Source organism: Nostoc sp. CCY0012, assembly GCF_963920855.1.
In the GTDB taxonomy this organism is placed as follows: domain Bacteria; phylum Cyanobacteriota; class Cyanobacteriia; order Cyanobacteriales; family Nostocaceae; genus Cyanocohniella.
Genome location: NZ_CAWUDM010000009.1, coordinates 57,672 through 98,111, shown reverse-complemented (window position 1 = coordinate 98,111; position 40,440 = coordinate 57,672). Strand labels below are relative to the sequence as shown.

General features: G+C 42.4%; 34 protein-coding genes (1 of these 34 cut by a window edge). 26 read left to right on the top strand and 8 right to left on the bottom strand.

The annotated features are described in order from the left end of the window. Positions 1-129: 129 nt before the first annotated feature. From ACM0OS_RS04195 to ACM0OS_RS04170, 6 genes are all read left to right on the top strand, one after another. Positions 130-1,137, top strand: a complete 1,008-nt coding sequence (locus tag ACM0OS_RS04195) for a zinc-dependent alcohol dehydrogenase family protein (protein ID WP_414541905.1) — start codon at positions 130-132, stop codon at positions 1,135-1,137. Positions 1,138-1,227: 90 nt separating this feature from the next. After that, positions 1,228-3,423: a pentapeptide repeat-containing protein gene (locus ACM0OS_RS04190; protein ID WP_414541904.1), complete on the top strand. Its 2,196-nt coding sequence runs from the start codon at positions 1,228-1,230 to the stop codon at positions 3,421-3,423. Positions 3,424-3,541: 118 nt separating this feature from the next. Next, complete coding sequence (gene sat / locus ACM0OS_RS04185) at positions 3,542-4,720, top strand: sulfate adenylyltransferase (protein WP_414541896.1); 1,179 nt, start codon at positions 3,542-3,544, stop codon at positions 4,718-4,720. Between the two features lie 308 nt (positions 4,721-5,028). Next, complete coding sequence (locus ACM0OS_RS04180) at positions 5,029-7,179, top strand: caspase family protein (RefSeq protein ID WP_414541895.1); 2,151 nt, start codon at positions 5,029-5,031, stop codon at positions 7,177-7,179. Positions 7,180-7,420: 241 nt separating this feature from the next. After that, the gene (locus ACM0OS_RS04175; RefSeq protein WP_414541894.1) at positions 7,421-7,789 is read left to right on the top strand and encodes a Crp/Fnr family transcriptional regulator; all 369 of its coding nucleotides are present in this window, start codon (positions 7,421-7,423) and stop codon (positions 7,787-7,789) included. Between the two features lie 126 nt (positions 7,790-7,915). After that, positions 7,916-9,244, top strand: a complete 1,329-nt coding sequence (locus ACM0OS_RS04170; protein WP_414541893.1) for a GTPase family protein — start codon at positions 7,916-7,918, stop codon at positions 9,242-9,244. Here ACM0OS_RS04170 and ACM0OS_RS04165 read toward each other — a convergent pair. Further along, a complete protein-coding gene (locus ACM0OS_RS04165) occupies positions 9,234-11,588 on the bottom strand; it encodes a ComEC/Rec2 family competence protein (protein WP_414541892.1) in 2,355 nt (784 codons plus the stop codon). The genes ACM0OS_RS04170 and ACM0OS_RS04165 overlap by 11 nt on opposite strands. 499 nt (positions 11,589-12,087) lie before the next feature. On the opposite strand from ACM0OS_RS04165, the gene ACM0OS_RS04160 reads away from it, so the two are divergent. Beyond that, a complete protein-coding gene (locus ACM0OS_RS04160) occupies positions 12,088-14,007 on the top strand; it encodes a cation:proton antiporter (RefSeq protein ID WP_414541891.1) in 1,920 nt (639 codons plus the stop codon). On the opposite strand, the gene ACM0OS_RS04155 is transcribed toward ACM0OS_RS04160, so the two are convergent. Beyond that, positions 13,974-14,618, bottom strand: a complete 645-nt coding sequence (locus tag ACM0OS_RS04155) for a cytochrome b N-terminal domain-containing protein (RefSeq protein ID WP_414541890.1) — start codon at positions 14,616-14,618, stop codon at positions 13,974-13,976. The two genes, ACM0OS_RS04160 and ACM0OS_RS04155, sit on opposite strands and share 34 nt — an antisense overlap. A 100-nt stretch (positions 14,619-14,718) precedes the next feature. Continuing rightward, positions 14,719-15,414 carry an esterase/lipase family protein gene (locus tag ACM0OS_RS04150; protein WP_414541889.1) on the bottom strand — a complete coding sequence of 232 codons (696 nt, stop codon included), beginning with the start codon at positions 15,412-15,414 and terminating at the stop codon, positions 14,719-14,721. A 513-nt stretch (positions 15,415-15,927) separates the two neighbouring features. Between ACM0OS_RS04150 and ACM0OS_RS04145 the strand changes: the two genes are divergently transcribed. Continuing rightward, positions 15,928-17,352, top strand: a complete 1,425-nt coding sequence (locus ACM0OS_RS04145) for a hypothetical protein (RefSeq protein WP_414541888.1) — start codon at positions 15,928-15,930, stop codon at positions 17,350-17,352. A gap of 246 nt (positions 17,353-17,598) precedes the next feature. Here the strand turns inward: ACM0OS_RS04145 and ACM0OS_RS04140 are convergent, their stop codons facing one another. After that, positions 17,599-19,815: a recombinase family protein gene (locus ACM0OS_RS04140; protein ID WP_414541887.1), complete on the bottom strand. Its 2,217-nt coding sequence runs from the start codon at positions 19,813-19,815 to the stop codon at positions 17,599-17,601. Between the two features lie 78 nt (positions 19,816-19,893). Here ACM0OS_RS04140 and ACM0OS_RS04135 point away from each other — a divergent pair, with 78 nt between their 5' ends. Then, complete coding sequence (locus ACM0OS_RS04135; protein WP_414541886.1) at positions 19,894-21,222, top strand: proton extrusion protein PcxA; 1,329 nt, start codon at positions 19,894-19,896, stop codon at positions 21,220-21,222. A 29-nt stretch (positions 21,223-21,251) separates the two neighbouring features. Here ACM0OS_RS04135 and ACM0OS_RS04130 read toward each other — a convergent pair whose 3' ends face one another. Beyond that, positions 21,252-21,797, bottom strand: a complete 546-nt coding sequence (locus tag ACM0OS_RS04130) for a GNAT family N-acetyltransferase (RefSeq protein WP_414541885.1) — start codon at positions 21,795-21,797, stop codon at positions 21,252-21,254. A gap of 445 nt (positions 21,798-22,242) precedes the next feature. Between ACM0OS_RS04130 and ACM0OS_RS04125 the strand changes: the two genes are divergently transcribed. The 4 genes from ACM0OS_RS04125 (at position 22,243) to ACM0OS_RS04110 (ending at position 24,064) form a co-directional block, all read left to right on the top strand. Continuing rightward, entirely contained in the window at positions 22,243-22,689 is a 447-nt protein-coding gene (locus tag ACM0OS_RS04125) for a PIN domain-containing protein (RefSeq protein ID WP_414541884.1), read from the top strand. 302 nt (positions 22,690-22,991) lie between these two features. Next, positions 22,992-23,225 carry a hypothetical protein gene (locus tag ACM0OS_RS04120; protein WP_414541883.1) on the top strand — a complete coding sequence of 78 codons (234 nt, stop codon included), beginning with the start codon at positions 22,992-22,994 and terminating at the stop codon, positions 23,223-23,225. A 67-nt stretch (positions 23,226-23,292) separates the two neighbouring features. After that, on the top strand, positions 23,293-23,559 hold the full coding sequence (locus ACM0OS_RS04115) for a hypothetical protein (protein ID WP_414541882.1): 267 nt from the start codon (positions 23,293-23,295) through the stop codon (positions 23,557-23,559). 241 nt (positions 23,560-23,800) lie between these two features. After that, the gene (locus ACM0OS_RS04110) at positions 23,801-24,064 is read left to right on the top strand and encodes a DUF3146 family protein (protein ID WP_414541903.1); all 264 of its coding nucleotides are present in this window, start codon (positions 23,801-23,803) and stop codon (positions 24,062-24,064) included. 32 nt (positions 24,065-24,096) lie between these two features. Here ACM0OS_RS04110 and ACM0OS_RS04105 read toward each other — a convergent pair whose 3' ends face one another. Further along, complete coding sequence (locus ACM0OS_RS04105) at positions 24,097-24,540, bottom strand: pre-16S rRNA-processing nuclease YqgF (protein WP_414541881.1); 444 nt, start codon at positions 24,538-24,540, stop codon at positions 24,097-24,099. Between the two features lie 505 nt (positions 24,541-25,045). On the opposite strand from ACM0OS_RS04105, the gene ureA reads away from it, so the two are divergent. The 7 genes from ureA to ureC all read left to right on the top strand — a co-directional run bounded on the left by ureA (position 25,046) and on the right by ureC (position 30,681). After that, entirely contained in the window at positions 25,046-25,351 is a 306-nt protein-coding gene (ureA, locus tag ACM0OS_RS04100) for an urease subunit gamma (protein WP_414541880.1), read from the top strand. 333 nt (positions 25,352-25,684) lie between these two features. Next, the gene (locus tag ACM0OS_RS04095; RefSeq protein WP_414541902.1) at positions 25,685-26,002 is read left to right on the top strand and encodes an urease subunit beta; all 318 of its coding nucleotides are present in this window, start codon (positions 25,685-25,687) and stop codon (positions 26,000-26,002) included. A 14-nt stretch (positions 26,003-26,016) separates the two neighbouring features. Beyond that, positions 26,017-26,646 (top strand): urease accessory protein UreG, encoded by a 630-nt coding sequence (ureG, locus tag ACM0OS_RS04090; RefSeq protein ID WP_414541879.1) that lies wholly within the window; start codon positions 26,017-26,019, stop codon positions 26,644-26,646. Between the two features lie 173 nt (positions 26,647-26,819). After that, positions 26,820-27,683, top strand: a complete 864-nt coding sequence (locus ACM0OS_RS04085; protein ID WP_414541878.1) for an urease accessory protein UreD — start codon at positions 26,820-26,822, stop codon at positions 27,681-27,683. Further along, positions 27,680-28,201 carry an urease accessory protein UreE gene (locus ACM0OS_RS04080; RefSeq protein ID WP_414541877.1) on the top strand — a complete coding sequence of 174 codons (522 nt, stop codon included), beginning with the start codon at positions 27,680-27,682 and terminating at the stop codon, positions 28,199-28,201. The genes ACM0OS_RS04085 and ACM0OS_RS04080 overlap by 4 nt, the downstream gene beginning before the upstream one ends. Then, complete coding sequence (locus ACM0OS_RS04075) at positions 28,201-28,905, top strand: urease accessory protein UreF (protein ID WP_414541876.1); 705 nt, start codon at positions 28,201-28,203, stop codon at positions 28,903-28,905. Before ACM0OS_RS04080 ends, ACM0OS_RS04075 begins: the two co-directional genes overlap by 1 nt. Before the next feature lie 36 nt (positions 28,906-28,941). Beyond that, entirely contained in the window at positions 28,942-30,681 is a 1,740-nt protein-coding gene (ureC, locus tag ACM0OS_RS04070) for an urease subunit alpha (protein WP_414541875.1), read from the top strand. Between the two features lie 139 nt (positions 30,682-30,820). On the opposite strand, the gene ACM0OS_RS04065 is transcribed toward ureC, so the two are convergent. After that, on the bottom strand, positions 30,821-32,272 hold the full coding sequence (locus ACM0OS_RS04065) for a DUF3084 domain-containing protein (RefSeq protein WP_414541874.1): 1,452 nt from the start codon (positions 32,270-32,272) through the stop codon (positions 30,821-30,823). Between the two features lie 192 nt (positions 32,273-32,464). Further along, positions 32,465-33,136, bottom strand: a complete 672-nt coding sequence (gene ntcA, locus ACM0OS_RS04060; RefSeq protein ID WP_010998529.1) for a global nitrogen regulator NtcA — start codon at positions 33,134-33,136, stop codon at positions 32,465-32,467. Positions 33,137-33,511: 375 nt separating this feature from the next. On the opposite strand from ntcA, the gene fabI reads away from it, so the two are divergent. From fabI to ACM0OS_RS04030, 6 genes are all read left to right on the top strand, one after another. Beyond that, positions 33,512-34,288, top strand: a complete 777-nt coding sequence (gene fabI / locus ACM0OS_RS04055) for an enoyl-ACP reductase FabI (RefSeq protein WP_414541873.1) — start codon at positions 33,512-33,514, stop codon at positions 34,286-34,288. 268 nt (positions 34,289-34,556) lie between these two features. Further along, entirely contained in the window at positions 34,557-35,207 is a 651-nt protein-coding gene (gene hisB, locus ACM0OS_RS04050; protein ID WP_414541872.1) for an imidazoleglycerol-phosphate dehydratase HisB, read from the top strand. A gap of 112 nt (positions 35,208-35,319) precedes the next feature. Beyond that, the gene (locus ACM0OS_RS04045) at positions 35,320-36,300 is read left to right on the top strand and encodes an ABC transporter ATP-binding protein (RefSeq protein ID WP_414541901.1); all 981 of its coding nucleotides are present in this window, start codon (positions 35,320-35,322) and stop codon (positions 36,298-36,300) included. Positions 36,301-36,827: 527 nt separating this feature from the next. Further along, positions 36,828-38,354 carry a polysaccharide biosynthesis/export family protein gene (locus tag ACM0OS_RS04040; protein WP_414541900.1) on the top strand — a complete coding sequence of 509 codons (1,527 nt, stop codon included), beginning with the start codon at positions 36,828-36,830 and terminating at the stop codon, positions 38,352-38,354. A 123-nt stretch (positions 38,355-38,477) separates the two neighbouring features. Beyond that, a complete protein-coding gene (locus tag ACM0OS_RS04035) occupies positions 38,478-40,121 on the top strand; it encodes an alpha/beta hydrolase (RefSeq protein ID WP_414541871.1) in 1,644 nt (547 codons plus the stop codon). A 295-nt stretch (positions 40,122-40,416) separates the two neighbouring features. Next, positions 40,417-40,440: the 5' end (the start) of an SPFH domain-containing protein gene (locus ACM0OS_RS04030; protein WP_414541870.1), read on the top strand. 825 nt of this gene lie beyond the right edge of the window; the window shows 24 of its 849 coding nt (coding positions 1-24); it begins with the start codon at positions 40,417-40,419; its stop codon lies off the right edge, out of view.

The window sequence follows — 40,440 nt, the reverse complement described above, 5'->3', positions numbered from 1 at the left end:
AATAAGAATTATTTTCTTTTCTCCCCTGCTCCCCCGCTCCCCACTCCCCACTCCCTACTCCCCGCCCCCCTGCTCCCTCCCGATTACGGTAAAGTGGCAGATAACCGTGCATCTTCGGAGGAAAAATTTGTGAAAGCAGTCTTAATGACAGCAGCTGGTAGTCCTGAGGTTCTGCAATTACAGGAAGTGGTAAACCCTAGCGTACCTTTAGGAAATACTGAACTTTTAGTTCGCTTAGTCGCTGCTGGGGTGAACCCCATTGACACCAAACTGCGTCAGCGAGGTACTTTCTACCCTGATCAAATGCCTGCAATTTTAGGTTGTGATGGTGCGGGAATTGTTGAGGCGGTGGGTGCTGGTGCGGAACGGTTTCGCCCAGGGGATGCAGTATTTTTCTGCTATGGCGGTTTAGGCGCACATCAAGGTAACTATGCTGAATATACAGTTGTTGATGAGCGGTTTGTGGCACGTAAACCCGCTTCAGTCTCTTTTGCGGAAGCAGCGGCCGCACCTTTAGTCTTAATTACTGCGTGGGAAGCTTTATATGAACGGGGAAGGTTGGAACCTGGGGAACGGGTTTTAATTCATGCGGGTGCGGGTGGTGTTGGCCATGTCGCCATCCAACTGGCGAAACTTAAAGGTGCTTTTGTCGCTACTACGGTGAGTTCTCAGGAAAAGGCGAATTTTGTCAAGCAACTCGGTGCTGATGAAATAATTTTTTACAAACAAACAGACTTTGTGGAAGCAGCTTTAAATTGGACTGGTGGTGAAGGCGTAGACTTGGCTTTTGACACTGTTGGGGGTGAAACCTTTGACAAAACCTTTCCGGCGGTGCGGATATATGGTGATATTGTGACGATTCTAGAACCAAAGGCTGATACTGTGTGGAAAGCTGCCAGATTACGTAATCTCCGCATCGGCTTGGAGTTAATGTTGACTCCCATGTTAGAAGGTTTAGCAGAAAGTTTACAGCATCACGGGGAAATTCTAGAACACTGTGCAACCTGGATGAATGAAGGAAAATTAAAAATTCAAGTGAATCATCAATTTCCGTTGGCGGAAGCGGCTAAAGCACATCAATTACTGGAAACTGGCTCTATCGCAGGTAAAATTGTTCTGCTAATGAGTGATGAGTGAGTGTCAAGCAGTTTGTTTAATTTTTGGGAGAACCGCAAAGAATGGCTGAGGGATACGCAGAGGAAAGCCCAGAAATATCTCTGTGTATCTCTGCGTTTAACCTCTGTATGTTTGTGCGTTTTCCTTGTTTTCTCACTCTTGTTACCTGCTGGGGCAATTTCTACTCAGCCAGAACGGACAGTTTTAACTCTAGAATTGTTACAAGAACGAGTCAGTAAACCGACTATCCGCGAAGGTAATTTGACTGTAGATTTGCGGGAAATGGTTATTGATTTGCGACCAGAGAATGCAGAATTTCGGGATAATTTTTACCAATTGCTGCGAAAGGAACTGCAAAAATCTGGGACAAAGCCTTTGGGTTTAGATCTGAGTAATTCTCTGATTCAAGGGGATTTTGTCGGGAGTGATTTGGGTTTAAGAACTCCTCTTTATGCCCCAATTATATCTAGTAACCAGTCTGCGAGTGTCTATGCGCCGATTTTAACTGCCAATGAACAAGAACAACTGAAAAATTTACGTTTGGTTTGTTTACAGTCTTTAGCGATCGCTTTACCTGATTCTAAGGATTGTCGGGCGCTTTTGGGAACTCAGCCGAGTGCATCTAGCGAAATTAGTGTGTTTCGTGGTTCGCTGACGCTGGTGCAAACTCGGTTTAATGGGGAAGTGCGGTTTACCAATACATACTTTTTTCAGGCGGTGGATGCGGAAAATGCTAGTTTTCTACAACCGACTAACTGGAATGAAACGCGCTTTAGTCGTTCTGTGAGATTTACTGGAGCTAAATTTTGGAAATCAACTAATTTTCAGACGAGTGTGTTTTTTGATCAGGCTAATTTTAAGGAAGTGAAATTTCAGGATAATGTTGATTTCCAAGACAGCACTTTTCAAAAAGTTAGTAAATTTAATAATGCCAATTTTAAGCAAGCAGCTAAATTCAATAGAGTACATTGGCAAGAAAACGCTGATTTTTCTGGGGTGCGTTTTGTTAATCAAGCCCAGTTTACCCAGGCTAATTTTAATCAATATCTTTTCCTGAAAGAAGCGATTTTTGAGCAAGCTGTGGTTTTTCGAGAAGTGCAGTTTAACCAATCTGTAAATTTACGTGGTGCGAGTATTTTTAATCAAGCAGATTTTAGTGATGCGAGTTTTGCTCAGGCTGCTTTTTTAAATGTTCCTGGTTTAACCTTTAATTCTAACCAAGCCAAAATCTTAGGTAATCCTGGTGAAATTGGCAAGATATTCTACATTCCTAGCTTGCAAGGTAATCAAAATATTTTGCGAAATTTAGGCCAAAATTTCCGTCAACAACAGCAAATTGCCGATGCTAATCAGCTAGAGTACACAAAACAAAAACTGCGCCTGAGAGAATTAAGCCATGTTTTGGTGGATACAAATATTAATAGTGCTACCCGAAAAACTTTGATGCATCTGGGTTTTAGTGCAACTCAGACAGAAGCGATCGCCACTCGTCGCGTAGTCAAACCATTTCGTAATAGCAATGAATTACTAAGTTTAGCAGACATCGATTTAGATACATACAACCAACTGAGCGATCGCTTGGTGATTGCTGAACCACTTCCACCTGGGGGGTGGTTACTGCTAGCTGTGAGATGGTTGGTGTTGAGTGTATTACTGCTGTTGAGTGGCTATGGTACCAGCTTTTGGTTAGTCTTTGGTGTGGGAGGCGTGGCGATCGCTTTTTTTGGCTGGCTATTTTGGTTAATAGATCGCTATCGTCGCTTACATCCAGTTCCCATTATTCCTACATATTATGAAACTGTCTGGATATTTGCCGGATTTAGTGTTTTAACACTTTTTAGTTTATTAGCTATTTTTCGCAATGCTGAACATCCTTGGCTGACATTAATATGTCTTTTGATGATTATTGTACCCTTACCAGTCACTTTAATTATCCGACTTTACCAACAAGGACGCTATCACGACTTAATGGATGTTTCTTATTTCACAGAAGACGGTACTTTTCGCCAATTAAGATTGTTGATTGGGCGATTACCTGTAATACCCAGAAATCAAGTATTCCGTGAGCGATATATGCATTTGTTATGGAATCGCCGTTGGAATTGGCTGAATTATTACGACTTTAGCCTAAATAATTTAGTCAGGTTAGGCTTTAACGATATTCGACTGCGAGATGAACATTTACCAGGAATTATCGCTACACTTGCTTGGTATCAGTGGAGTTTAGGAGTGCTTTATATTACACTAGTTTTATGGACGCTTTCCCGTACAATCCCCGGATTAAATTTACTAATTTATCTCAAATGATGAATCCAGGAAATACAGCAGTCATCCCATCTTCCAAACTCTTTGTATCTGCGTACCAGCATTTTGATAAGTTAGTACATAGTTTCAATACTGTAGTTAAAACAAAGAGGGGATTACGTTGAGTCAACATCCAGATGCCATTGCACCCCACGGTGGACAATTGGTTAACCGTATTGCGACACCTGAACAAAAGGCCGAATTCCTCTCCAAAGCCGACTTTTTGCCGCGAGTACAACTAGATGAGCGAGCGGTTTCTGATTTAGAGATGATTGCCATCGGCGGTTTTAGTCCACTCACAGGTTTTATGAACCAAGCCGACTATCATCGTGTCGTCCAAGAAATGCGGCTAGCCAATGGTCTTGTGTGGTCAATACCGATTACACTCTCAGTTACAGAAGAAGTAGCATCCCCACTCCAGGAAGGTGAACTGATTCGTTTAGATAACGCCAATGGTGAATTTATCGGTGTTTTGCAACTCACGCAAAAGTATATTTACGATAAAAACCTTGAGGCCATTAACGTTTACCTGACTGATGAAGCAAAACATCCAGGTGTCCAGGTAGTCTATAACCAAGGTGCTGTCAATCTTGCAGGTGACATTTGGTTATTACAACGTGATCCCCATCCTCATTTCCCTGCTTACCAAATCGATCCTGCTGCTTCGCGGCAGATGTTTAAAGATCAGGGTTGGAAAACCATTGTCGGCTTTCAAACTCGCAACCCCATCCACCGCGCCCACGAATATATTCAAAAGTGCGCTTTAGAAACCGTTGATGGTCTATTTTTGCACCCATTGGTAGGGGCGACAAAAGAAGATGATATTCCCGCCGACGTGCGGATGCGCTGCTATGAAATTTTGCTAGAACACTACTACCCCGAAGACCGGGTGATTTTGGCAATTAATCCGGCAGCAATGCGCTATGCTGGGCCACGGGAGGCCATATTCCATGCCTTAGTACGCAAAAACTACGGTTGTACTCACTTTATTGTCGGACGGGATCATGCCGGGGTGGGTGATTATTACGGTACGTATGATGCTCAATACATCTTTGATGAATTTGAGCCTGGTGAATTGGGTATTGTGCCGATGAAGTTTGAACATGCTTTTTACTGCACACGCACCAAACAAATGGCTACAACTAAGACTAGCCCTAGTAAACCAGAAGAACGCGTTCACCTGTCGGGAACCAAAGTTCGGGAAATGCTGCGCCGGGGTGAATTACCACCACCAGAATTTTCTCGTCCGGAAGTGGCGGCAGAATTGGCCCAGTCTATGCAAGTCAAAGTCTTGGCTTAGAAAAGTTTGTTAATTGGCAAACAAATCAACTTTAAATTTACACTACAGACGTCAGCCCTTTAAGCTAATAGCTGATGGGCTGATGACTGATGGTTAATTTTGACATACTCCTTGACCTAAAGGCACAACGATTATCTAAACCTCACGACTTAGATTTCTGCTTCCTAGCAACTGCCTCCACCCCGAAGGTTTTTCGGTCTTATGTTTGCTCCACAGACTTAAATTCCCGGATGTCCCTCGGTACATAGTTTTCACTTTACCACGTAAAGCCGTGCTAAAAGCACGGGGTTTGAGACCCAGGAGTTTCGATGAAGCGTCGGACTTTTTTACAACGAATTGGTTCCATACTCGCGGTGTTGGGTGTAACTGAAGCCGAGTGGTTGACTTTAAGCGATCGCTATTCCCAAGCTTTGGCACAACCTAGTACACGGAAATTAGCTTTATTGATAGGCGTTAATCAGTACCGAAAAAGTCCCTCTTTGAGTGGCTGTCTCACTGATGTCGAACTGCAAAAAGAGCTGTTGATTCATCGGTTTGGTTTCCAATCCTCAGATATCCTGACATTAACTAATGAACAAGCAACCAGGAAATCCATAGAGGCGGCTTTTTTAGCACACCTGACTCAACAAGCTCAAGCTGATGATGTTGTTGTGTTCCACTTTAGTGGCTATGGTACCCGCATCAAATCTGGCAAATTTGTGGATACGGTGCAAAATGCTTTAGTTACAGATCATGATCGTCAAGAATCACAAGATGAGAAAATAGTCAATACCAATTATTTATTAGTAGAAACCTTAGAACTATTGGGGCGATCGCTGCCTACAGAACGGGTGATAGCTGTCTTGGATACTAGTTACCATGCTCCTAAGACACCCCAGCCACCAGGATGGCGCATTCGCGCCCGTCAAGAATTAGCAGAAGCACATCTGGCCACAGCAGAATTGGAGTTGCTACAACAACTCAAAAGTAAAAACACCCCTGCCAATGCGGGTATTCTGCTATCTGCCACTTCAGATCCCCAGCAGTTAGCCAGAGAAGTGCTATTTTCCGGTTTTAGTGCGGGATTATTTACCTATGCCCTAACACAATATCTGTGGGAAACGACATCAGCAACGACAATTCAATTCAGCCTTTCTCATGTGGGCAGTTTGATGTACAAACTGGGTAGCCAACAGCAACCAGGATTGATCAGTGAGTCAAAAAATCAACCGGGAACTGTCAGCATCCAAAATTTATTGCCAAATCCCCAAGTGGGTGCAGAGGGAGTAATTACAGCCATCGAAGACGATGGAAAAACAGCCGATTTGTGGTTGGGTGGCATACCGCCGCAAGTACTAGAATACTACGGAGCTAATTCCCGAATTACCTTATCAACAGGAGAGCAATTAACATTGCGATCGCGTGCGGGGTTAACAGCAAAAGCCCAAATATCTAGAGTCAAAGCAGAAACACCCCTGCAAGTTGGGCAACTCTTTTGGGAAAAAGTGCGGGTATTACCACGAAATCTGAATTTAACCGTAGCTTTAGATACTGGACTAGAAAGAATTGAGCGCGTAGATGCGACAAGTGCCTTTTCCGGCGTTGCCCATATTTCCACCTTCGTGGCGGGAGAACAACCAGCTGATTGTATATTTGGTAAACTCCAAGAAACTCCTAGTCGCTATGGTTTATTTACTCCAGGCGGCGAACTAATTCCCAACACAGCCGGGGAAGCGGGAGAAGCTGTGAAATTGGCAGTGCAAAGATTATTACCCCAATTACCAACTTTATTAGCAGCCAAGTTGTGGCGACTCACAGAAAATGAGGGTTCTTCTCGCCTACCAGTCAAGGCAACTTTAGAAATTGTTAACGGCTTATCATCTCGCGTAGTTATGCAACGCGAAACTACACGAACTCTGAATGGTGAAAAATTAACCAGCAAATTACCACTAACAGCCCTGAGTAATCCTACTGTGCCTATTGGTAGTAAAATGCAGTATAAATTACAAAACAAGAGCGATATCCCGGTATATTTAATGCTCCTGGGATTAAAAAATCATCGCAGTGCCATCGCCTTTTACCCTTGGACATCCCCGGAAGAATCTACTAGTGCCGACTCTAAACCAGTATTTCAACAAGTAATAATTGCTCCAGGACAGACAGTTATATTACCAAAAAGTTTTACCGCTTCTGAATGGATGATTCCTGGGCCAGCTTACGAATGCGAACACCAAATGATTCTCAGTATCGCTCCCTTTAAAGAAACCTTGAAATCTTTAGAAACCTCTAAGTATCCGATTACAGACCAAAGACCATTTGGTGCATTAGTGAATCCTTTAGAAATTGCCCAAGCACTACTCCAAGATTTACACAACAATAGTACAGTCAAATCTGATACTAGTAGCAATAATTCTACTGACTCTTATATGTTAGATGTGAAGTCTTGGGCCAGTTTCAACTTTGATTTTCAAGTTGATTGAGTATCTTAGTCCGGACAAAAAATAGGTATAAATTGCAAAAGTTGCCCCGACTTATTAGCCTAGGCAACTTCTGCTACACCCCTTGCACAATAAAAAAGATACCATTTTCCCAAAATGTATGTCTGCCAAATTGCCACAAACCCATATTTTGCTGACAATCATGCTAAATATTCGTCTCATGAGCCGTGGTATAATTTGATCCGAGCATTTGGATAAACACTAAAAATTTCGCGCCTGTCTTATGTTAAGTCCTGTATTAACACTCAGTATCTTTCAAAAACAACCCGATCCTCAAGCATTTTCCGCAGGTCAAATCATCTTTGAAGAAGGACAGGCTGGAGATTGTATGTTTGGTATTTTAGATGGAGAGGTAGAAATATTAGTCAATGGTAAAATTGTAGACAAAATTGGGGAAGGTGAGGTTTTTGGCACAGGTGTTCTAGTAGGGATCAAAGCTAGAACTTATACAGCGATCGCTAAGACTAACTGCAAACTTGCGTTCGTAGATGAGTCAGGGTTTCTATTTGCTGTTCAAGAAACACCTATGTTTGCCCTCAAGGTGATGAAAAGTTATTCCGAACGTCTGAGTCGCTTGCAACATAAGTTCTAACTCTATCTCTATCTGTAGCAGTGCGATTCACGAGTGTGGCAAAGTTATACTTGAAATAAAGATAAATTTAAGCTTTAAGTAATAGTGCGATCGCGCAGCTTAATGAAGTTATCGCCAGGCTAAACCATGACTGAGCAAAAGGATACTGAACATAACTCAGTTGATTCTCAGCAAATTAGTGAAACAACTGATCATGTGGTGACTAAATCAGATAATGCTTGGTCAAGCCGCATTACGGGAATCTGGAAGCAAGCTACAAAAAACTTAGTTAACCTCTTACCCGTAGAGCAAGTGACACAGACCATTGTGCAGTGGTTCAGTGTCAGTGAAGCCGAAATTGCCGAGATTTTAGACACAGTTCGCTCAGAATTACCCACCACAGAAGCCTTGCTCATTGGTAAACCCCAAGCTGGTAAAAGTTCAATTGTCAGGGGTTTGACGGGAGTTTCTGCCGAAATTGTTGGTCAAGGATTTCGCCCCCATACCCAAAATACCCAGCGTTACGCTTATCCTTCTAGTGACCTACCCTTGCTGATTTTCACGGATACCGTAGGACTAGGAGATGTCAAACAAGATACGCAAATAATCATTCAAGAATTAATTGGTGATTTGCAACAATCAAGTCGCCGTGCCAGAGTTTTAATTCTCACAGTGAAAATCAATGATTTCGCTACTGATACACTGCGACAAATTGCTCAACAACTGCGTCAGCAGTATCCCGATATTCCCTGTTTACTAGCGGTTACCTGCTTGCACGAAGTGTATCCCCCTAGTATTGTTGATCATCCTGATTATCCACCAGACTATGAGGAAATTAACCGAGCTTTCGCCGCCATTGAGCAAGATTTTACAGGGCTGTGCGATCGCTGTGTTCTCATTGACTTCACTTTAGAAGAAGATGGTTACAATCCTGTTTTTTACGGCTTAGAAGCATTGCGTGATGCTCTCGCTGACTTACTCCCAGAAGCAGAAGCCAGGGCAATTTATCAATTATTAGATGATGTAGCTGGTAGACAACTAGGCGATCTTTACCGTGATGCTGGACGGCGTTATATTTTACCATTTGCTGTGATGGCAGCAGCTTTGGCAGCTGTACCTCTGCCATTCGCCACCATGCCAGTTTTAACTTCCTTGCAAGTATCAATGGTGGGTTTGTTGGGCAAATTGTATGGGCAAACCTTGACTCCATCCCAAGCGGGAGGTGTCGTCAGTGCCATAGCTGGAGGGTTTTTAGCCCAAGCTGTAGCACGGGAATTAATCAAATTTGTGCCTGGTTTTGGTAGTGTCATTGCTGCTTCCTGGGCTGCTGCTTATACTTGGGCCCTGGGGGAAGGTGCTTGTGTGTATTTTGGTGACTTAATGGGGGGCAAAAAACCTGACCCTGAAAAAATTCAAGGAGTCATGAAAGAAGCATTTCAGAAGGCCCAAGAAATGTTTAAAGGCATCAAAAAATAGAAGATTTACTTTCTAGAGCTTGCACAAATGCCTCAAACTGACCATCAGGTGTCCATTGAATAGCGCCATCGTCTCTAGTAAAAAATAGTTGTGTCTGGTGTTTACTCAATTCAGATAAGGTTTTGGCATCAAGATTAGCAGCCGAGGCGATGGCCACCTCTGGCTGTAATGTCTGTACTAAATCTTTCAAAGACTGGGGACTACACCACAGCACTTGGGGACGAATTAAATTCCCTGTCTTAACTAGCTGTTCTACTTCTGTAGACTTGACATTCCCCACCAGTAGCCAATTCTGACCTTTAATCTGCATTTGTAAAATAGGCAACTGCTCATTAATTAACTGAGTAATTACCGAACCAGTATTTATAGTTTGACCGGGTGTTAAAGGTTGGTAGATGCCTTTTTGTTTTTGGACTTCTTGTTGAATTATTTGAGTAGCAATGGTGCCTTGGGGATTGGGTGAATATTCATAGAAATTTTTGATTGACAGACCTTGTAAAAGTTCCAACCAAGCATTACTTTCTTGATTGTGAAAATTACTAGCGATCGCCCAATCAATTTGATTCACACCCTGCTGTTGTAAAAACGGTAAGATGGTGAATCTTCCAGTACCCTCATCGCCACTATTAATCAAGGTTACTGTTCCGCGGTCTTGAATCACGACAACTGGTTCAGCCCCAGTCGCTAAGACTGTAATTCTAAATAATGTATTTGCCGAATGCCACATGGGAACCAGCACCAAACCAATGGCAATAAAACCAGCAAACCACCACCGTTGCTGCCACCAACGCATCAGCCAAACTAAGATCACCAGTGCATATATGGCCAGTAACTGCCACACAGATATACTCCCTACAGCCAAAGAATTACCCGGCAAGTTACTGAAAAATTCCACTAACTTAATTAACCAATCAATAGGGAAGTGTAAAACTCCAGCTACAGCACTGCCAGCTTCCGGCCAAATTAAGGCGGCGATCGCACTGGTAATGCCACCGATACTAATCATGGCAATCAAGGGTGTGCTAATAATATTCAGTAGCAAACCATAAGCAGGTACAACCCCAAAGACAAACAATTGCAGGGGTAACGTCCAAATAATTGCCGCCAGAGGGACAGCAACTAAAGAAGCGATAGCCAGTGGTAACCAATCTAAGCGTTTAACTAGGGCGGGAACTGTAACAATTAACCCCAAAGTTGCTAAAAAGCTCAATTGAAAGCCTAAATCCCAAATCCATAGAGGGTTAACTAGTAATAATAAAGTTGCCGCTAATAGCAAAGAGCCAAATTGTTTAACCTTTCTTTTTAATAGCAAACCAACTAACGCCGCAAAACCCATAATTACGGCTCGCAGTACCGAAGGTTGAAACCCGGTTAAACTCAAGAAAATTAATAACCCTAAACAGCCAAAGGTAAACTGTGTTCCCTTAGATGCACGCCTAGTTAACTGTAAAATCAAACCCAAAACCAAAGAAGTTTGAAAACCGGAAGCTGCCAAAGTATGAGCTAAACCTGCTTTCACAAACAAATCGCGGATATCGTAGGGTAAATCCACAGCTTTGCTACCCAACACCATTGCACTCACCAGGGGCCCTTCAGGAACACCCAGCCAACGAACTTGCGATCGCACAATTCGCTGTCTAATTTGCCACCATCCCCATTTACGCTCTTCATCCACATCTAAAATATTTATCTGCCGTCCAGTCAAACCCGCAAAAGTTCCTTCTTGCTGAAGAAACTTCTGAAAATCAAAAGCCCCAGGATTTGACGCTGTTCTCGGCTTATATAAAACTCCAGTCACATCAATTTGTTGCCCAGGGTATAACCCAGTAGCCTGAAGCATCGGCACTGTTACATACAATTTACCCGTTACCCCTTTAGGAACATCTGCCGGGCCTTTTTCGTTTTTTACCTCATCCAGCTGAGTTGCTGCCAACCAAAATTGACCCCGCTGGCTACGAGTCAACCGGGGATTACTGATAACTTCGCCACGCACAATTACCAATTGCTGTTGATTATTATTATTTTCTGACGCCAGCAATGCACTAATATCTTTCTCTCCCGGTTGTGGTACCCGCCATTGAAAATATAAAGTTGCTAATAACCCTACTAAACCAGCAACAAGCCATACTCGTGGATGGGGCGTTTGCCAAGTGTTGGGTACTGTCTTCGTTTTATTACCACTGTTTTCCGGTGTTTGCCCAAATTTCCCTGTTCTGCGCCTGATAGACAGAATTGCTCCTACTATCCCTAAACCCAAAACCCAAAACCCGCCCCCAGTAACTCCTGTAAACAGCAATCCTAAAATAAAACCAAGACAGATCACCACACCACTTGTCTGAATCATAAATAACTCGTCAATAAACCTACTTGTTCGTAATCAGCCGCTCTAGCACTGAAAATCCTTGTCCTGAATGCCATAACATTCACCACAAGCTTCAGCGAATAAATTCACAGTTGTTTTAAAATAACTAGAAAAACAAAAATATACACAATTATTGTGCTTTTTGGTGATGAATCGAAAAATAGTCTTGTTTCTACAAGCGATCGCTCTTCATCAGAAAGAGATAGGATAAATTTGTGCCTTAAGTACACAATGCCTTAGCATAGGCAGCAATTGATTTAGCTGTAAGATTTTTATTTGTGTCTGATACTAGCAAGTGGTTCCCGCTCCAATACCATGCAATGTAGCAGCAAACGTTGCAAAATAGAGTAATATCCGAAACCAAGTATGAAAAAAACTCTGAACTTAGCTGGGGACAGAGGATGTGATGTTGTACTCTGTAGAGGTAATATTTACTATTCTTTACAAAGGATTTTGAAATACATAGCTCAAAATCTACAACATGGAAGCATCTTTTGAAATCACCCTCCAAATGGTGAGCGTTGTTGTTGCAGGTATTAGCGCCCAAGTGCTAGCTGCATACTTCCGCTTACCTAGCATTGTTTTGTTACTGTTACTAGGCATTGTGCTTGGCTCAGATGGGCTGGGCGTGTTGCACCCTCATATGCTAGGTACAGGACTGGAAGTAATTGTTGCCCTAGCAACGGCAATTATTTTGTTTGAAGGCGGACTCAATCTAGATTTGCGAGAGTTGGGCAAAGTTTCTGTGAGCTTGCAATTGCTTGTGACTCTAGGAACATTAATCACACTCATTGGCGGTAGTATGGCAGCCCACTGGCTGGGCGAATTTCCTTGGAATATAGCTTTTCTCTACGCCTCTATCGTCGTGGTTACAGGGCCCACAGTTATCAGTCCCCTGCTTAAACAAATTAATGTAGATCGACAAGTAGCGACCATCTTAGAAGGGGAAGGAGTTTTAATCGACCCTGTGGGAGCGATCCTCGCCTTTGTGGTCTTAGATACGATTATGAACGGCGATGCCGACCCCGTTAATGCCATCGTCGGTTTACTAATGCGTTTGGGAATTGGTGGAGCCATCGGTGCTGCTGGCGGCTACTTGATGAGCTTGATTTTCAAACGCGCCAATTTTCTATCATCCGAGTTAAAAAATTTGGTGGTATTGGCGATTCTTTGGGGTCTGTTTTCGTTAGCGCAGACGATCCGCAGTGAATCGGGAGTCATGACTACAGTCATAGCCGGTGCAGTTTTTGCCAACTCTTCGGTACCAGAAGAACGCCTATTACGGAGTTTTAAAGGGCAACTGACAATTCTCAGCGTCTCCGTACTATTTATTCTGCTAGCGGCTGATTTATCTATTGCTAGTGTGTTTGCCTTGGGTTGGGGCAGTTTATTCACTGTTTTGGTTTTAATGTTCGTTGTGCGCCCGATTAATATTCTCTGCTGTACTTGGAACAGTGATTTGAATTGGCGACAAAAATTGTTTTTAAGCTGGGTGGCGCCTAGGGGAATTGTGTCAGCATCTGTAGCGTCTTTGTTTGCGATTTCGTTGACACAGCGCGGGATTAACGGTGGTGATGCTATTAAAGCTTTAGTCTTTTTGACAATCATTACAACTGTGGTTTGCCAAGGGTTAACGGCTGGCCAAATTGCTAAGTGGCTACGCATCACCTCTGAGGATGTGACAGGGGCGGTAATTGTCGGTTGTAATCCCTTGAGTTTGTTAATTGCTCGCTTCTTCCAAGAACGGGGAGAAACAGTAGTGATGATTGACACTGATCCGGAACGCTGTGCAAAAGCAGCAGAGCAAGATATTCGGGTGATTTCTAGTAGTGCGCTGGAAGTGAGTGTTTTGGAGGAAGCTGGATTGGCTTCTTTGGGAACCTTTTTGGCGATGACCAGCAATGGTGAGGTGAATTTTGTTTTAGCTCAAAGAGCAGCTGAAGAATTTAATCCACCCCGTGTTTTAGCTGTTTTTCCCCGTGACCCTCAAACTAATTCCAGTTCTCAAAATAAAGTTCACCAAGCCTTTGCTACAGATGTAGGAATTAAGACTTGGAATGAATACATTAATGATGGCAGAGTGAAGTTAGGGACAACTACAATTAATGATGCGGAACTTTCTAGCCAAAAAAATCGCGTTCAGGAAAAGATTCGGACTGGGGAATTGATTCCACTGCTGGTAGAACGAGCAGAACGCTTACAGGTAATGCCAGCTAATCAAGAATGGCAAGTAGGCGATCGCATTATTTATTTATTGCATGACCCCAGGCCTAATCTGTTAAAACGTCTCTCTGGTAGTAGCCAATCAACTCGCCTGTCTCTGGAAACTTTACCAGAAGTTGAAGAAGTTCCATTGGCGAAATTATCTCAATTGTTCACCAGTGAAGCATCGGAAAGTTGAATTTGGGCATCTGTGGCGGCTTCTGCATACATTTGCTGTTCTTGCCAAATCAGGGCAGATAAATGTACCACAGCCAAAACAATGGCAATCACCGAAATAATATAACTGTTGATGGTGTAAAGGTGTTCCACAGTGATGGTGTTAATGGCTCCACCACCTGTGAGAATATCTCGGAGTTGTCCACCAATGAAAGGAATGGCTTCAATGGTTCCTAGTTCAATGCTAAAACGCCAGTATCCTTCTTGAGTCCAGTCTAAAAGCATGGCTGTCCAATCTAAGGCGATCGCACTGAGAGTAAACAAAATCCCACTAATCCACGCAGCCAGCCAACTTTTACTAAATTGCCGACCTAAAAACATCACCACAATTTGAATTAGGGCAACTACAATGACGGCATTACCCGCCAGATCATGGGTTCTGCGGAACAACCAGCCGTATGGTATCTGGGTATTAATCGTTTTTAACGATCTATAAGCACCACCTGCTGTTGGTTCGTAGTAAAAAGAAAGTAAAATTCCCGTAGTGATATAAATCAAGCACAGAGTGACAATGGCAACGGCTAAAATCGTCGCTAATCGTCGCAAAATTCGATCAAACTGGGTGCTTTGCATAATTCACCCCTCCTATTTGGAGTTAAGTATGTATTTTTATTACGATCTTAACCAAGAAATATTAATATATTTTACTTTTCTCAGAGAAAGATAAATTTTTCTAAAGTAAATATTGCATCCAAGCTTGTAATGGTTCTGGTGAGCCATACCAAATACCAGGACTTCTAGGAGAATGTCGCACTCCAGCAATCACAATATTTTCTGCCCCTTCTAGATGAGCGGCGGCAATGGGTGTAATCCCATCACCCCAGGTGTTACCTTGACCACAGGTTAATTGATAACTGCTGTAAGCTAACCAACAGCCAGGTTTTCTAGCACCAAAGATGGTTTTCCCGGCAACGCAAACGTAACGCACGTCTTTGTAAAATGCCCCAGGGTAGTTATTGGTGACAAAATCCAAATTCCAGCGAGTCCAACGTTCTTGGCTGATATGGGGTGTACCTAGAGTAATCAGGTTAGCCACCAAAGGATAAGCTTTCCAGCAGGAGGATATTACTTGACCACGCGCTGCATAAGGCTGTTCTCCCAAGTAAATCCGGGAAATCCAACCTCCTGCTGAGTGACCAATTAAGTTGACTTGAGGGGAGTTATGTTGCTGTAACATCTGTTTTACTGTGCGGTCAATTTGCTGCACAATCGGTGTTACAGGTCTGCCACCAATAGTCGGTAACCAATCACGCCTCTTGAGGGGGACTGTGATTGTGGGGATACCCAACTGCACCAGAGATTGTTCTAATTGACGGTAGGCGATCGCAGTTTCTAAATATCCAGGCACAATGATTGTAGGTAATGGCATTTTGGCAGACAAAGAGTTAGGGCAAGGAAAAATATGAAAGCAAAAGGTATTTCCCGATAAATAGCCAATTTGGCTACATTTAGCAACTTCGTTGATGTGGTAGAATCGAGTTTAACTATATTCTGTTCATCAATAATCAGCTGCATATCCTCTATAGGAATGTGACTGAAAAAAAGATAGTCGGCTAATACATCAAGCAACACTCAACAGATTTATAGTTATACATTCAGACTGATGCGATCTCCACCAGTGGCAACTATCCTAGATTCCAGTCCGCATTGTGCAACTCCTCATAGAAACCGCAATTCAACAGAATCATTTTTCAATACCTCTTTAGCAAGTGCAATTTTATTGATTGCTTCACTGAAAAATTAGAAACCTGAAATCAGCCTATACTGTCGTTTTTAATTACCAGCGTAGGTAGTTATGATTTTAGAGAGACGCATCTCTTGTAATCAAGATAAAATTGCTTTGCTAGTCAACTGCAACCGAGCCGAGTGAACGATAACAGCTATGACTTACGTCTCCTTGCTAAAAAATATACCAGAAATTTTAAGCCAGCCCACTGGGATAGCAGCTCTAGCCTCTCTTGGTATTCATGGGGCTATTGCCTTGATTGTACCCTTGATGCCTGTGGATTCTGAGCAAGCTCAAAAATCAACATTACCAAAGTCAGTCGGTATCTTGGAATTAAGCCAAGCTGACCAAAACCGTCTGCCACAAACACCAGGTACATCTCAATCGCCAGTTGGTCTGCAACCACAATTACCTGTACAACCAGGATTTTCCTTCCAACCACAGTTGCCCATGCAGCCGCAACTGCTGCCGCCAAACCTGGATACTCAAAGAGCAACATTGCCCCCATTGCCACCATCGCTGTATACGCAGCAGCCATTGCCACCAATCGTCACCAGGCCTAATATCTATCGCAATCCCTCTAATGCTACGGCTTCTTTACCTCCAAGGCAGCCTGCGGCTACACCTCCAAGGGAAGAATTGCAATTTGATAACTCTGGTTTCAACGCTGCTGATAAAAAGTTCACCCCATCAGCGCCTGTTTTTAATGCCGATGACATTAGAGTAGCCGTCCAACCACTACCTGTAAACAGATTACCAGAAGTAAATGCGGCGGCAAGACCTAGTGACTTACCAAATACCCCGCCGCCTGTTACAGCGACTACTCCCACACCTCCAACCCCGCAGCGTAGTAATAATGCAGAGCAACTTACCAGAAATCAGGCATTAATAGCGCGTATCCAACAAACTCCACAAGCTGGAGATGAACTAAACCTAGCTAACGAAAGTATCCCGAAATGGCAGCAGGGTTCTGCACCTAAACCACCTGAGTTGCCCTTAGCGCAGGTTAATGAGCCACAGACTGAGCAAACACTAGTAGCTAAACTCACCTCATACGAAGACTTGAGAGCAGCAATTCAGCAAGAGTACCCAGGCGCGACACAAAAAGCAGTTATTCGAGAAACTGTGGCCACAAACAAGCCCACTGCTGAAGGTACAGTTTCGGGTTTCTTGGTGGTAGATACTGATGGTAAGGTTTTAGACATTAAATTCCAAGACAAGTCGGTTTCTCCAGAATTGCAAGTCAAGACCAGAGAATATTTTAATACCAAGTCTCCCAAGGCAGATCAACAAATTAGCAGTTATCCATTTAACCTGCGTTTTGAAAATAACGGTAATACTGCTGAGACTACTCCCCAGCAGACACCCGCAGCGGTTAAACCAGCACCCGCGCCAGCTGCTAATGTCCAACCATTGCCAAATTTCCAAATCAGAACTGAAAGTCCAGCACCCGCGCCGGTTGTGATTCCTCAAACATCATCGGTAGAGGAAACCAATAGCAATCAGCTATCTTCTTCTGAAGAAGGTAGTGAAAAACTTATACAGAGGTTGCGTCAATCGAGAGAACAAAAACAAGAATAAAGAATGAGGGAGTCGGGAGTCGGGAGTCGGGAGTCGGGAGTCGGGAGTCGGGGAAAAAAGGCCAGGTTTCATGTCCAGACCCCATTGCCCCTTTTTCCTTTATTCCCCTACGGTGTACACACAAGTGCTATCCCAGAGGGTTTCAAGCCTTCTATGTTTGTGGTGTAATTTTCAGACTTGTATGTACACTGTAGCGCTATAAAGCACGGCGGAATACGCCACTACGTGCCTTTTCCTCCGGGGCTTTCAGACTCCCGTTAAGTCTTGTGTAATTGTTGCTTCAGATGGTGTACAGGCGTGGACTAAAGATAACAATGGGCCTATTTGTTCTTGACCATTAACTGCTAATTCACTGTGACACAAATACACTTTCTGGGATACGCGAGACAGTAAATCTAGCAAAATTCGGCGTAATCTTTCCTCCTCTGACTGTTGTTCGTCTTCTGCTGTCCAGGGTTGTCCTAGCCTTGCTTGCAAGAAAAAAGGTGCGCCAAATAGTGTGGCTGCTCCGCCTTTTGTCCATAAGGGGGAACCAGCATCTAACCAAAAATGCCAACGATGAGATTTTCTACTAGACCGATATTGGAAAATTGTTGCTAAGGTCACAGCTTTTCTGGAAGGGCCGACGGGACGTAAGGGGTAAGGGTTGGCTGTGATGGTACCACGGCGTAAAAGTTGAATAAATTCAGCAACGGTGGAGAATGGGGAGTTGGGAGTTGGGAGTGGGGAGTGGGGAATGGTTTGTTTGAGTCTGGTGTCGATTTCCCAGTAGTGTTGGGCTGTTTCTAGTAATTCGCGCAGTGCAGCCATTTGGTCGGATGGGGGGTTGCTATCTTTACATAAAAAGTGCTGAATTGCTAGATATAACAAGGAAATTGGACTGGGAATTAATCGCTGTTGTTGTTGCGATCGCACTTTTTCTAACCACTCTAAAATTTCACCATAAGCTTTGGTGGCTGCGTAGCCAATTCTATCCCAGCGCTCGAAGGCGGAAACTGGTAGTAATTTCGGTTCATCAGGATGGGGTACAAAACAGTAATCTGCTATTAAGCCGGCGCGTACTGGATCTATGTGGGTGGAGAGTTGGGAGTGGGGAGTTGGGAGTTGGGAAATGTTTTCTGGGGGTTCGGGTTTTCTGCTGAGGACTACTAACATCTCGGCTACGGCATCTCGATCTACTAGGCGACCTAAACCGGGATAAACTAATGCCAGCATGGTGAGTAATGCCCGAATCACTGGTGAACTAATTAAGGGGCGTTGTTCGTTGAGTGATTCGACGGGGATGTTTTGTTTGATGAGAATTTCGACTAAAGTGTAACGGGCGATCGCATCTAAACCTGGAGCAATTATCGCTACTTGTTCTGCTTCTACTTGTCCTGTTTTGATGGCTGTGACAATTTCTTCGGCGGTGTGTCGCAACAGTTGGGCGCGGGAGGTGGTTTGAATTGATTGGACTGTATCTGGTAAACTCAACAATGCCATCGGTTCTGTAACTAATTCCAGCATTGGGGTGTTGAGTGTCTCTGCTAAACACGGTAAGGGTGTTTGAGTTAACTTCTCTATTCGACAACGCCCGGCTAAACCTTCCATATAATTGGGATCTGCACCTAACCCCAGGCGGACTGCACCCTGGGGGTTGAAGCTGAACATCCCCACAGCATTGTGATCTAACAGAAAATCAAACAGTTGACGAGCTACCCCAGGATAATCATCTACATCATCTGCCAGTACAGCTTGATAGCGTTGCATGAGATATTGTTGGTATGTGCGATCGCTTAATAATTTCTGACTGTAAAGTTCTGTAATAATGCCATAAGTCAATAATCCTCTAGATAAACAAAAGTCACGCCAATCTAATAACAAAGATGCCAATAATTCCGGCTCTAAATCTATGAATTCTTCCTGTAAGCTGGTTTGTAAAACTTGGGCGATATTCTCACATGGTTGACAACTGTAAGCCGCTAATTGCAATAAGTCCAGAATCCGTCGCACTAAGCGATACTCATTCACTCCCGCACGCTGCAAAGTCGCTGCATCCAACTGGGAACGCCAAAGTTTAGTTGCCAATTCTTGTTCGGTTTCTGGGCGTAATCGCACCGGAAATTGTGCTTTTAGATGCAACAATTGAATCAATAACGGCCAAAATAAAATAACTTCATCTTGAAAAAAGCCGAGGATTGTTTTGGCACGAACTGGATATTTCCCTTGAGTTGTTGTAACAATTTTATCCCCCAATGCCCGGCGATTCTCGCTATTGGCAGCTAAAATTAAAACTCCTGTCCCTGTTTGTTGGAGATAGGAGAGTTGTGGTACCATTCCACCTTTTTGCTCCTCTTGTTTTTTAGTATAAAATGATTCAGTATCATAATTTTTACTAGATAACCAGCAAGAAAAATGTTCTATCAAGCGAGTTGTCTTACCACTACGGCTATTGCCAACAATCCAAATAGAATGAGAAATCACAAACTCTCCCCTTATAGATTTGCTAGTATACGGCGTGCGTTAACTTAAAGTTAATAATCACTAATAAATGCTAGATGATTGCCTGCAATGAGAATGCCTATTTTTAGCCAAAAGATTTACCCGTTTTTACTGTCTGCTTACAGATGGTACTTATTAACTCCAGAGCGTTCACTAGAAGAAGCTTACAAGGCAGCGATAAAGATTAAAGCCATCGAAGACGAGTATTTCAACGGTCGAAAAATAGACTTAAACTCAGCCATCTACAGTAACAGTGTGATGGATTATTTTGAGTCCGACTTGAAGAAACAATTAAAAATTGTCCGGATGCGACTGACAGAGTTTCGAGCTAGTCGTTGGTTTGCTAACGAATCTAATCAAAAAGCCATCCAGAAAACGGGTATAGAATATTCTAATGCTACTTTAATTTTAGAGAACTTGAAGTTCATTGATCAAGTTACTTCAAAATATAATAACCTGGATTATGAAATAATTTCTTCAGATTTAGTAAATAAACCTCAAATTGTCAAAGTCGATGCCTCCGCTACACAAATATCAACACCACAATTACCGAATCAAAAGCCAGAACCGCCAAAAAAACCGCGCCGCAAAGCTGATAGTATGGGCATATTGCCCCGGTCTATTTTAAGTACTATAGGGCGTCTACAAGTTGAACTAGACCCAAATTCTGAACAAGATGTTGTTAAAAACTTCCGTCAGACTCAAAGAAGAACAATAATATCTATTCGATTTCTTTTACTATTAATTATCATACCTCTTTTAACGCATCAAATATCCAAAGTTTTGATAGTAGGTCCGATAATTAACAACTTTAGAAATCCCGAAACAACGCAAATATTCCTTAATTTGGAAATGGAGGAAGAAGCACTAGTAGAACTACAGAGATTTGAAGAAAGAATTAAGTTTGAAAATATGATTGGTATTGCTCCGCCATTATCGTCAGAAGAAGTAGAAAAAGAAATAGCAGCTAAAGCACGTAAAATCGCTGAAGAATTTCGATACGAAAGTGCTAATGCTATTAAAAATGTTTTTTCAGATATTTTTTCTGTTGGTGCTTTTATTTGTGTATTGATTGTCAGTAAGCCTTCTATCCTAGTGTTAAAAGACTTTTTTGATCATGTGGTTTATGGTCTTAGTGACAGTGCCAAAGCCTTTATTATCATTTTATTTACCGATGTCTTTGTCGGATTCCACTCACCTCATGGCTGGGAAGTAATTTTAGAAGGTGTATCCCGCCATTGGGGTTTACCAGCAAATCGAGATTTTATATTCTTATTTATTGCTACATTTCCCGTAATTTTAGATACTATATTTAAATATTGGATTTTCCGCTACTTAAACCGCATATCGCCTTCCGCAGTTGCCACTTATCGTAATATGAATGAGTAAATCAGAGTTAAAAATTTAGCTTAAATTTGCTAATCCACAGCATAATTCTTAAACATCCGAACTACCGGCAGCATTTCACCATTTGGCAAAGGGATATCAAATTGCTGAATCACATGATAGCCAAACTTAGCATAGAGAAATTCACCAGCTAAAGTAGCTATAATCTCTAGTTTCTGAAATCCAGCATCACATGCGGCTGTCTCGCACTGTTGCATTATTTGGCTACCAATTCCTCGACGCGCCCAAGCGGGATCTACAAAAAATGCCCGAATTTTGGCAGCCTCAATTTTGGGATCTAGGAAACTTTCTTCGGCAATACTTTTGCTTTGATCCCCTCCATAAAGAGTTTTTCGTTTGCTCCATCCGCCACAACCAATGATTTGGCTTTTGCTCTCAGCAACGAAATAAGTACCATCATCAATAAGTTGGCTATCGACAGCAAAAACACTTCCCAAAGCGCCTTCAATTTGCTGGAAGGTGTAGTAATTAGCTTGAAGTTTCCTAGCAGATTTAGGAATTAGGCGGGTAAGCGCAGGTATATCTTTTAAGCAAGCTAGGCGAATATATACATCCATTACCAGAAATACTGATAGCGTTGCCTGTTTTCCTTTCCCTGTACATCTTAGAGGTTTCAGGTACTTTACATCGGAATATGATTGGTTTGGAACATCATAAATAACTTTTCGTCATCTCAAGTAATCTTTAAGTCAGTACTAGCCTATATTCAAACGGGTTGATGTGATGTTCACGCCTGTTTTTATGGGGACAAAATTCTAATTTGGCAAAAATTTGACATGCTATCGGGAATCTTGCCACTACCGATTGTATTTATTGATGTCTAAACTTAACTGAAATATTTTTTACGTATTTATGTTTATTTTTTAGTAATTTAAATCACATTATTACTGATTGAATTTAAAACGAGCAAGCGCTGAAAACTCTCAGTAGCAAAGATGCAAATTGAATGTGTGTTAGCTCAGTTGTGACGCTACAGTTATCGGAATATCCAGGGGATTGAAAGTGATCAGAATTTTATTTGATGCTGATTTAATATTAGAAGCTTTGATGCATCGTCAAGAATTTACAGAAGACATTAGTAAATTATTAGACAGCACAAATCCATTGATTCAGATGCACATTACAGAGGTTGGCTGGCAGAAAATTTACACTTATGCTAAGTGCTTACAAAACCATAAGATTGCTAAAATAGTCAGTTATTGGTTACAAGCAAAAATTCAAGTTTGCCATATTAACCAGCAAATTCTTCAGCAAGCACGCTCATTACCCTTAAAGGATTTTGAATCTGCCGTCGAGTTAGCTTGTGTTGATTATTGGCACTTAGATGCGATTGTCACCCACAAACCAGAAGATTTTAGTGAGAATGTCAATAAATTGTGGGTGTGGTCTATAGCCGACTTGTGTTTACGGGCCAATTTAGAAAGTCAGTTACAGGAAACTATCATTTAGCTAATTAAAATTAGCCCCTTGATAGAAAAACTCAAGTATGATCAAGGAGGGGACAGGCTAAAGCTTAAATGAAAGTCTAAGTTGCGACTCGTCTGTGATCACAGAAGACCCACTTTCAGGATAGGGTAATTTTGGTAGTTTTACAGCATATCCAAATTAGTTGCCACATATTATTAATTTATGTAACCAAACTCATATTCAGCCATCTCTGATTGTGTTGATTAGTTACTTTTGAGGGTGCAATGTAGCACTAATCGTGAAATCATGAGAATATAAAGAAAATCTTAAGGAAAAGAAGACTCATGATAACTGCCAAAACAATACAACAAATCTGGAGTGTAATTGAGTCTACCCAAGTTAGCACTTTGCTTCAGTTTGACGATGCAGCCTTAGTACAACTACTTCTTCAGAAATTAAAAGCCCAGCAACCCTTGGAAACACATACAGACAAGAGTCTCAATACCTACATTGAATCCAAGCTGCCCCTAATTCGTGATACGGCGGAAGGCCGACAATTATTTGGTCAAGGCAATTAATAATTATATTCAACAGCACAATTACTCATGGTCAATCATCTTCTCAGAATTTAACCACTTCAATATTATGAATCACTGGCTAGGAATTGCCCTGGTAGCTTATCTAATTGGAGCGGCAATTGAAGGGGTGAGTACAGCCAGTCAACTATGTCATTCAACACCAGAGCTAGTTAAAGACCTTAAAGCTCAATCTTCAGATTCAGAGACTCCGCCGTCAATGTCAAGTTGGCAAGTTATAGCTACTGTGGCTTCGGTAAGTATCTGTGGAGCTTTTTGTTGGCCTTGCCGATTGATTCATCGTTCAGTTAAAACAAATATTTCATCCAAAAAATAAATTGATATCTTGCGTCTATGCTCTAGTATCGCGGCGCGGAAATAAATGTGTAGATGCTTTTGAACGGGTTACCCCAGGCATCACGTTCTATAAAAATGCATAAAGTCCAGTTAAATATCTCTACAAAAATATTCCCTTTGTTCGTTTGTCGATTTCAGCGAAGTTTGGTAAATAAAAGAAGTAGGCTACTAGGAAGTAATCTACAGAATCAGCTGTTATCCCACACGTGACACCAAGCATTGTGAGTGCTAAACGTCTGCCAGAAACCATTGCCCATGTCAGAATTATCCGCCAATCGTGGCAACATGGCTTCCTTGAAGGTGAAGTCAGCGCGGGTGCCTTTGAGTGGCATTTCCTGTGGCATTTCCGCCAGGGAGAATTGTCAGTTAAACCATCTCAAGGTCGCGCACTTATTAAAGAACCCCTCGGCCGCTTTTTGGAACAACAAGATTACCAGCTAGAGCCTGGGGGAGATTATGCTTTTACTATTCGGGCTGAACTTTAGTTCTTTTCCTTGATATTGCCTAATCCCAGTCTCTACTCCCTACTGATTGTTAGGCGATTTAAGTATCTTTCAATTAAGAGGAGGGCCACAATATCATCTATGGGTCGTGGCGGCTGTCGCATACCCTGTGGTAATAGCTTTGTCAGTCCTTTGGGTGGGTACATTTGCCAATAGCGATCGCGTGCTTCTAAAGTGCTGTAGCGTTCATCTACTAAAATAATGTTGAGCTGATCTGTCAATTCCTGGTGCAGTTGCTGTTTCCATTTTTTAGCGGTAGTTTGGTCACCCATGACTAGCAAGGAAACTGGAAATTGTTGGCGTAGTGTTTCAATGGTAGCGATCGCCTTTGGAGCAACTACGACTTGATGATAATATAGTTGTCGATCTAGCCCCATAATGGCTAAACCACACTTGTCTTTACCTGGGTCAAAGCCCAAAATAACTGGTTGCGTTGGCGAAAATTCACTGATAGTCATATCAAATACACTTAAATCCTATAAATAATTTTGGGTTAAATATTTTAATATCATGGCGTTTTTCATAATTTTAACGTGAGTCTCCAAGGAAGGCGCACCTGCGGGAAGGGCGAAAGAAAACCTTTCGTTTTCTTAGGAGTTCGACAGAACTAAAAAATAGCATGATTAGAGCAGTCCAGTCTTTGGTATAAATGTCAAGAAATGGTTTTTGTGGTATATACGTGTAAGCAACTAAACCAGCCATCAAGTTGATTCCAAAATTGAACTTACTACTGTATCTGGAGTGTTCAATTTGACATATCAAAGGAAAGAGGTAACAGGCTTTGAGTCTTTGGTTATCTGGGTTTGATGATCCGTTGATGCTCGAGGCTACTTGGCGAATGCCATAACTATTTGTTTAACTGTTCTTAACTATCCTTGCATTTTTGCTAAGATACTGAGAAAATTTCAAAGCGTGTATACATTGAATCACTCATAAAATTATTTATATCTAAGGAAAAATTTTATGCAACTAACACCTCAAGAAAAAGACAAATTATTGATTTTTACGGCGGCGTTGGTAGCAGAAAGACGGAAAGAAAAAGGGTTAAAGCTTAATTACCCTGAAGCAATGGCATACATTTCTGCTGCGATTATGGAAGGAGCAAGAGAAGGAAAAACTGTTAGTCAGTTAATGAGTGAAGGCACAAAACTTTTACATCGGGATGATGTCATGGATGGTATTCCAGAAATGCTTCATGAAGTGCAAATAGAGGCCACCTTTCCCGATGGAACAAAATTAGTAACAGTACACAATCCGATTCAAGACTAATACTATTCCAAATTTTAGATGGAGAATTGATATTAAAAGGATATATAAATGTATACGAGTAATAAAGTGACAATTTACGCTCATGCTGATTTTCAAGGAACCCAAAAAGAGCTAGATGAAGGTGAACATAACATTAACGATTTGGGCATTGGTTATAATCAACTGAGTTCGTTAACAGTCCCCGCAGGTATGAAAGTTACCCTGTACGAATATGAGGATTTTCGGGGTCGGAGTAAAACCTTTACCGGCAACGTTGCCAATTTAGAGGATATTAAAGTTGAGGGTGCGAACTTCAACAATTTGACCTCCTCAATTAAGGTCGCCAAAATAGCAATGACCCCAGGACAAATCATTATTACCAAATCAGAACCTCTGGAACTGAATGCTGGGAAAAACATTGTCAAACTTCGGGTCAGTAATATAGGCGATCGCCCCATCCAGGTGGGTTCTCATTTCCACTTTTATGAAGTAAACACTGGTCTGCAATTTGACCGCAATCAAACCAAAGGAATGCGTCTCAACATTCCCGCAGGTACAGCCATCAGATTTGAACCAGGGGATGAAAAAGAAGTCGAGTTAGTCCCCTATGGTGGTACGCGCCAGATTTATGGTTTTAATGGATTAGTCAATGGGTATGTAGATCAGCAATAAAAGGGAGATGCGCCATGTCAAAGTCAGCAGCCCGGCTAGGAATTGGGGGGCCAGTGGGTAGCGGAAAAACAGCCTTGATTGAGTGTATTGTTCCTTTATTGATGCATCAAGGCATTGAAATTGCTGTTGTCACCAATGACTTACTCACCACAGAAGATGCAGATCGGCTCAAAGGACGAGGCTTTTTACCTCCAGAACGGATTATTGGTGTCGAGACGGGTAGCTGTCCGCACACAGCGATTCGAGAAGATCCAACAATGAATCTTTTAGCCGTTAAGGACTTTGAATTACAGTTTCCTCAATTAGACCTGATCCTGATTGAAAGCGGCGGTGACAATCTGGCTTCTACTTTTAGTTATGAGTTGGTGGATGCCTATATTTTTGTGATTGACGTAGGTGCAGGAGATGATATCCCTCGCAAAAAAGGCCCAGGCTTTTTACAAGCTGATTTAGTGGTGGTGAATAAAATTGATATTGCTCCTTATGTGGGTGCAGATTTGGAATTAATCCGCCAACAAGCCCCCTTACACCGTCGAGGTAAGCCCATAGCTTATACCAATTGCAAGACACAAGCAGGATTGGATGAGGTGGTGAACTTTATTTTGGAGACAGTTTTGTTTCGCAGTCCTTCTGTCATTACATAATTAATTAGCTGTGTAGCAGCTTAGGAATATGAATTAAATAATATGCAAGTCTAATTTTTGACCTCACCCCGCCTTTGACTTGCGTCAAAGTCTCCCCTCTCCTTACTAAGGAGAGGGGTTGGGGGTGAGGTTCTGTATTTTATTAAATCCACATTCCTTCGTTGAGGTTCAATGTGTTATCTTTACCAAATTTGGAAACTATTAAATCTACAAATAACTTAGAGTTAGGGCTGAAGTGCGATCGCTTTGGTCAAACTATTATTAGTCACCAATATGCAACTTATCCCTTAAGCGTCTCTCCCGTATTTCGTCTTGATGATGAAGAAGATTCCCATCGCGCCTATCTCTATATTGTGAGTACTTCTCCAGGTTTACTCGCTGGAGATGAGTTGAATGTTTCTTTGCAACTGGCCGCTAATACTAGCCTTTACCTCACCGATCAGGCTGCTACTAAAGTTCATTCTATGCCCGCAGCCACAGCCACAACACATTATGAAATTGAAATTGGCCCAGGAGCGAGCTTAGAGTTGATCCCAGAACCCTTGATTTTGTACGCAGATGCAGCTTTAGAGCAAACTATAAATATTAAAATTCATGACACCGCAAAACTATGCTTAAGTGAAATCATTCTCCCAGGAAGGCTGGCTAGAGGAGAATTTTACCAGTTTCAACATTATTTTAGTCGCCTGCGCGTGACTTCTACTTTGGGAGAGCTATGGTTTAGTGATGCCATGCGCTTAGAAGGAAAGCTTAATCCCTTTATTCAAAGTCATCTTTTTTCCTGTGGGCCTGTCCTTGGTAGTTTAATTGTCATCTTACCCGAAACCAACTGGGAGTTATTGAGTGCCAGTGTAGAAAATTTAGCAGCTGCAAATTGCTCTAATTTGACTGTAGCAAGTTCGATCTTACCTGATCACAAAGGTCTGTTGATTAGGGCTATGGCTAGTGGAACTCAAGAACTTAAAAACTATTGGAAATACGTTCTCAACTGTGTGCGCCGCAGTAGCTATCAATCTCCTTTACCTGATTCGTTATGACTGAATTAGCACAAATTTATCTAGGCAATTTAACTGATAACACTAGTCTCGCTTCACAGGTAGAACAAGCTCGTTGCTCGGAGCGTTATTTAGAAGTTTCTATTAGTCAAAGTGATAGTCGTAAAGGGAGGATTCACGCTCACACTAGCTCTGGCATAGCTGTAGGAATTGTCAAAAGTCGTGATTGGTCACTGCAAGAAGGAGATGTCTTAGAAACCCAACAAGGTAACTTATTACTAATTCATCTGCAAGAGCAAAAATTGATGGTATTGAGTTTTACCGAGCCAGTAGGCGATCGCGCTATCGAATTGGTTCATCTGGGCCATGTTCTAGGAAATCACCATTGGCCGATTATTGTGCAAAATCACAAGCTTTATCTCCAGCTAGCCGCAGATGTGGAAGTCATGGAATCAACCATCCGCAATTTCCAGATTCCTGGTTTAAAAATTGACTATGAATCACCATCGTCAGCCACACAGCTTGACTTTTCTCACCACACACACCACCATCACAGCTAATGAATCAACCGATATCTGCGATCGCCCAACAACTTGCTCTGATGCAATTATCTGATTCGTTTTTCCCTTCTGGCTCGTTTACCCTGTCTCATGGGCTAGAATGCCTGGTTCAAGACGAACAACTACACGGTTGTGAAGACTTACAGATATTTCTGCGGCTGTTATTGCGTAATAAGATAGGAACTACGGATCTAGTTGCATTAATTCATGCCTATGAAGGAAGTGCAAGTGGTGACTTAGCAGCTGTGCGACAAGCTGATACCCAACTATTTGCTCAAACCTTAGTAGAAAAAACTCGTGAAACCCAACGCAAAAGCGGACGAGCCTTGCTGATGGTTGCTAGTTCCACATGGAAAGACTCTCAATTAAACACCCTCAATCAAGATGCCGTTACAGGTAAAATTCACTGCTTACATCCGGTAATTTTTGCTGTCGTCGGTAGGGTAGCGGGTTTGAGTAAAGGGGATACTGTATTGGCTTTTTTACATAGCTTCATTGCCGGTTTATTGGGGGCTGCTATCCGCTTAAGTGTTGTCGGACATATTCAAGCACAACAAGTCCTGCTTCAGCTAGCGCCAGATATTGAGGCAATCTGCAAAGCTGCTGCATCAATCAGCTTAAATGAAATGTGGTCTTGTACCCCTTTTATCGATGTTGCCCAAATGCGACATCAAAAATTGTCTCACAGGTTATTTGCTAGTTAAAACTTAGGTAATTTTCAAGTTAATTCAGGAGTAAAAATGAGCTACCGCATGAACCGTCGAGAATACGCAGCCATGTTTGGCCCTACTATAGGCGATCGCGTCCGTCTTGCTGATACAGATTTATTCATTGAAGTAGAAGCAGACTACACCAGTTACGGGGGTACTCTCTATGGCGATGAGGTGAAATTCGGCGGTGGTAAGGTGATCCGAGATGGTATGGGACAATCTCCCCTCACCCAAGCCCAAGATCCCAAGGTAGTAGATTTGGTGATTACCAACGCCTTGATTCTTGATTGGTGGGGCATCGTTAAAGCCGATGTTGGCATTAAAAATGGGGAAATCGTCGAAATTGGCAAAGCAGGTAATCCCTACACTCAAGACAACATTGATATCATTATTGGCCCCGGTACGGAAGTAATAGCTGGAGAAGGCAAAATTCTCACGGCTGGAGCCATCGATAGCCACATTCACTTTATTTGTCCCCAGCAAATTGAAACGGCTTTGGCATCAGGTATAACTACTATGCTTGGCGGCGGTACTGGCCCGGCTACTGGGACTCTTGCCACTACTTGCACCCCTGGTACTTGGAATATTCACCGGATGCTCCAAGCTGCTGATGGCTTCCCCATGAATATAGGTTTGCTGGGCAAAGGCAATACCAGCCAACCCCAAGGATTAGTTGAACAAGTCGCTGCGGGAGTCATTGGTTTAAAGCTGCACGAAGACTGGGGTTCTACTCCCGATGCTATTAATAATTGTCTTACCATTGCCGATGAATATCATGTACAGGTAGCAATTCATACCGATTCGCTCAACGAAGCCGGATTTGTGGAAAATACCATTGCGGCATTTCAAGGCCGTGTCATTCACACTTACCATACTGAAGGTGCAGGCGGAGGTCACGCGCCTGACATTCTGAAAGTTTGCAGTTTAACCAATGTGTTGCCCGCTTCGACAAATCCCACTCGTCCCTACACCATCAACACTTTTGATGAACACAAAGATATGTTAATGGTGTGCCATCACCTCGATAAAAATATTCGGGAAGATGTCAAATTTGCTGAATCGAGGATTCGTAAGGAAACCATCGCCGCGGAAGATTTGTTGCACGATATGGGTGCTATAAGTATTATGGCTTCAGATTCCCAAGCTATGGGAAGGGTAGGGGAAGTAATTATTCGTACTTGGCAAACTGCCCATAAGATGAAAGTACAAAAGGGATTATTGCCGTCACCGGGAAATCCTTATGAAACTCATGACAATTTTAGGGCCAAGCGTTATGTCGCTAAATATACTATTAACCCGGCTATAACTCACGGAATTGCTAACTATGTGGGTTCCGTTGAAAAAGGTAAAGTTGCCGACTTGTGTTTGTGGAAACCAGCTTTTTTCGGGGTAAAACCAGAGCTTGTTATTAAAGGAGGAATGATAGCTTGGGCGCAAATGGGTGATCCCAACGCCAGTATCTCTACTCCTGAGCCAGTTTATATGCGTCCGATGTTTGGCAGTTTTGGTGGCGCAATGACACATACCTCTATTACCTTTGTTTCTCAAACCGCTTTGGATGGGGGTATACCCGCTCAACTTGGCTTAAAAAGTCGTACTTTAGCGGTTAGTAATACACGTAATCTGAGTAAGGCAGATTTGAAACTCAACGATGCGACTCCCCAGATTGAGGTTGATCCGGAAACCTTTTATGTGAGGGTGGATGGAAAATTATTGACTTGTGAACCGGCTACTTCTTTACCAATGGCACAGCGTTATTTCTTATTTTAAGGACTAGTACCGCTGCCTTGAAAGTCAAAATTTAAGTCCGCCAAATCATCCTGACAGATAAAAAGTTTGTAGAAGCTGCTATGAGTCTACAGTCCCTCAGTTCAGGACTAAAGTCCTGACTACGAGCCAACCTTTTTTATTAAGTGCTAAACAGAACTTGTCCGTTGACGATAGCCAACAGTCTTACTCTTAATGGCCCGGCTGTATAAGTATCCTCGGCTGCGATCGCTTTGATTTCCACCGTTTGCTCATACTGCCTTAATTGGGAGAAAAAGCGTAAAAAAGTATTGTCTAATTGGACATTTTCTACAATTCCCGCATTCCGGGCCCGAAATTGAGAAGCCGAAATTAGCAGATCCAGTCTTTGCCGCAGTTGATAGGTTGTCATATTTTTAGGATCAGCCGTAGTTGTGGCCAAAACCTCACTTCCGGAAAACACTAGTTGATTGCGCGCTGTATCTGCAAAAAATTCTATCTGGTCTTCTCCCCTGACATAATTGCCAGCTGAGAAGATTCGCACGACGTATTCCCTACCATCGTTAATTTGCTGGGTTAATTGCTCAATTCTTTCTGGGGTAACGCGCAATATATCTTGATTTGCAGGGATTGTCCCAGGTTCTGAGAGTTCAATATTGGCATTGCGGTTAGCTTCCTGCAACAGCTGGATTACCACCTGACGCGCTAGGTCTGCTTGGTTTATACCACGAACTACACCAGATGCCAAAACTTGACCCCGAAATAAAGCTAGTTTGCCTAAACGCAAATCACGGTATGACTGGTAATATTTTTCTAGTCTGGCTACTTCTTGTTCTAAATAATTCTGTTGTCTTTCTAATTCTTTCAGGCGAGATTCCCTAATGGCAATTACTTGTTCTCGCGCCGCAATTTCTTCATTGCGCTTTTTAATTAATCCATCTAGTTCGGCAATTTTGCGATCGCGCTGGTCAATAGCTGTTTTGGCTTCATCAATGGCTTTTTTTGCTTCGGCGTAAAGTCGTTGACGTTCTGCCCTGAGTTCTTCAATGGCTGACTGCAATACTTCTCTTTGATCATAAACGCTTTGCAGTTCCGTTAGGGCTTGTTGATAGCGATTAGCTACTTGACTTAACTGACCTTGGGTGCGTTGGAGTTGTTTTTGGGTTTGGGCCTGTTGGCTGAGGGTGCGGTTTAGTTGTGCTTGAGTTTCCCGTTGTTTAGTATTTGCTGCTTGTAAGGACTTATTAATTACCTGTAACTCTTGTTGTGCTTGGGCTTGTTCAATTCTTGCTTGGCTTAACTCACTTTCTACCTGACTTTTTTGAGTTTCGGCAACTTTTAGCTGTTCGCGCTTTTCCCTCAAGTCTCTTTGAATATCCTCTAGCTCAAAGACCCCTTGTCTTAATCCTTCATCAGCTACAAATAAGATTCCCAAAGTTGATGTGGCAATCAATGCACCAGTAAAAATAGTCACTAGTACTGCTGTGCTTTTGGGACGAAGCTTAAATAGTGAGAGGCGAGCCTTGCCAACACGTGTGCCAATGCGATCGCCCACAGTGGCAATTACGCCCCCCAAAATTAAAATTGCTGCTATAAGGATGTACCCGGTGGTCATCTTCAGCTACCGTTCACGTAGTGTGCCGGAGGCATAATGCTTCCAGATACAGCCTACTACTTTCAAACATTATCTGGTGGAGGATGGAATATTGGCAATAGCTGAAACTACTCACGATTTTAGATTTACCTCCAGCTATGGGTGTCATCTTGAAAAACACAACACTTGCCACTCCACCTCCTTCAATTGCTTTTAAGTGAACTGCCTACTTAACGTAACAGGTTTATGCACAGTAATCTTCTTTTTGTGGATGGAAATCATCTTTTTCTCACGCAAATCCCCTAATAACCTGGTGACAGTTACACGAGTTGAACCAATGGCCTCAGCGATCGCCTGATGAGATAACTTGAGATCAATCGTAATTCCATCTGCACAAGGAACACCAAAATCACGACAAAGAATTAACAGAAAACTCACCAACCTCGAACCCATATCCCGGTGAGCCAAGGTTTCAATCATCATCTCTGTCTGTAAAATCCGCGAAGATAGTCCCCGCAGCATCAACATGGATAATTCTGGATTTTCCTTGAGTGCTTGCTCTACCTGTTCAATAGGAGCTGAAAGCAACTCTACAGGGGTAAATGCAACTGCATGGTAAAATCTATCTGACTTATTTCCCGTCAGCAATGACAACACACCAAAAACGCTATTTTCCCGCAGCAGTGCTACCGTTATTTCCTCACCTGCTTCGTACACCCTGGAAAGTTTAACAGCACCCTTTAAAAGAAAATAAACTCGTTCAGCAGGATCGCCGGGAAAAAAGATCGTTTTGTTGCGTTCAAACGTTTCCACAACCGGAGGAAAAGCTCCAGTTGCCATCTGACGAAATACATTTGCTAGGGCTTTATCTTGTGTCACGATCATCTCCCTTCCCCTACCCAATGCCGGAAAAACAAAAACTGATTACCTAAGAATACACCCGAAAAAAGAATAAAGCACCGTCAACCTTTCTGTGCATTCCTATACTCAAGCCCACAACTTCACAGTTATTTGTTCATAATGATACATAATTTTTCATGTTTTTAGCTAGTAGTTGTTATAAGTACTTGCACAGTTGTAGTCATCAGGTTTTTTGCCCAAATTTTCATAATATCTTGAGAATATCTTAAGGATTATCTAGCAAAATTTTTCCAAAAACAGTTCACATAATCATCATTTTTGCAAATCATGTGTAAAAGCCAGACAAACTCACCTCAGATTCTAGTATGCTCCTAATGATTGGTTGCATTTACAATTTCTATGCTGAATCTCACTGGAAAAAACGCCTTAGTTACAGGAATTGCCAATAACCGCTCCATCGCCTGGGGGATTGCTCAACAACTGCATCAAGCAGGAGCTAACTTAGGTATTACTTACTTGCCAGATGACCGAGGCAAGATGGAGAAAAAAGTTGCCGAATTAGTGGAACCTCTTAATCCCAGCTTATTTGTTCCCTGTAATGTCCAAAATGACGAACAAATTCAGTCTACCTTTGCAGCCATTCAAGAAAAATGGGGCAAACTAGACATTCTTATTCACTGTTTAGCTTTCGCCAACAAAGACGATTTAACTGGTGGTTTTAGCCAAACCTCGCGTGCTGGATTTAAAACCGCTTTAGAAATTAGCACCTACTCTTTGGTACAATTAAGCGGCGCAGCCAAACCGCTAATGACAGAAGGAGGTAGTATTATTACCCTGACATATTTAGGCGGTGTCAGAGCTGTTCCCAACTACAACGTCATGGGAGTAGCCAAAGCAGGTTTAGAAGCTAGCGTACGTTATTTAGCAGCTGAACTAGGGCCACAAAACATTCGAGTCAACGCCATCTCCGCCGGGCCAATTCGCACTTTAGCATCATCAGCAGTAGGCGGAATCTTAGATATGATTCACCATGTAGAAGAAGTAGCCCCCCTCCGACGCACCGTCACCCAGCAAGAAGTAGGCAACACAGCAGCATTCCTATCCAGCGATTTAGCAAGTGGCATCACCGGGCAAGTTCTGTACGTAGATGCAGGATATGAAATCATGGGAATGTAATATTGAGGGAGTGGCTACGGTGTACACACAAGTTGTATCAAGTTGCCTAACAGCGTTTCGATCCCCCCTAACCCCCCCTAAACCCCTTCGGGGATGCGCCTTCGGCGTAGAAAAAAGGGGGGAAAATAATCAAAGTCCCCCTTAATAAGGGCGATTTAGGGGGATCAATCCACATTTTGTACGCAGCACAAAGATGTGTGTACACCGTAGCTTATACCTATAAAAGAACCTAAGTTCCCTACTCCCTACTCCCCACTCCCCTTTCTTTATGCAAACAAGCGATACCTTCAGTAAGGACTCCGTCCAACGCCAAATTATCGAAACTCAAACTGCTCGCGTGGCCTCTGTTCACCGCACCACTGGTGAAACGGATGTGCAAGTTACCATTAACCTGGATGGTACAGGTATCTGCACCGCAGCCACCGGGATTCCGTTTTTGGATCATATGTTGCATCAAATTGCCTCCCACGGGTTGATTGACTTAAATGTCCAAGCCCAGGGAGACTGGGAAATTGATGACCACCACACCAATGAAGATGTGGGTATCACTTTAGGACAAGCTTTCAGTCAAGCATTAGGGAATAGAAAAGGGATTGTCCGCTTTGGTAATTTTCTCGCACCCTTAGATGAAGCTTTAGTGCAAGTGGCGCTAGATTTTTCTGGACGTCCCCACCTGAGTTACGGCTTGGATATTCCTACCCAGCGAGTGGGAATCTATGATACTCAGCTAGTACGCGAGTTTTTTGTAGCTTTGGTCAACCATAGCCAAATGACACTTCACATTCGCCAACTGGATGGTATTAATTCCCATCATATTATTGAAGCGACATTTAAAGCTTTTGCTAGAGCTACCCGCATGGCTGTGGAAATTGATCCTCGTCGCGGTGGGACTATTCCCAGTTCCAAGGGTTTTCTGTAAAAATGATACAGAGGGTGTCAATTAGCTATTTGGTTTGTGATAATTGACAAACCTAGTGGTAATTGTGACTGTTAGACCATTGGGTACACTGCAATTAATACACGAAACTGAGATGAAGTCTGGTGCAGACACCCTTAATTCTCCGCTGAATATTACAGAAAATCCGCCAGTAGTCCTCACTGCTGATTTGCGAAAAGTCTATCGCACGGGATTTTGGCTGAATCAAAAGATTGTATCCCTTAAAGGTTGTTCGCTTACGGTACACCAAGGTGAAACCTTTGGGTTACTAGGGCCTAATGGTGCTGGTAAAACTACTCTGTTAAAACTGTTGTTGGGAATTATCCGCCCTACTTCCGGCAAGGGTTTATTATTAGGCCAGCCATTAGGCGATCGCCATGCTAAACAACGTATCGGTTATCTGCCAGAAAATCCCTATTTATATGACTATCTCACGGGCTGGGAATTTTTACAGCTAGCGGCTGGGTTATTCCAAATTCCTCAAAGTGTACAACGTCAACGCATTCCCCAACTGTTGGAATTAGTGGGTTTATCAGTAGCTGATGCCCGGAAAAAGCAGATGCGGCGTTATTCTAAAGGTATGTTACAGCGTGTGGGTATGGCCCAGGCACTGATCAATGATCCAGACTTAATATTTCTCGATGAACCCATGTCTGGTTTAGATCCTGTGGGACGCTACCAAATGCGAGAAATTATTTTGTCGCTGAAAGCCGCCGGGAAGACGATTTTCTTTAACAGTCATGTTCTTAGTGAAGTCGAACAAATTTGCGATCGCATAGCTATTCTCTCTCAAGGTAAAATAATTTGTTCTGGTTCTCTCTATGAACTTTTAGGAACTGGAAACACATATTACGTCAAAGGTCAAGGTGGTGATGGGGAAATTTTAAAAAAATGGATACCGAGCCTAGTATTTAACCATGACGGTTCTTGGCAAGGCACACTACAAGAAGATTATTATGATTTTCTTGCTAGTCTCCGTTTGATGGGGGGACAAATCATTTCTATGAACTTATCTCGCCACTCCTTAGAAGATTTCTTTATTCAACAGTTACAAAAAAGTAAGTCGGTTAATTAGTATTTCTGACTGGTCAAATTTTTCACCGTAAATCTTTCTATGGCAGAAGATACCGTATACGCAAGTGTTCGATTCTAGAGAAGAGTGAGAGAAAATTTCCTCATACATCTGTCAAATTTATCCAATACCAGCTATTTTGTCCAAAATAACAGTTAAAATTCTCTTTTTATTTATTGAGAATTTTTAGTTGATCAAGCCCCTAAAGTATAAACTGTGGCTGCTGTAGATGAATGTTATTGATGACAAAAGTAATTTTTTTAACTCAAATAAAATGATGATATTTTTGATGTCAATCAAATACCATACGAGCGAATTTATACTAGACTGAAACTCAAGTACATCTTTAAGTTAACTTTACTAAAAATTCAACATTAATAAATAAATATCCCTCCGGAAAATTACACTTTTCTAGGAAAATAAGTAATGTTGGGGAACTTGAATCGGGGAACATGAATAATTAAGTATAGTCAAAATTTAGATGTTTATAAAAAACTATGCCGATCACAGTCTCAGAGTCTAAGGTAAATATGCTTAACACAGGTTTGCTGAAATTCCTCACCCAACCAGTTATGGGTGTGGCTTTGTTAACGGCTGTCAATGCGGCTGTACCGTCTGCGAGCCTAGCTCAGGGACAATTAGTACCACCAACACAACCAGCATCACCAACGGGTCAACAAGTATTTCCTACAGGACAACAAGTAGCACCGGGGACACAACCAATATTTCCTACGGGACAACAAGTAGCGCCAAGTGTACCAATAGATACTAATTATTCCTTGGGTGGTGGTGATCTGATTCGCGTAAACGTATTTGAAGTACCAGAATATACAGGCGAATATCAAATTCCTCCAGGTGGATCAATTAACCTACCTTTAATTGGCAGTGTTTCCGTTTTGGGTCTGACAACCGAACAAGCGGCTGATGAAATTGCCAACAGGTATTCTCGCTTTCTCAAACGTCCCCTGATTTCAGTTAACCTGTTATCACCTAGACCTATTAATATTTTAGTTGCTGGAGAAGTAACACGTCCTGGGTCTTATACTCTGAACTTACAAGGTGGCGCAGGCCAAAATCCAGGGGTACAATACCCAACTGTATTAGCTGCACTCACCACAGCCCAAGGCGTGACCTTGGCAGCAGATGTAACTCAAGTGCAATTAAGACGGAAAATTGGACGTTCTTCAGAGCAAGTTGTTAATCTCAATTTAAAAGAACTAATTCAAACAGGTAGGATAGACCAAGATATTACTTTAAGAGATGGTGACACCATAGTTGTGCCAACTGCAACTACTTTCAACGTCGCAGAAGCACGAAATTTATTTTCAGCCAACTTTGCCGCTAGCCCCACAACACCACGTACTGTAGCCATAATTGGTGAAGTGAATCGTCCTGGCTCATATCTTGTTGGCCAGGGTGGTGGAGGTGAAGAAGGCGCTGGTGGTTTACCCACTGTAATGCGAGCGCTGCAAGTAGCTGGAGGAATTACATCACAAGCGGATGTTCGTAATCTCCAACTTCGCCGACCCACAAGAACTGGTTCACAACAAAATATAAATATCGATCTCTGGGAATTATTACAAAGCGGTGATATTGATCAAGACATAATTGTGCAGGACGGAGATACAATTGTCATTCCTACTGCCACTGAGATCAATACAGCAGAAGCTACTCAATTAGCTGCCACCACTTTGTCTCCGGCGACAATTCAAGTGGGCGTAGTAGGCGAAGTTAAACGACCGGGCGCCGTAGACATTAAGCCCAATAGCTCTTTAAATCAGGCATTACTGGCTGCGGGTGGATTCAACGACGCTAGAGCTAGAACAACCACAGTGGATTTAGTTCGCCTTAATCCTAATGGTTCTGTGACTAAGCGGGAAGTTAAAGTTGATTTCTCCCAAGGAATTAATGAAGAAACTAATCCCATACTCCGCAATAATGACGTTGTTATCGTCAACCGCTCTGGTTTAGCCTCGGCTGGCGATGCTGTGGGTACAGTAGTTAACCCACTAGGCGGTTTGTTAGGAGTATTCAGAGCTATATTCGGTCTGTTCTAAAAACTGTGGCTCAAGGATAATAAAAATAGTGGGTTTGAAGTTGTTTTATTTGTCTAGCGATGGCAACTTCAAACCCATAATTGTAGTCAATAAGTTGACTGACATTTTCACTCCTCACATCGTATGTACTCTTGGCTAGGCAAAAATCTACCTCAAACATCCTTCATTAAAGGATTATTGTGCAGTTTAACTTTAGCTGTAAGTTGCGGTGTCGGCATTCCCACAGCTAAAGCAGCAGAAACAGTTACTATTCGCTTGGGCCCCTTTCAACAATCTTTAAATATCAGTGACGTTGAAAGATTTGCCAAAACAGGTAAATTACCAGAACACTTACAACTATATAGTGCTGTCTTAACACCGCAAATAGGGGAATTACTGAATCGACAGTTACAAGTCGATCCAGGATTTGCCGATAAATTCATCGATGAATTAGCGCGATCGCCACAAGGCAGACAATTAATTAGTTCCTTAGAAGCGGCAATACCAGGCAGTACGCCAGAAACCCTCCAGGCAGCACTCAATCTATCTTTGCGTCAAGTCAACGGTTTAAGTGCAATTGGTTTTTTGCGAGCTTATCCACAAGAAAATATTACAGTAGACGCTTCTCAAGCAGCGCAAATTGCCTTAGCCTTTAACGCCAATAACTTACAAAGTCAAGTTTTGGGTCGTTTGCTAGAACGAGAACTTTTAGTAAAAAATAATACGCCTTTTCAGCCAACCTTTGACCCCGCAGCCACAGGTCAAGCAACAGTTCAGCAGCAGACACTCACCTTCCAAGACAGTCAACGCAACCGCCGTATTCCTGTAGATATTTATTGGAGTCAGCAAAATACCCAAGCGCCATTGGTAGTACTTTCCCACGGATTGGGAGCCAATCGCCAATTTTTTAGCTATTTGGCACGTCATTTAGCTTCCCACGGGGTCACAGTTGCGGCAATTGAGCATCCAGGAAGTAATTCTACTGCCATCAATAAGGTTTCTAGTCAAGTCAACTTGGCGCAATTACTACCAGCCAGGGAATTTGTTGACCGACCGCAAGATGTCAGCTTTTTACTCAACGAATTAGAAAAACTGAATACTCAAGCAGGACAACTGCAAGGAAAGCTCAACACAGAGCAAGTAACAGTTATTGGTCACTCCTTAGGTGGTCATACAGCATTAGCCTTAGTGGGTGGAGAAATAGATTTAAAGCCATTGCAGGAATTTTGTAAAACCTCTCTTTCCTTTGGCGAATCTCCCGGTGACTGGTTGCAATGTGCGGCTGCTAGTTTAAAAGATAGCAAACCACAGGTAAAAGACGAGCGAGTTAAAAGTGCGATCGCTCTTAATCCTCTTGTGGGAAGACTCTTTGGTAATAACGGTTTAAGCAAAGTTAACAAACCCGTTTTAATTGTCAGCAGCACTGAAGACGCTTTGACCCCGGCCTTGAGTCATCAAATTAGACCTTTTCAGCAACTAGGGGGTGCTAAATATTTGTTAACTGCCATTGGTGCGACTCACTTGAGTATTACCGATCCAGCATATCCGGCTAGTGCAGCGACTACACTTGTTAGAGAAAAGCGGGGACAAGAAACCGATGCTTTGCGCGAACTAATTCGTGGTGTAACTTTAGCGTTTATTAAACAAGACACACCAGAAGCCGCGATTTACCAACCATTTTTGACACCAGCCTACGCTCAATCACTATCTACCCGAGAAATACCCTTGAGGTTAAATTCTGATTTGCCAAGAAACATTAAACCTTGGCTGGGTTTTGCTATCAAGTAAATGTAGGGAGTGGGGAGTAGGGGATGGAAAAAAAATTACTCTAGCCTCTAGTCCCTAACGTAAATTTAATCACATACCTCCTCCTTGCCAGCGTGTGATCTAGGTGCTTTAATAGCGATCGCATGATGCCAAAATGTTCTGCCTAAGCAATACCTAGAAGACCAGCGACTTGTAATGAGATATCAATATTGATGTTCATAAGATTACAGCCTCAAAACATTAAGCTGAAATTAGGACTAAGGTAGTACCATGTCTTTTAAACTAAAATTCGCCCAAAAGCTGAATAGGAGGATGTATGGAGCCACTTATTGCCATAGTC

Excerpts from the sequence above, each read along its gene's own strand:
- ACM0OS_RS04180 (WP_414541895.1), top strand. The coding sequence starts at position 5,029 with ATGAAGCGTCGGACTTTTTTACAACGAATTGGTTCCATACTCGCGGTG.
- ACM0OS_RS04175 (WP_414541894.1), top strand. The coding sequence starts at position 7,421 with ATGTTAAGTCCTGTATTAACACTCAGTATCTTTCAAAAACAACCCGAT.
- ACM0OS_RS04170 (WP_414541893.1), top strand. The coding sequence starts at position 7,916 with ATGACTGAGCAAAAGGATACTGAACATAACTCAGTTGATTCTCAGCAA.
- ACM0OS_RS04165 (WP_414541892.1), bottom strand. The coding sequence starts at position 11,588 with ATGATTCAGACAAGTGGTGTGGTGATCTGTCTTGGTTTTATTTTAGGA.
- ACM0OS_RS04160 (WP_414541891.1), top strand. The coding sequence starts at position 12,088 with ATGGAAGCATCTTTTGAAATCACCCTCCAAATGGTGAGCGTTGTTGTT.
- ACM0OS_RS04155 (WP_414541890.1), bottom strand. The coding sequence starts at position 14,618 with ATGCAAAGCACCCAGTTTGATCGAATTTTGCGACGATTAGCGACGATT.
- ACM0OS_RS04150 (WP_414541889.1), bottom strand. The coding sequence starts at position 15,414 with ATGCCATTACCTACAATCATTGTGCCTGGATATTTAGAAACTGCGATC.
- ACM0OS_RS04145 (WP_414541888.1), top strand. The coding sequence starts at position 15,928 with ATGACTTACGTCTCCTTGCTAAAAAATATACCAGAAATTTTAAGCCAG.
- ACM0OS_RS04130 (WP_414541885.1), bottom strand. The coding sequence starts at position 21,797 with ATGGATGTATATATTCGCCTAGCTTGCTTAAAAGATATACCTGCGCTT.
- ACM0OS_RS04120 (WP_414541883.1), top strand. The coding sequence starts at position 22,992 with ATGATAACTGCCAAAACAATACAACAAATCTGGAGTGTAATTGAGTCT.
- ACM0OS_RS04115 (WP_414541882.1), top strand. The coding sequence starts at position 23,293 with ATGAATCACTGGCTAGGAATTGCCCTGGTAGCTTATCTAATTGGAGCG.
- ACM0OS_RS04105 (WP_414541881.1), bottom strand. The coding sequence starts at position 24,540 with ATGACTATCAGTGAATTTTCGCCAACGCAACCAGTTATTTTGGGCTTT.
- ureA (WP_414541880.1), top strand. The coding sequence starts at position 25,046 with ATGCAACTAACACCTCAAGAAAAAGACAAATTATTGATTTTTACGGCG.
- ACM0OS_RS04095 (WP_414541902.1), top strand. The coding sequence starts at position 25,685 with ATGACCCCAGGACAAATCATTATTACCAAATCAGAACCTCTGGAACTG.
- ureG (WP_414541879.1), top strand. The coding sequence starts at position 26,017 with ATGTCAAAGTCAGCAGCCCGGCTAGGAATTGGGGGGCCAGTGGGTAGC.
- ACM0OS_RS04080 (WP_414541877.1), top strand. The coding sequence starts at position 27,680 with ATGACTGAATTAGCACAAATTTATCTAGGCAATTTAACTGATAACACT.
- ACM0OS_RS04075 (WP_414541876.1), top strand. The coding sequence starts at position 28,201 with ATGAATCAACCGATATCTGCGATCGCCCAACAACTTGCTCTGATGCAA.
- ureC (WP_414541875.1), top strand. The coding sequence starts at position 28,942 with ATGAGCTACCGCATGAACCGTCGAGAATACGCAGCCATGTTTGGCCCT.
- ACM0OS_RS04065 (WP_414541874.1), bottom strand. The coding sequence starts at position 32,272 with ATGACCACCGGGTACATCCTTATAGCAGCAATTTTAATTTTGGGGGGC.
- ntcA (WP_010998529.1), bottom strand. The coding sequence starts at position 33,136 with ATGATCGTGACACAAGATAAAGCCCTAGCAAATGTATTTCGTCAGATG.
- fabI (WP_414541873.1), top strand. The coding sequence starts at position 33,512 with ATGCTGAATCTCACTGGAAAAAACGCCTTAGTTACAGGAATTGCCAAT.
- hisB (WP_414541872.1), top strand. The coding sequence starts at position 34,557 with ATGCAAACAAGCGATACCTTCAGTAAGGACTCCGTCCAACGCCAAATT.
- ACM0OS_RS04045 (WP_414541901.1), top strand. The coding sequence starts at position 35,320 with ATGAAGTCTGGTGCAGACACCCTTAATTCTCCGCTGAATATTACAGAA.
- ACM0OS_RS04040 (WP_414541900.1), top strand. The coding sequence starts at position 36,828 with ATGCTTAACACAGGTTTGCTGAAATTCCTCACCCAACCAGTTATGGGT.
- ACM0OS_RS04035 (WP_414541871.1), top strand. The coding sequence starts at position 38,478 with ATGTACTCTTGGCTAGGCAAAAATCTACCTCAAACATCCTTCATTAAA.